The organism is Enterobacter sp. ENT03 (assembly GCF_019218745.1).
Taxonomy (GTDB): domain Bacteria; phylum Pseudomonadota; class Gammaproteobacteria; order Enterobacterales; family Enterobacteriaceae; genus Enterobacter_D.
In genome coordinates this window covers 1-56,667 of the sequence record NZ_JAHUXA010000004.1, presented here as the reverse complement: position 1 = coordinate 56,667, position 56,667 = coordinate 1, and the positions used below count along the sequence as shown (strand labels likewise).

The window sequence follows — 56,667 nt, the reverse complement described above, 5'->3', positions numbered from 1 at the left end:
AAACGTCACCGAGGCATCGTCGTGCATCTCTTTCGCATGATCGATGGTCATTGAGCGGGCATCTTCTGCGCCGCGGTAACCGTCATCCAGCTGGTGCGCTGGTTTTGGTGCTTCATCGGTATTCAGACCAGGCTTATCGTCGGCGAGCGCCGGAAGGGCAAATAGCGCCGCGACCGTGGCGGCTACAATCATTTTTCTCATGCTGACTCCTTAAGTTTTGCCTCGCTATCCTGTTAAGCCTGGCATAAGCATGCGCACTGTGAAGGGCGAATCGTCTGGATCAGCGGTATTCGTGGCGCAGCAAACCAAACAGCCAGTCGTTTTGCCACTGTCCGTTCAGCCAGAATGCCTCACGCAGTTCCCCTTCCAGCACGAACCCCGTTTTTTCCAGCAGCCGCTTTGATGGCGTATTGCCGGCGGTGACCGTGGCGATCAGCCGACGAATACCGCCCTGCTGAAACGCGTAATCACATACGGCGCGCAGCGATTCACCAGCAAAACCTTTGCCCTGCGCCTGCGGTATAAACAGAAAGCCCACTTCGGCGCAGTCTGCTTCGCGGTGCACGTATCCGGTGACGCCCAGCGGCTGCCCGCTGGCGCGATCAAACACCATCAGACAGAGCCAGTGCGCACTGCCCGGCGACCATGGCGGCAGACGGGAATCGAACGCATCGTGGATCTCCTCCTGCGGACGTGGATCAGAGACAAAACGCAGGATGTCGGCATTTTCATACAGCGCGAGGAAAAACGGCCAGTCGGTTGACTGGATCTGGCGGCACCAGAGGCGTTCCGTCGTCAGTTCAATCATATTTCGCTTCCAGATCTGTGCAGCCGTCACTGATATTCCCGTCGAATTGGGCTATCGTATAAGTGGCTGGAAAAAAAGAAAAAAATAATAAAAAACGCCCTCGAAATAAACGTCGTCTGGTTGCACTTAAAGGAAAATAAAGATGCGTAATTCAACGTCTGGCATTCGCGAACAGTTTGAACACTGTATCGGCATCATCCGTCAGGCCTCCACCGAAATTTTGTCATTGCTTGATATTGATGTGACCGAGGGTAAAGATCTGCGCTGGTTCCTGGAACAGCTGGATGCCGCCCGTGCGAATCTGGGGGGCTGGGCGGCGGTTGCCCATCGGTTACGGCTCACCGATGCCGAACTGTCGCAATTCACGCTGCTGCTGCGCCATCTGCAACAGCGGGTGCCGCAGTATGAAAGCGGTCAGGAGGTCAGTGAAAACCAGCTGATCACCGCCATGCGCTTAATGACGTCGCTTGAGCTGCTGCGGGAAAAACAGCCCCAGCTCACTTACAGCACGCAAATCAGCGTGCAGGACGAGACGCAACAGCAGCAGCAGGCGCTGGCGCAGCTGCGGGCGATTGAGCTGATGATCAAAGCGCTGGTGTACGAAGCCTGGCCGGACAGTCTCCTGCTCAGCAACCATTTAAAAACGCAGTTTGGCGTTGATCGTGTGCGGCGCTGGCTGAAGCTGGGCGAGCGCAACGACGTGCTGAGCGGCATGTTGTTCAGCGAGCTGGCCCTGATGCTGGTGGATAAAAAAGAGTTCACCCAGCACTACTCCGCGCTGTTTAACGATCCACAAACCCTGATGCTGTTTGCTGAGCCGCGCAAAACCTTGCAGGTGTTTCTTGATGATATTCGGCAGATCCGTAATACCCTGATCGCGCAGGATTTACTCTCTCCGGCGCAGCTGCGTTTACTGGACAGCTATTACCCGCAGATCACCACTTCCGTCCAGAACGCTTTTAAGCAGGGCCGCACCCGCATCAGCCCGGACCTTTTACTCGCGGCAGACGCGGGCGAACTGCAATCCTTCTGGGAGCGGGCGCGTAAAAAAGCGCGTGCCACCGGCGGCGATATTTTCGAGGTGCGCGACAGCATTGAGCGACCGGGCCACCGTGCACCGCGCACCCTGGAGCAGCGTGAGCAACTGGTATCGGGCGTGCTGTGGGGCGCGGTAGGAGTGATGGTCCTGGGGATCATGGGCGGCGGACTGTGGCTGTTCAGCGGTGGCGGCACGCCGCAAAGTGCGCAGGCCGCACAACCTGTGGTGCAGCAGGAACAGAGCGAGCCGTCGCGCGAAAAACCATCCTCGCGGGAGACGCTGGCCCGCATGGGCGTTACCTGGGACGAAAACAATCTGCGCGCGGCGATTAATCGTAACGATACCCGCGTGGTGCAGCTGTTTTTACAGGGGGGGATGGACTGGAAGCTGTCGTGGACGGAAGAAGCGATGGCAGCGGATCATGATGATGTGTTAGAGCTGCTGCTGCGCTATCGGCTGCAAATGGTGGAACTGAAACCCTGCCGCCGCTTTATCAGCACCCTGAGCCATGCGATGGCCACCGGTGAAAAACTCACCTCAACACGCAAAGCCTTTTTGCAGGCCTTTTGTACGGTGCCAGCGGTCGTGAAGCGTCAGCAATATGAAATGGAGCAGGCGCGGCGCAGGGATCAGGCAGAGCCAAGCGCCCACACCAAAAAATGGCTGGCGATCCAGACAGCGATTTATGAGGTCATTGATTAAATCATGCAGACCCGGCAGCGGGCGCTGCCGGGTGACTGACGGATAAATCAGGGATCGCCGTACAGCCCGATCAGACGACGCACCACGCCGTTCGTCCAGCCGAAGCCGTCCTGTAACGGATACTCACCGCCGCCCCCTTCGCGCGGCGTACCGCCTGCGATGTGGTACTTCTCGATCAGTTTATGGTGACGTTGATAGAACGTGTTGACCGTTTTCAGCCAGCTACGGGCGATCTCGTCGCCCAGCTCATCATTCCCGTAAAGCTTGAAGCCCTGGATCGCCATCCATTGCAGGGGCGCCCAGCCGTTCGGTTTATCCCACTGCTCGCCGGTTTCGTATTCGGTTGCCATTACGCCACCCGGCGTGAGCAGGCGCTCACGCACCGCCATGGCCAGCTGCTCAGCCTGTTCATGGGTCGCCATACCGACATACAGCGGCACAATACTGGCGGCGGAGAACAGCGCCATTTCACCACGACGCCAGTCGTAATCGCGGTAACAGCCTTTTTCTTCATCCCACAGATAGCGGTTGATCGCCGCCCGGCGATCGCTCGCCCGCTGACGGAAAATCGCCTCGCCTTCCCGGTCGCCTTTTACGCCAGAAATATTGGCGATGGTGCTTTCCAGTTTGAACAGGAAGGCGTTCAAATCGATAGGGATAAACTGCGTGGTACGGATACTGGCGAGACGGGTCGCGTCACGCAGCCAGCGGGAAGAGTAATCCCAGCCGGAGGCCGCACCCGCGCGCAGATCGCGATACACTTCGCTGGCAGGACGCCCGGAATGGCGGGCGGTTTCCACGTCTTCCAGCCAGGATTCGTCGCGCGGAGTATCACGGTCATCCCAGTAGCGGTTCAGCACTGAGCCGTCCGGCATACGTACCGCAGAGCGATACGCCTGGTTTGGCACCAGCGATTCCGCGCCGTCCATCCAGAAGCTGTACTCCATCAGCAGATGTTCCAGATAGCGCCGCGCACCGCGCACGCCATCTTCCTCAAACAGTTCAACCATCAGCGCAAACACCGGCGGCTGGGAACGGCTGAGGTAATAAGTCCGGTTACCGTTCGGGATATGACCGTAACGTTCGATCATCCACGCAAAGTTATCCGCCATACATTTCAGCAGATCGTTACGTCCACTTTCGGCAAGGCCGAGCATGGTGAAATAGGAGTCCCAGTAGTAGGTTTCGCTAAAGCGTCCGCCCGGCACGATATAGGCCTGCGGCAGCGCCAGCAGCGACGACCACGGAATGTGATCCTGCGGCTCGCGGGTCAGCACCGGCCATAGCTGGTCGATGTGCTCTTTAAGGGAATTTTGCGGATCGGAAACGTACTCGCTGCCGTACTGTTCCGGCAGCCAGAAATGCGCCATGACGAACTTTTGCAAATCAAAGTCAGGGCGGCGTTTGATTCGGCGATAACGGATCAGAATATCTAAGGGATCCATTTTCGGCGCGCAGTCAGGAAAGGTTTTGCTGTCGGCAAACAGTCGGGTGGACTGTACGTGTTCAAACAGTTCCAGATAGCGATCGGCAGGAGTAAGGGCATCGGAGGCGGGGTAGCCTTCGATCATCTCCGGTTCCGGCTCGGCCTCAAGCATTTCCGCAAGCTTGAGTTCGTACGGATCGGTTTCAAAACTGGTTTTTGCTTCGATCACGAATTCAACGGATTCATCTGGTTTTAGTTTCTGGTTGAACATAGTGATGCAGACCTCCGGATGGCGTCGTAAAAAGATACGGGTGTTGCCCGGCTACTTATAAGCGTAGACAGTCTTTTTACCCGTTGAGTTGCATACTGTGCGGTAGATCACACTTCCTCACGCCTCGTTTTACGCGTGAAAAATAATAAACCGCTGTTTAAATTACTTATTTCTCGCATGCACGAACAACGACTGCCCCGATAATTCAGAGCAATCGCTATGCCATATAATGTGAATATTTTCCGCCAATCAGCCGAGAATATGTCCCATTTTAACAAACAGAACAATCAGTACCGTCGCCAGCACGACAATCCAGGGCGTATAACGAATAAACGGGCGCAAAGGCGTGTTTTGCCCTTCTGCCAGGCGGCGCAGCGTGGCGGAAAGCATGCCATGCACGCCGGACAGCACCACCAGCACGACGATTTTCAGGATCAGCCACAGAGGCAGGCCGCCGCCGTGACTGATAATCATCGCCAGCCCGCAGGCCCAGAGGATCAGCATTGCAGGCGACGTTACGCTGCGACTCCAGCGGCGCACCTGTCCGATAAGCGGGGCATAATTGCTGCTATTTCCCACCCCGCAGGCCACGACCACCACCGCCATCATCAATAAACCGCCGAGCCAGACCATCCCTGTAATCAGATGAATGACGTTCAACCACTGGTGAGCCATGTTTAATCCTTAGAAAATATGCTGCACATGCGAATAAGCGTACTCTCTAAACAGAGTAAAGTTGAGTATGTTCTTATAAAAAAACCGGCACGATGGCCGGTCTTTTGGGGCAGGACATAAAATGTCCGTTACAGCGACTGCAAAAACGCCAGCAGATCGGCATTCAGTTCGTCGGTATGGGTGACGGCAAAACCGTGCGGCGCGTTGTCATACACCTTCAGTTTTGCACCCGCGATCATTTCCGCCGCCACTTTACCGGTGCTTTCAAACGGCACCACCTGGTCATTGCTGCCGTGGATCACCAGCGTCGGCACGTCGATTTTCGCCATATCCGGGCGGAAGTCGGTTTCCGCGAAGGCGGTCACGCAGTCAATGGTGCCTTTCAGCGAGGCCAGCAGCGCAATATTCAGCGTCTGGGTCAGCACGCCGTCAGAGACGGTCTGCCCGGCGTTGATGCCGTAGAACGGCGTGGCGAAATCGCTGATGAACTGCGCGCGATCTTTACGCAGCCCCTGGCGGATGCCTTCGAAGACGGACATATCGACGCCCGCCGGGTAATCCGCGGTTTTACCGAAGATCGGCGTGACCGCGCCCAGCAGTACCAGACCCGCCACGCGCGACGTGCCGTAGTTGTTGATGTAGCGCGTCACATCGCCGCCGCCCATGGAGAAGCCCACCAGCGTGACCTGTTGCAGATCCAGATGGGTGATCAGGTCGTTAATATCGGATGCAAACGTGTCGTAGTTGTAACCGTTCCACGGTTGATCGGAGCGGCCAAAGCCACGGCGGTCAAACGCGATAACCCGGTAGCCGTTCTCGGCCAGGAAATTGAGCTGGCTGTCCCACATATCGCCATCCAGCGGCCAGCCGTGGCTGAACAGTACCGGCTTACCTGCGCCCCAGTCTTTAAAATAGATCTGCGTACCATCCTGCGTCTTAAATGTGCTCATGCTTTACCTCGTTGATGACTATGTAATTAACAGGTCGAGCCTTATTCTGGCGCGATGAGATAACGAACTTCCGGGAGATCCGGCCCCTGATGGAAGCCTAGCACCCGATTCTGAATTTTCTTGTCGTTCATGGTGTAGCGTTCACGCTGACGCAAATGTTCCATCCACGAGCCAACCACAAAGGTTTCCACGAAAATACCCGGCGTGAGCCGCGATTTAAATGCTGATAGCTGACAATTAATACGACAATTAATAAAATGGTAACACCTTAATATTACAGCCTCGCAGACGGGCAGGGGGTCTATACTTACACCGCTAAGTCATTACTGGAGGTAAAATGGAATATCTGTCCCGATTAAATATTGTCAATATTATGTTGTCCACCACGTTCTGGATAAATTTGACAATAGTCTTTGCAGTGACGTTGATTACTTATTACTTAATCAGGCGATTAATTTCATTTGCTTATCAAGCTATAGATAACTGGAATAACAAACACGCCAATGGCGGGAATCTGCGGTTTATTCTTTTTGATATGCTTAAAAAGACCAACCGGCTATTAATTCTGTTTGCCTCATTCCTGTTTAGCCTGCGGTTTACCGGCCTGCCGGATCGCTTATTTTCCACGATTTCGCATGCCTGGTTTTTGGTGCTCGCCATCCAGGTAGCCATCTGGTTCGATCAGGGCGTGCAGTCGTGGATGCACCGTTTATTACATGCGCCGGGATCAAATCGTAACCCGGTCACCATGGTGATCCTCGGCATGATTTTACGCGTGCTGGTGTGGTCAATGATGTTACTGTCGATCCTCGGCAATGCGGGCGTGGATATTACCGCGCTGGTCGCCAGTCTGGGCGTCGGCGGTATTGCCATTGCGCTGGCGGTGCAGACGGTACTCAGCGATGTTTTTGCGTCCCTTTCCATCGGTTTCGACAAACCCTTCGAGATTGGCGACTTTATCGTTTTCAACGACGTTGCCGGTAATATTGAACATATCGGTCTGAAAACTACCCGTATCCGCAGTCTGAGCGGGGAGCAGATCGTCTGCGCTAACGCTATCCTGTTACAGCAGACCATCCATAACTACAAACGTATGCAGACCCGCCGCATTGTGTTCACTTTTGGCGTCGCCAGTACAACACCGCCGGAGAAGCTGCGTATTATCGGTAAAATGGTCCAGGAGATTATTGAGGAAGTGGGTGAAACCAAATTCGACCGTGCGCATTTCCTTGCTTTCACCCAGGATCGCCTGAATTTTGAAGTGGTGCATATCGTTAATACCGCCGATTACAACAAATATATGGATATTCAGCAGGAGATTAATATCCGTATTCTCGAAGGGTTAATCAAAAATGATATTGAACTGGCGCTACCGAGTATGGTGGTCAGAACGCCGGATGGCGGAAAAGACACAACCATGAACATGAATATGCAGATGGCCGTACCGCAGCAGGAAAATTAATAAACCCACCAATGTTGGTAGGCCTGAATAAATTTACAGGCTTACCAACGTCATATTTAAGCTAAATTATTCTAAGATAATTCTTATAATGGTGATAAGTGAAGATTCTTTAAGTTGCCGGGCAGCGTTTTGCGGTAAATTCCCGTGTAAAAATAATGTTTAGAAATAATACAACTTATTTCACAATAAAGGATGTTCATCTTATGACCATGTTAAAGCCTGCCTTGTTACTTTCGGTGTGTATTCTGACCGCCTGTGGTGGCGGCGGCGGTGGTGGTGGTGGCGGCAATCCGGCACCCCCGACAACAACAACGCCGCCGACGCAAACGGATAACGGCTCGACTGACAATAACGCCGGTACAACGCCGAAACCGCCTGCCAGCGCACCGGCAAGCCAGGCGACTGGCGGTAGCATTTCAGGTTTTACCTACACCACGCCGCAGGGCCGTCAATACACCATGCGTGGTACCGGTATTAATGCGATGTATGTGTTTACCGAGTCCCTGCAAAGTACGGATGGCAGCCGCCATTCCGCGACCTCCTGGTGCTGTGGCCGCATGAGCTACACCACGTTTGGTACCTGGACCGACTTCAAGACCGGCAAGCATGACGTGTTCTATACCGGCGAGCCGACGCTGGCCGTTAATGTTCCGACCCAGGGTTCAGCGACCTATGTCGGTCATGGTTTACGTGAAGACGTGCGCAGCGATGCCACCTTTAATATCGACTTCGGTGCGAAAACCATCAACGGCAACATTGCCGCAGGTGAAAAATTCGGCAGCGCCGTGGCGATGCAGGGCAAGATTGCTGACGGCGGCTTTACCGGCAAGGCGCAGTCAGGCGGTCAGAACGGCACCTTCACAGGACATTTCAACGGTCCTGTCGCACAGGAACTGGGCGGTATTGCCAGCTTCGCTGACACCACCAAAAACGCTGCGTTTGGCGCAACGCGTCAGTAAATCGTCTTCCGGCCAGCCAGTCTGGCCGGATTTTTCTTGATGGTAGCAATTCCTATGAATGTCCTGCGTATGGGGGCGATGAGCCTGTTGTGTCCGCTCGGTGTTGCGTTAGCTGCGCCGCCGGAAACCGACGTCATTCCCGCGGCCCCACATTTTGAACGCCTCACACAGCAGGAAAAAAGCACGCCTTCCAGCGGAAAGATGATCGCGGTAGACAATGCCCGGCTGGCGGCAGAGCCGGTGCTGGCAATGGCGCTACTGGATCAGGCTGTACGTGAAGGGCAGTGGCCGGTTGTGGAGGCTATTTTGCCCGTGTATGAAGCCTCTCCTGATGCGGATCGCACGCTGGTGCGCTTTGCGAAGGCGGGCCTGGCGCGCAGTAAAGGTCATCACGATCAGGCGATCGCGCAATACCGCGCTATTTTAAGTGAACATCCTGAATTCGATGCGGTGCGCCTCGACATGGCCCGCGCCATGTATGAAAACCATCAATACGATACGGCGGAATATCAATTTCGCCGTGTATTGCAAAGTAATCCTCCTGAGAATATTCAGGAAATCATCGGATATTACATAGAGCGTATTCAGCAGGGCAGCGATCTGACCGGTACGCTTAGCGTCAGTTATCTTAACGACAGCAACGTGAATAATGCCTCGACGAGTAAAACTATTCGCGTCGGCGATCGTCTCTTTTTACGCAATAAAGACAGCTTCCCGCAGCGGGGAGAGGGCATCTGGTTTAACGGCGTATTACAAAAAGATGTCTCGTTATATAACCAGCATGGTCTGCGTTTTATGGGCACGGTGAACGGAAAAAGCTACTGGAATAATCATGATTTTGATGACATCACCAGCCGTTTCTATGCTGGCTATCAGTGGCGTGATTACCGTCAGCAGTTTGCCCTGCTGCCTTTTTATGAAAAAAGATGGTACAGCACCGAAGCCTATTCTTCCGGCCCTGGTGCGCGGGCGGAATATAGCTACCTGATTTCACCGGCGTGGCAAATTAGCCAGGCGCTGGAATATCAAAAACTTGATTATGACGCAGACGAATATCGCTTTTTACGCGGCTACACGCGGTATTCTTCAACCACGTTATCCCATGCGTTCAGTAACAGAGTTTCTGCTTACGCGGGCGTTGATTTTCAGGAACAACAAACGTCGGCAAAAAGTGAAACGAATAAGCGCAAGGGTATGCGGGTTGGTATGCAGATGGATTTACCCTGGCAGATCTCGTTTTCAGCCTCCACGGCTTTCGCAAAACGCGATTATCAGGGGGACAGTGAAATATTCGAAACGCGCCGCAAAGACAACGAGCAGTTTTATAATTTGTCGCTCTGGCACCGTGATCTGTATATTTTTGGCGTGATGCCGAAGCTTAATTTCAGCTATAAGCGGGTCGACAGCAATATCAATTTCTACGACTATCATCAGCGTAGTTTGACCTTATCGCTGGATAAAAACTTTTAGCGGTCGGATGAAAAAAACTGGCGCTATTGCGCCAGTTTTCCGTAATGCTAAAAGACCGGGAAGCCCCGCCTTAATTACCGCATAGTGACAAATTCTTCGGCGGCGGTCGGGTGGATCGCCACGGTATTGTCGAAATCTTTCTTCGTTGCGCCCATTTTCAGCGCCACCGCGAACCCCTGCAGAATTTCATCCATACCAAAGCCAATGCCGTGAATGCCGACGATTTTCTCGTCCTCGCCCACGCATACCAGCTTCATGCGGCACGGCTGACGGTGAGAGGTCACGGCGGTATACATCGCCGTAAAGGACGATTTATACACTTTCACTGCCTCGTCGCCGTATTGCTCGCGCGCCTGCGGTTCAGTCAAACCCACAGTGCCGATTGGCGGATGGCTGAAGACCACGGTCGGAATATTGTTGTAATCCAGATGCTCGTCCGGTTTGTTGTTAAACAGGCGTTCGGACAGGCGACGACCCGCGGCAACGGCCACCGGCGTCAGTTCAACGGCACCGGTGTTATCGCCGACGGCATAAATCCCCGGTACGCTGGTGTTCTGGAATTTATCCACGACGATGTAGCCTTTTTCGTCGGTTTTCACGCCCGTGACGGCCAGGTTGAAATTGTCGTTAGCCGGTTCGCGGCCAATCGCCCAGATCAGGCAATCGACGGTTTCACTGCGGCCATCTTCCAGCGTCAGCAGCAGGCTGCCATCGGCATTTTTCACCACCGATTTTGGCACCGCGTGGTTGTGCAGCTGAGGGCCATCGGCCGCCATCGCTTCCACCAGGGTTTCAGTGATCATCGGATCAAAGCTGCGCAGCGGCGCATGTTTACGCACGAACAGGTGCGTCTGTGCGCCCAGGCCGTTGATCACGCCCGCCAGCTCTACCGCGATGTAGCCTGCGCCCACCACGGCCACGCGCTGCGGCATCGCCGGTAATTCGAAGAAGCCATCGGAGTCGATGCCGTATTCCGCGCCTGGAATATCCGGGTGGCTCGGACGGCCGCCGGTGGCGATCAGAATATGGTCAGCGGTGATGGTTTCGCCGTTCACCTCAACGGTATGGGCATCAACGAAACGCGCGAAACCGCGGATCACGTCAACGTGATTTTTACCCAGCACGTTGTCGTAGGAGGTATGGATGCGATCGATATAGGCGGTACGGCTGGCGACCAGTTTGTTCCAGTCGAAGTGATTGATGGTGGTATCAAAACCGTAGTCCGGGCCATAAAGCTCGATTGCCTCGCGGATCTGCGCCGCATGCCACATCACTTTTTTCGGCACGCAACCGACGTTAACGCAGGTGCCGCCCAGCGCTTTGGCTTCAATCAGCGCACATTTCTGGCCGTACATGGCCGCCCGATTGATCGAGGCGATACCGCCGCTGCCGCCACCGATGGCGAGATAATCATAATGCTTAGTCATGACCGTTCCTTAATTGAGTCGCATTTGAGCGCAAGTGTAACGCGCGGCTTAAAAGGTTCCACCGATGGTTGCGATTACTCCGGCACCACCCAGTTCACCAGCGTATGCCCCGTGCCGGCTGGCACCAGTTTGCTGTGCAGCCATGGCAGCACGTTTTGCATCTGTTGCTCCAGCTTCCACGGCGGGTTAATCACAATCATGCCGGAAGCCGTCATGCCGCGCTGATCGCTGTCCGGGCGCACCGCCAGCTCGATTTGCAGAATACGGCGGATGCCGGTGGCTTCCAGCTCTTTGAGCATACGTTTGATTTGTGCACGCATGACGACCGGATACCACAGGGCGTACGTGCCGGTCGCAAAACGTTTATAGCCTTCGTTGATGCCCTGCACCACCGCCTGATAATCGGTTTTCATTTCGTACGGCGGATCGATGAGGATCAGGCCACGGCGGGACGGCGGCGGCAGTTTTGATTTCAGCTGCTGATAGCCATCGCCACGCGCCACGGTAGCGCGCTCATCTTTCTGGAACTCGGAGCGCAGCAGCGGGTAGTCGCTCGGGTGCAGTTCGGTTAATTGCAGCGTGTCCTGCTCGCGCAGCAGCTGGCGCGCGATCAGCGGTGAGCCGGGGTAATAACGCAGCGTGCCACTACGGTTAAAATGCTTCAGCACGGTGATGTACGGCGTCAACTCTTCCGGCAGATCGTCCTGCTGCCAGATACGGGCGATACCTTCGAGGTATTCCCCGGTGCGCTCAGCGTGTTCGCTGGCGAGCTGATAACGACCGGCACCGGCGTGGGTATCCAGATAGAGAAAAGGCTTCTCTTTTTCTTTCAGCGATTCAATGATCAGGCTTTGAACGGTATGTTTAAGGACGTCGGCATGATTGCCGGCGTGAAAGCTGTGACGATAACTGAGCATGTAGCGCGTTCCAATGACCTGAAAAGAAGTATGCCGACAGTATACCGAAAAGTGGCCGCCACCGCGAAAGCGCAACGCCCGGCATTGAAATTAACTACACTAAACCCCATACCAGACCTTATCGGAAAAAGCGCTGATCGGGCGCTTAACTTATTTATTAACCAGGACAGCGCTTATGACCAATCCATTACTGACGCCTTTCGAACTGCCGCCGTTTTCCGCCATCAAACCTGAGCACGTCGTTCCCGCCGTCACCAAAGCGCTGGACGACTGCCGCGAGGCGGTGGAACGCGTGGTGGCGCAGGGTGCGCCTTATACCTGGGACAACCTTTGCCAGCCGCTGGCAGAAGTGGATGACCGTCTGAGCCGTCTGTTTTCCCCCGTCAGCCACCTGAATGCCGTCAAGAACAGCCCGGAACTGCGCGAAGCTTACGAGCAGACGCTGCCGCTGCTGTCTGAATACAGCACCTGGGTCGGTCAGCACGAAGGGCTGTACCAGGCGTACCGCAATCTGCGCGATGGCGATGCGTATAACGACCTGGATGTGGCGAAGAAAAAAGCCGTCGACAACGCGCTGCGTGATTTTGAACTCTCCGGCATTGGCCTGCCGAAAGAGAAACAAAAACGCTACGGCGAGATCGCCGCACGGCTGTCTGAACTTGGCAACCAGTACAGCAACAACGTGCTGGATGCGACCATGGGCTGGTCGAAACTCGTCACCGATGAAGCTGAACTGTCCGGTATGCCGGAAAGCGCGCTGGCGGCGGCAAAAGCGCAGGCCGAAGCCAAAGAGCAGGAAGGCTGGCTGCTGACGCTGGATATTCCCAGTTATCTGCCGGTGATGACTTACTGTGACAACCAGGCGCTGCGCGAAGAGATGTATCGCGCCTACAGCACCCGCGCTTCCGATCAGGGACCGAACGCCGGTAAATGGGATAACAGCCCGGTGATGGCGGAGATCCTCGCGCTGCGTCACGAACTGGCGCAACTGCTCGGCTTTGACAGCTACGCGCACAAATCGCTGGCGACCAAAATGGCGCAAAACCCGGCCCAGGTGCTGGATTTCTTAACCGATCTGGCACGCCGCGCCCGTCCACAGGGTGAACGTGAACTCGCCCAGCTGCGCACCTTCGCCAAAGAAGCGTGCGGCGTGGATGAGTTGCAACCGTGGGATATCGCTTACTACAGCGAAAAACAGAAACAGCATCTGTACAGCATCAGCGACGAACAGCTGCGCCCTTACTTCCCGGAAGAAAAAGCGGTTAACGGCCTGTTTGAAGTGGTAAAACGCATTTATGGCATCACCGCCAAAGAGCGTAAAGACATCGACGTTTATCACCCCGATGTGCGTTTCTTCGAGCTTTATGACGAGAGCAACGAACTGCGCGGCAGCTTCTATCTCGACCTGTATGCCCGTGAAAACAAACGCGGCGGGGCGTGGATGGACGACTGCGTAGGGCAGATGCGTAAAGCAGACGGTTCGCTGCAAAAACCGGTCGCCTATCTCACCTGTAACTTTAACCGTCCGGTGAACGGCAAACCGGCGCTGTTTACCCATGACGAAGTAACCACCCTGTTCCACGAATTCGGACACGGTCTGCACCATATGCTGACGCGTATTGACGCGGCGGGCGTATCGGGTATCAACGGCGTGCCGTGGGATGCGGTCGAGCTGCCAAGCCAGTTTATGGAAAACTGGTGCTGGGAGCCGGAAGCGCTGGCGTTTATCTCCGGTCACTACGAGACGGGCGAGCCGCTGCCGCAGGAGTTGCTGGATAAAATGCTGGCGGCGAAGAATTACCAGGCGGCGCTGTTTATCCTGCGTCAGCTGGAGTTCGGCCTGTTCGACTTCCGCCTGCATGCGGAATTCAGCCCGGAGCAGGGGGCGAAAGTCCTCGAAACCCTGGCGGAAATCAAAAAACAGGTCGCGGTCATTCCGGGTCCGACGTGGGGCCGCTTCCCGCATGCTTTCAGCCATATTTTCGCCGGTGGCTATGCGGCAGGGTACTACAGCTACCTGTGGGCCGACGTGCTGGCAGCGGATGCGTACTCCCGCTTCGAAGAAGAGGGGATCTTCAACCGCGAAACCGGTCAGTCGTTCCTCGATAACATTCTGACCCGCGGCGGCTCGGAAGAGCCGATGGAGCTGTTCAAACGCTTCCGTGGCCGCGAGCCACAGCTGGACGCCATGCTGGCGCATTACGGCATCGAAGGCTAACCGCAGCGTGAAAATTTGTTTGTTAGATGAATCAGGCACCGGAGACGGTGCCTTATCTGTTCTTGCGGCCCGCTGGGCGCTGGAGCATGACGCAGATAACCTGATGGCGCTGGTACTCACCCCTGAGCATCTTGAACTGCGTAAACGCGATGAGCCGAAGCTGGGTGGCATCTTTGTGGATTTCGTCGCGGGGGCGATGGCCCATCGACGCAAATTCGGCGGTGGACGCGGCGAAGCGGTGGCGAAAGCGATTGGCGTCAAGGGCAGCTATCTGCCGGACGTGGTGGATGCGACCGCAGGTTTAGGGCGTGATGCGTTTGTGCTGGCGTCCATTGGTTGCCGGGTTCGTATGCTGGAGCGTAATCCGGTGGTGGCGGCGCTGCTGGATGATGGTCTGGCGCGAGGCTATGCGGATGCGGAGATTGGCCCGTGGCTGCGCGAGCGATTACAGCTGATCCACGCCTCCAGCCTGAGCGGGCTTGATGAGATCGCGCCGCGCCCGCAGGTGGTTTATCTCGACCCGATGTTTCCCCATAAGCAGAAAAGCGCGCTGGTGAAAAAAGAGATGCGGGTGTTTCAGTCGCTGGTGGGGCCGGATCTGGATGCCGACGGGCTGCTGGAACCGGCGCGGCGGCTGGCCACTAAACGCGTGGTGGTGAAGCGGCCGGACTATGCGCCGCCGCTGGCGGGCGTTGCCACGCCAAACGCGGTAGTCACCAAGGGCCATCGCTTTGATATTTATGCTGGCACAGCGGAATAAAAAACCCTCTCCCTGGGGAGAGGGTCTGTCTGAACCTTACTCGTCTTCTTCGTCGCGCAGCGGCACGATCAGCATATCAACGTGAACGGTGTTGATCAGCTGGCGCGCGGAGGACATCAGTTTGCTCCAGAAATCCTGGTGATGACCGCAAACCACCAGGTCCATATCGTATTTCTTAATCGCATCTACCAGCACCTGACCTAAATCGCCGCTGCCGCTCAGGGTTTCGGTGATTGGATAGCCCGCGTTGGTGGACAGTTCAGTCAGCGCATGATGTGTCTCTTCGGAAATGCGTTTCTGCATGTCGCCGAGATTTACATCGATAAGGCCGGTATAGAGATCGGAGTAGTTAACATCCACATGGATCAGCGACACCTTAGCGTTGTAAGGGCGCGCCATGGATACCGCTTTCTCGACCAGCACTTTGCTTTCTGGGGAAAGATCGACTGCGATCAGAATATGTGTGTAAGCCATAATGTTACTCCTTCCATAAGTTGTCGATGACCAGTGGGATAGCAGCATATCTTGCGTCGTGCTGTGCCCCGCGTCCTGCATACTATTTGCGCGAGTGATACCCGGCATTAAGAGTATAATTGTAGAAGATATTTCTACCTTATAACGCACGATCCCTGCCGTCAATCCGCCTGGTTCACGCTTTACTGCAACAAATAATCGATCGGCATGCCATGATTACGGTTAACGTTGTGGTAAAAAAATTAACGGATCTCCTACACTATTAAATGAGCCGTCCGGATAAATAAACGTGATCCCGCTCGGTTTCTGGTAATACGCTTCACTGAACAGTTTTCGCTGAGTATCGGGGAGCGAGAGTCCCGGAGGATTTCTCCGTGGGCGGATCGCCGGGGAGGGGGTATGGTCAGCACCGTCGCGCTGTTTTGGGCTTTGTGTGTCGTTTGTGTGGTGAATATGGCGCGTTACTTCTCATCATTACGCGCATTATTAGTGGTACTTCGTGGTTGCGATCCGTTGCTCTATCAATATGTGGATGGCGGAGGATTTTTTACCTCGCACGGCCAGCCCAGTAAACAGATGCGTCTGGTGTGGTATATCTACCAGCAACGTTATCTGGATCATCATGATGATGAGTTTATCCGTCGTTGCCAGCGCGTTCGTCAGCATTTTATTTTAACCAGCGCGCTATGCGGCCTGGTGGTGGTCAGCCTGATCGCTCTGCTGATCTGGCACTGAGCATAAAAAAAGCGGGCCAGTAAACTGACCCGCTTTTTTTGTTTTTGCCCGCCCTTAAATCAACTTCAACGCGATCCAGTACAGCCCACCTGACAAAATAATCGACGCCGGTAAGGTAAAGACCCAGGCCATTAAAATGTTGGTGACGGTTTTTCTTTGCAGACCGCCGCCGTCCACAATCATCGTACCCGCCACGGAGGAGGAGAGGACGTGCGTGGTGGAAACCGGCATCCCGGTGTAGCTTGCCAGACCAATGGAGACTGCCGCCGTCATCTGCGCTGACATCCCCTGTGCGTAGGTCATGCCTTTTTTACCGATCTTCTCACCGATGGTGGTCGCCACACGACGCCAGCCAATCATGGTGCCCAGACCCAACGCCAGCGCTACCGCCATGATGATCCAGACCGGTGCGTATTCGATGGTGCTCAGCATGTCGCCTTTCAGTTTCTTCAGCAGACGCTGGTCTTCAGCGCTGACATCCGGCTGTTTGGCCACTTTGTCGGTAATATCAGAGATACACAGCAAAATGCGACGCAGCTGGCCGCGCTGTTCTACCGGCAGCTTGTCGTAGCTTTCGATATTGGTCAGCATGCCTTTGGCAAGCTCCAGCGCGCTAATGGCACGACCCGGATGGCAATGGAACTCGTTCGGTTTAGTCGCCACTTCTTCCGGCGTCGGGATCAGCGGATCCACACCGGTGGCTTTTTGCAGCAGTGCAGGATGCTGCTGGAAGTAAGTCTCGACGTTATTCACCGCGTCACGGGTACGGGTGATGTCATAGCCGGAGGCGTTCATGTTCACCACAAAGCCCGCAGGCGCTACGCCAATCAGTACCAGCATGATCAGACCAATGCCTTTCTGACCGTCGTTAGCGCCGTGAGAGAAGCTCACACCGATAGCCGACAGGATCAGGGCAATGCGTGTCCAGAACGGCGGCTTTTTCTTGCCGTCTTTCTTCTCACGTTCTGCCGGGGTCATGTGAATACGATCGCGTTTTTTGCTGCCATTCCAGAAACGGCGAAGCAAAAACACCAGCCCACCAGCGAACACCAGGCCCACGATGGGCGAGATGATCAGGGAACCGAAGATATTGATTACTTTAGGAATGTTCAGCGCATCCACCACCGAAGAGCCGGTCATCAGCGCATTGGTTAAACCAATACCGATAATCGCACCAATCAGGGTATGAGAACTGGAGGCCGGCAGACCCAGATACCAGGTACCAAGGTTCCAGATAATCGCCGCCGTTAACATAGAGAACACCATGGCGAGGCCATGTGCCGAGCTGACGTTAAGCAGGAGATCGGTTGGCAGCATATGCACAATCGCATAGGCTACGCTCAGCCCGCCCAGCAGAACGCCGAAAAAGTTGAACACCGCAGCCATAATCACCGCGAGTTGAGAACGCATCGCACGGGTATAGATGACCGTTGCAACCGCGTTCGCCGTGTCATGGAAACCATTGATGGCTTCGTAAAACAGGACAAAGACCAGAGCTAGAAGAAGTAATAACCCGGTATGTAAATCCAGGCCGGCAAATAAATGTAGCATATACGTTACGCCATTTTGAGGTCATGAACGCGGCGCATTATCGTGGACAACCGCGGTGCGGGGAAAGTGAAATATAGACTTTTTTTGATAATTTTCCTTAGGTTGTCAAAGCGTAAAAACAATTATCTTTTATTTTTCAACGGGCTGTCATTGAATTGACATATTTTCGCTGGTGCGACCAGCGGCGAAAATTTACAATTCGCCGCTCATTTATCAAGAGGATCGTCGTGTGGAAAGGTTTGATGCCATCGTAATTGGAGCCGGAGCGGCCGGAATGTTTTGTGCCGCGCAGGCCGGACAGGCGGGGAAGCGCGTCCTGTTACTCGATAACGGTAAAAAACCGGGCCGCAAGATCCTCATGTCTGGCGGCGGTCGCTGCAACTTTACTAACCTTTATATCGAGCCTGCGGCTTATCTCAGCCAGAACCCGCATTTTTGCAAATCTGCGCTGGCGCGCTACACCCAGTGGGATTTTATCGATCTTGTCGGCAGGCACGGTATCGCGTGGCATGAGAAGACGCTCGGACAGCTGTTCTGCGACGATTCTGCTCAGCAGATTGTTGATATGCTGGTGGCGGAATGTACAGCGGGCAATGTGGTGATACGGCTGCGTAGCGAAGTGCTGGAAGTCGCCCGCGATGACGACGGTTATACGCTGACGCTGAATGGCGATACCGTCAGTGCTGACAACCTGGTGATCGCCAGCGGTGGTCTTTCAATGCCAGGCCTTGGCGCCACGCCTTTCGGCTATAAAATTGCCGAGCAGTTTGGCCTGAAGGTGCTGCCGACCCGCGCGGGACTGGTGCCTTTTACTTTGCATAAGCCGTTACTGGAGCAGCTACAAACGCTCTCTGGCGTCTCAGTGCCCGCGGTGATTGAAGCTGAGGACGGCACGGTTTTCCGCGAAAACCTGCTCTTTACCCATCGCGGTCTTTCTGGCCCGGCGATCCTGCAAATTTCCAGCTACTGGCAGCCTGGCGAATTCGTCACCATTAATTTGCTGCCAGAGTGCGATCTGGAAAGCCTGCTCAATGAGCAGCGGGCGGCGCACCCGAATCAGAGCCTGAAAAATACGCTTGCCCTGCAACTGCCAAAGCGCCTGGTGGAGTGCTTACAAACGCTGGGGCAGATCCCGGATGTGACGCTGAAGCAGCTAAATCCGCGCGACCAGCAAACGCTTATCGAAACGCTGACCCGGTGGCGGGTGCAGCCAAACGGTACCGAAGGCTACCGCACGGCGGAAGTGACGCTGGGCGGCGTGGATACCCGCGAGCTGTCGTCACGCACCATGGAAGCGCGCAACGTACCCGGACTTTATTTCATCGGCGAAGTGATGGATGTCACCGGCTGGCTCGGCGGCTACAACTTCCAGTGGGCCTGGGCCAGCGCCTGGGCCTGCGCACAGGCATTGATCGGCGAATAATCGTTGATTGCATCGAAATAATTTTTGCATTAAGCCCGATAGCGTTCGGGCTACTTTATTTAGCGCGTTTTCTCAGGACGTTAATTAAATAAGCTTTTATAGCTAACCAATTTATAAAACTAAAGTTATCCATCAGTATGCCGTTATAAATGTTATAGCCCCCCACCTGAGTCATATTCATCATGCTATGGAAAACAACCCAAGGTCGTTTTAGCCTGCTTCTTGTTGGATTTTTCTTTATATTACTGCTGGTTACTTTCTTTGTAATTAATCGCTTTGTTTCCCCACAAATTGTCGCTACTGAAACCGAGCTGGTACGTAATACCGTCGCCCTGCAAAGTGACGCCATCAAAGAGCAAATGAATCGCGTCAAAGCACAGCAAAAAGTGATTACGGAACTGGTCAGCACGCTCGACAGTACGCAGATCGATCAGCTGCTGCCTAACCTGGTTAACCAGTATGGCGATCTGAACGTGTTTGGCGGCGGCATCTGGCCCTTACCGCGTCTGCGCGATCCAGAGCGTGAAAAATTCAGCACCTTTTTTGCACGCGATGCCGGTGGCGTATTGCAGGTCAATACCGTGTGGAACCAGCCGGAATCCGAGAAATACTGGGAACAGCCCTGGTATAAAGATGGCCTGAACGCAGCCAAAGGCGAGTGCGCCTGGGCGCGTGCTTATCAGGATGCCGCCAGCCCACAGCCACGGACAAACTGTGCCATGACCATCTGGCGTGACGGTAAACCCTGGGGCGTGGCCACGATTGACGTGACCCTGGGCTTTTTTAATCAGCTGGCGGCAAACATGAGCAAAGCCATTGACGGTAACGTCCTGATTATTGAGCAGGACGGGAAAATCGTGGGTAATGCGGCCTCCACAGAAGGCGGCAAAGCGCTGAGTAATTTACGCGATCTCAACCTGCCTTCCTCCGACGCATTATTAAAACTGCTCAGCGCCGGGCAACAAAAATCTTATGAAGGAAAATATTCCGCATCTGACGGCGAGCACGCTTTATTTGTGCTGCCTATAGAAGGAAGCCCCTGGTACCTGGCCGTCGATTTGCCGAGCAGTAAACTGGCGCAGGCATCCAATTCTATTCTCACCAAGTTAACCATTGTGCAATTATCATTGGGGATCATCTTAATCCTCGTCTTAATGGTTTTTGTGCGCAACATATTCAGAAACGTTAGCCTGTTAAATAAAAATATCGAAGCGTTGTCCAGCGGTGGTGCTGATCTCACCCAACGTTTAACCGAGAGCAAAAGCCCGGAGTTCAACGCGATCATTCAGAACTTCAATGCCTTTATTACCTATTTGCAGGAATTGATGCAGCAGGTAGGCCAAAGCGCGCAGGCGATCTCGTCGGCATCGCGCCAGATTGCCGGGGGCAACCGTGACCTGTCTGGCCGTACCGAAGATCAGTCCTCCTCGATAGTGGAAACCGCGGCTTCTATGGAAGAACTGACCAGCACCGTACGTCAGAACGCCGATAACGCCGTTGCAGCGAATCGCCTTTCTAATCAGGTATCGGGTGCGGCACGTGAGGGCGCTTCTGTGGTGAATGAAGTGGTCACTACCATGAGCCGCATTAATGATTCGTCGGTGAAAATTGTCGACATTATCAGCGTCATTGACGGAATTTCGTTCCAGACCAACATCCTGGCGCTGAACGCAGCAGTTGAAGCGGCGCGTGCCGGTGAAAACGGGCGTGGATTCGCGGTGGTTGCGGGTGAAGTGCGTTCTCTGGCACAGCGCAGCGCCACCTCGGCGCAGGAAATTAAAAAGCTGATCGAAGAATCCGTTGCTAATATCGAGCAGGGGGGAAGTCTGGTCAGGCAGGCGGGTGTCACCATGAATGGCCTGGTGGAGAAAGTGGAGAGCGTGACCACCTTAATCTCTGAGATCAGTTCCGCGAGCAACGAGCAAAGCAAGGGCATCGATCAGATTAATATGGCGATCAACCAGCTCGACAGCACCACCCAGCAAAACGCGGCGCTGGTGCAGGAAGTGGCGGCTGCGGCGCAATCCATGGAAGAACAGACGGTTCACCTGGAAAAAATCGTGACCAGCTTCAAAATCTAATCTGTGTAACACCCGCGGTGCCGGTCTGGCGCCGCGGGCTGCATATCAAACAATATCATCCACCACGCCGCCGTCCACGCGCAGGGCTGCGCCTGACGTCGCCGACGCCTGGGTCGAACAAACATACACCACCATATTAGCGACCTCTTCGACCGTGGCCGCGCGCTGGATCACCGAGCTGGGGCGGTTCGCCATCACGAACTCTTTTGCCAGCGTATCCAGAGATTTGCCGGTGCGTTCCATCTCGTCTTTCATCATGGCGGCAAAACCGTCTGACATTGTTGGCCCCGGCAGCACGCTGTTGACCGTCACGCCGCTACCGGCGACAAATTTTGCCAGCCCGCGCGCAAGGGAGAGCTGCGCAGTTTTGGTCACGCCATAGTGGATCATATCCGACGGGATATTCAGCGCCGACTCAGAGGAGATAAACACCACCCGCCCCCAGCCTTTTTGCACCATGCCGGGCAGCAGTGCGCGGGCGAGGCGTACCCCGGACATCACGTTAGTTTGCCAGTAGTTTTCCCACGTCTCGTCGTCGGTGGAGTAGAAATCCTGCGGACCGTAAATCCCGGCATTATTCACCAGAATATCGACGCCCGACGCCGCGCGCAGCACCGACTCCACGCCTTCTGGCGTACTGAGATCGGCAACCGCTGCGCGCACTGCCACGCCCGGCACGACCTGCTGTAAATTCTGGATGCCCTGATTCACCGAACTTTCGCTGCGGCCATTGATAATCACTTCCGCACCGCTTTCCGCAAGCCCGCGCGCGATAGCAAAGCCGATCCCGCCGGTAGAGGCGGTAACCAGCGCGAGTTTGCCCGTTAAATCGATTTTCATGGTCTGCTCCCGGTCATTATTGATGTTTCTTCAGACCGTTAAGCGTAGCAGTTGCATGGTGCGGGAGAGGGTAAGTCAGGAATGTCTGTATTACTCTACCAACTGAATATCCGCCGCAAGCAGGGTATACGGCGTGGGGGTGCAGACGGCAAGGCTCAGGTTGTCGATCTGACAGTGGCTGAGCGAAAAATGCAGCAGGCCGTGGCTATCGACGCTGACGATTTGCCAGGCGCTGCCGCCACGCTGTTTGACGATGGCTTCTTTGCGCGTCCAGATATGCCAGAACACCGCCAGTTGCTGCGCGGCCGGTGTTCGCTCCAGCTCGGCGTGCTCAGCATTGCTGAACACCGCATTGGCGAGCGCCTGCCAGTTAGCGCGCGGCCGGATCACTTCTACATCACAGCCCACTTCGCCTTCATCGCTCAGCAGCAGAGCGATGTCATCGCCGCTATGGCTCAGGTTAAACCACCACTCGCTCTGGCCGGCAAACAGCGGTTTGCCGTGCTCGCTGTAAATCACCTCCGGCAGCGGCGAAAACAGGCGCGACAGGAGCACACGCCCTGCCAGCCACGCCGCCCGGCGAGCACCCTCTGGCGCTTGTGAAAGCAGCGCAGGCGGTACATCCCCTTTGCTGAGTGTCGAAATTTTTCCGCGCACCACTCGGTACATACTTAATCCCGGCGTTTGATCATCAATTCGCTAGATTATCGCTAAAAATTATCGCGGCCGCCTGACTTTCTCCGTTTACGTTAGCCGCTAACCGGGTAGCCTGGTTTTCGGACGGCCTGGCCCCAACAGGATCGCCAGCTTGCTGCCACCTTTGGTGGTTTCCATCCAGATCTTACAGACGCTGGTGAGCGGCACCGAGAGCAGCATTCCCACCGGACCGAGCAGCCATCCCCAAATCAGCAACGATAAGAACACCACCATCGTCGACATGCCCAGTCGATGACCCATCATGCGCGGTTCCACCATATTCCCGAGGACCATGTGCACCACCAGGAACAGGATCCCCACCATCATAAATTCGTAGAAACCGTTAAACAGGAAAGCCTGGATCATCGGCGGAATAGCCGAAATCACCGAGCCAATATTGGGTACGTAGTTAAGCAAGAACGCCAGCACGCCCCACATCAGCGCAAACTGGACGCCCAGCAGCATTAATCCCAGCCAGATAATCGCCCCGGTCCACAGGCTGATCAGTGTTTTTAGCGCCAGATAATGCGACACGCCTTTTAACGCACGGTGCAGCCCGGCGATGTGGATCTGCGGATTGTTCAGCGCGAAGCGCAGTTTGTACGGCAGATGGCGCACTTCAAACAGCATAAACACCACGGTCATCACCAGCAGCACGATGCTGGCCATGGCGTTCGACAGGCCGGTCATCAGTAACGTGGCGAAGGCCATCATTTTGTCGGAGTCCATACGCTGTAGCATGCGCTCCGGCGACATATGCAGATGCAGGAACGGCATCATGTCCTGCAACTGAAGGACTTTGCGGGTTAATTCCTTGTTGTATTTAGGCAGCATGGTGATGAATTCATTAAATGACGCCGCCAGCACGCCAAACAGCGCGGTCAGCACAATCATCATCACTACCACCACAATGGTGATCGCCACCGGACGTTTTACGCCGCGACGCAAAAACCAGGTCACCAGCGGGTTTAGGACGATGGCGAAAAACAGCGCCATTAATAACTGAACAATAATGTCGGCGGCAGCATGTATGCCCGCCAGAATAATAACCAGAGAGGCCAGTTTAAGAAGTATGTGCAAACCCGCTTTATCGGGCTGGGGGGTGGTCATAGTGAATTCCTTTATCCGCAGTCCCGCTAAGTGTAGTGCGTCGGCGGCGCTTCGCATGACGTGCATTATCTGAATCTGCTGCTGATTTTCAGCCGTCATCATGATAATAGTGAAACACTGTTGTAAAAAATGTGGTGAGCTCCATGCCTGAACCCGTTGCCGAACCGGCGCTGAACGGATTGCGTCTTAATTTGCGCATCATCTCTGTCGTTATTTTTAACTTCGCCAGTTATCTGACCATTGGCTTACCGCTGGCGGTGCTGCCGGGCTATGTCCATGATGTGATGGGATTTAGCGCGTTCTGGGCGGGGCTGGTGATCAGCCTGCAATATTTTGCCACCCTGGTGAGTCGCCCTCATGCCGGACGCTACGCCGATCTGTTCGGCCCGAAAAAAATTGTCGTCTTCGGCCTGTGCGGCTGCGTGCTGAGCGGCCTGTTTTATCTGCTGGCGGGATTGAGCACCGCCACGCCGGTGGTCTGTTTGCTGCTGCTGTGCCTGGGCCGCGTGATCCTCGGCATCGGGCAGAGCTTTGCCGGAACCGGGGCTACGCTGTGGGGTGTTGGCGTGGTGGGATCGCTGCATATCGGTAAAGTGATCTCCTGGAACGGGATTGCCTCGTATGGCGCGATGGCGATCGGTGCGCCGCTGGGCGTGCTCTGCTATCACTACACCGGCCTGACGGGACTGGCGGTAATTATCATGGCGGTAGCGGTGACGGCGCTGCTGTTCGCGCTGAGCCGTCCGGCGGTGAAGGTCAGCAAAGGCAAGCCGTTGCCGTTTCGCGCGGTACTGGGCCGGGTCTGGCTGTACGGCATGGCGCTGGCGCTTGGCTCCGCCGGGTTTGGCGTGATCGCCACTTTTATCACCCTGTTTTACGATGCCCGCGGCTGGGATGGCGCGGCCTTTGCGCTTACGTTGTTCAGCTGTGCGTTTGTCGGCACGCGACTGTTTTTCCCCAATACCGTTAACCGCGTCGGTGGCCTGAACGTGGCGATGGTCTGCTTTGTGGTGGAAACGCTCGGCCTGGTACTGGTGGGACTGGCAGTCGATCCCTGGATGGCAAAAGTGGGTGTGCTGCTCGCGGGGGCGGGTTTTTCGCTGGTCTTCCCGGCGCTGGGCGTGGTGGCGGTAAAAGCCGTACCGCAGCAAAATCAGGGCGCGGCGCTGGCGACCTATACAGTCTTTATGGATTTGTCGCTCGGGGTGACCGGACCGGCAGCCGGGCTGTTAATGGCGTGGGCGGGCGTGTCGGTGATCTATCTGGCCGCGGCGGGACTGGTTGCGGTGGCGCTGCTGCTGGCGTGGCGGTTAAAAAAACGGCCTCCCATGGAGGCCGTGGTGTAGCGGTTTACGTCCGGCAGAGACTTATTTCAGCACGATGGTGTTGATAATGTTCTCAGCCGCGGTTTGCGCCTGCTGCTGGTTTTCCGCCGGCAGCGTGACCTGGATGGTCAGCAATTTGTTATCCACTTTACCCAGCACCACGGACGACCAGGCTGTCTGGCCTTTGGCAGAGATAATGCTGTCGAGCTGCTGCATTTTCTGGCCTTTCACGTCGATGGATTTGTTGGTCACTACTTGCAGCTGCGGATCGCGGCTGCGCTGCTGATCTTCCAGACGTTTGGTCAGCACCGACAGTTCTTCGTTGCTGTTGTCGCCGACAATAACAATCACCGCTTTCTGACCGGTCGCATCAGAGTAAACGTGCATGTTATTTGCCTGGGTGCCCAGCTTGCCGCTCTGGTCGCTCATGTCTGCGGGCAGCGAGAAACTCAGCTTGCCATCCAGCAGCGTTACCGGCTGACCGGTGGCATTGGCTTCCGCCGACGCAGCCTGCGCCGGCGTCGCTTTATCATTGTTGTCACAGGCCGCCAGCCCCATTACCAGCAGGCCAATACCGACATACTTAACCAGATTGCGCATTGACTTCTTCCTTTCGATAAACGGCCATAACGGCTCATTCGTCCATCTTATCACAAGTTGTCAGGCGTACCTTTAACTGGCCTGCAACGCAGGAATTTCAGATTTATCTGCCAGTCTTTTCAGGCACATATTCAGCAATACGCCATACATAGGCAGGAAGAATACCAGGCTGATAAGCACTTTAAAGCTGTAGTCCACGAGCGCAATTTCCATCCAGTGCTGCGCCATAAACGCATCCGGACTGCGCCAGAAGGCGATAAAGAAGAAGGCGATGGTGTCGCTGGCGTTACCGAAAACGGTGGAAACCGTCGGCGCAAGCCACCAGTGGCGGCTCTGGCGCAGGCGATTAAAGACGCGCACGTCGAGGATCTGCCCCAGTGTATAAGCCATAAAGCTGGCGGCGGCGATACGGGCGACAAACAGGTTGAAATGCGCCAGCGCGCCGAATCCCTGCCAGCTGCCCATATAAAACAGCGACGAGATGATATAAGACACCACCAGCGCTGGGATCATTACGGCAAAGATAATACGTCGGGCCAGCGGTGCGCCAAAAATACGCACGGTCAGATCGGTGGCGAGGAAAATAAACGGAAAGCTGAACGCGCCCCAGGTGGTGTGAAAACCGAAAACAGAGATCGGCAACTGCACCAGATAGTTACTGGAGGTGATCACCAGTAAATGGAATAGCGATAACCAGAACAACGCTTTTACGCGCTGGGATTGAGAGAACTGCGACATATTGTGACCTTTTTAGTTGTTGGGGTTAGGGAACCCAATTAATGCGACGTAATTTTATAAAGCCGCCGCATCATACTGCTTTAGTTCACCATTGCAATGGCTAATTTTCACGCAATCGTTAACCTGACTTGCGTCACAAAAATGGCGGCGTAAACTAAGGCGGTTTTTGACCGGATGAGACAACCATGAGCGATCTGTTTACCACACCTGACCACACTCTCGATGCGCTGGGGCTGCGTTGCCCGGAACCCGTCATGATGGTGCGCAAAACCGTGCGCGGTATGCAGCCGGGCGAAACGCTGCTGATTATTGCCGACGATCCGGCGACCACGCGCGACATCCCCGGTTTCTGTCGTTTTATGGAGCACGAGCTGGTGGTGCAGGAGACCGAATCCCTGCCTTATCGCTATCTGCTGCGTAAGGGCGAGTAGTCGCCCGTTGCAAAAAGAACCTCTGTTGTCACATTGTTAAACCTCCGTTTCATTATTTTAGCGCTTTTGTGAACCGCTTCACCCCTGCCCGTCACAACCCAGGCTAATTTTTAAGCGTAAAAATAAAACACAGTTTTACCGCTGACCCCTACCCTGGAGCTGACCCGATGAAAACGACCCTCAAGCCGTTACTGGCGTCCTTGTGCCTGTCCACCGCGTCATTACTTTTTGCCCCTGCCGTTATGGCACAGGTGATCAAAGCCGCCGACGTCCATCCGCAGGGCTACCCGAACGTGGTGGCCGTGCAGAACATGGGCGAAAAACTGAAACAGCAAACCGATGGCAAATTAGAAATTAAAGTCTTCCCTGGCGGCGTATTAGGGGATGAAAAGCAGATGATCGAACAGGCGCAGATGGGGGCGATTGATATTATTCGTGTTTCCATGGCACCGGTTGCCGCCATTTTGCCGGACATTGAAGTGTTTACCCTGCCGTACGTGTTCCGCGATGAAGATCATATGCACAAGGTGATCGACGGTGATATTGGCAAAAGCATCGGTGAGAAGCTGACGAACAACCCAAAATCGCGGCTGGTGTTTCTTGGCTGGATGGATTCCGGCACGCGTAACCTGATCACCAAAGCGCCGGTAGCCACGCCCGAGGCGCTGAAAGGGATGAAGATCCGCGTACAGGGCAGCCCGGTGGCGCTGGCAACGCTGAAAGCCATGGGTGCAAACGCCGTAGCGATGGGAGTGAGCGAGGTGTACAGCGGCATGCAAACCGGCGTTATCGATGGCGCGGAAAATAACCCGCCTACCTTCGTGGCCCATAACTACCTGCCCATCGCCAAGAATTACACGCTGAGCGGCCACTTTATTACCCCGGAAATGCTGCTCTATTCAAAAGTGAAATGGGACAAACTCAGCGCCGACGATCAGCAAAAAATCCTGACCCTCGCCCGTGATGCGCAGGCCGAACAGCGCACGCTGTGGCAGGCGTATAACGCCGACGCGGTAGAGAAAATGAAAGCGGGCGGCGTGAAGTTCCAGGAAATCGACAAGGCAGTCTTTGTGAAGGCGACAGAGCCGGTGCGCGCGCAGTATGGCGACAAGCACCAGGATCTGATGAAAGCCATCGCGGATGTGAAGTAATTCTGCTGCGCCAGCTGCCTGCTGGCGCGTAACGCCTTGTGGAGGACCTATGTCCGAAATCTACCTGAAGTGGATGGATCGCCTGTACCTGCTCGCCATGGGGGTGGCAGGGATTTCCCTGCTGGTGATGACCATTGTGATCCCCATCGGCATTTTCTCGCGCTACGTGCTTAACCGCGGCGAGTCCTGGCCGGAGCCGGTCGCCATTATCTGTATGGTGACTTTTACTTTCATTGGCGCGGCGGTGGGCTATCGCGCCGGATCGCACATCGCCGTCAACATGTTGATCGACCGTCTGCCGCTGGCGCTGAAAAACGCCTGTGCGCGGCTGGTGGACCTGCTGATGCTGTTCATCTCCAGCCTGATCTTCTGGTACAGCTATTTATTGTGCCTGGAGTTGTGGGAACAGCCAGTGGCGGAGTTCCCGGTGCTGACGTCCGGGGAGAGCTATCTGCCGCTGCCTATCGGTTCGGCGATCCTGATCCTGTTTGTGCTTGAACGGCTGCTGTTCGGTTCCCAGGAGAACCGCCCGGTGGTGCTGATTGGTAATCACGGCTAAGAGGTGAAAGATGGATGCATTTGTGTTGTTGTTCACCCTCGCCGTGCTGCTGGCGGTGGGAATGCCGGTGGCCTTTGCCGTCGGCCTGAGCGCCGTGGCGGGCGCGCTGTGGATCGATTTACCCCTTGAGGCGCTGATGATCCAGATCACCAGCGGGGTGAACAAATTTACGCTGCTGGCGATCCCGTTCTTTATTCTCGCCGGGGCGATCATGGCGGAAGGGGGCATTGCCCGTCGGCTGGTAAACTTCGCCTATATTTTTGTCGGCTTTATTCGCGGCGGCCTGTCGCTGGTGAATATCGTCGCCTCCACCTTTTTCGGCGCGATTTCCGGCTCGTCGGTGGCGGATACCGCCTCGATTGGCAGCGTGATGATCCCGGAGATGGAAAAGAAGGGCTATCCGCGTGATTACGCGGCGGCAGTGACGGCCAGCGGTTCGGTGCAGGCCATTCTTATCCCGCCCAGCCACAACTCGGTGATCTACTCCCTGGCGGCAGGCGGCACGGTGTCCATCGCCACGCTGTTTATCGCCGGTGTGTTGCCGGGACTGCTGCTGGGCGTCAGTCTGATGATCATGTGCCTTGGCTTTGCCCATAAGCGCGGCTACCCGAAAGGCGACAGGATCCCGTTTAAGCAGGCGCTGAAGATTTTCTTTGATGCGCTGTGGGGGCTGTTTACCGTCGTGATCATCCTCGGCGGGATTTTGTCGGGCATTTTTACCGCTACCGAATCCGCGGCCGTGGCCTGCCTGTGGGCATTTTTCGTCACCATGTTTATCTACCGTGACTATAAATGGAGCGAACTGCCGAAGCTGATGTGTCGCACGGTGAAAACCGTCACGATCGTCATGATCCTGATAGGCTTTGCCGCCGCTTTTGGTGCGGTGATGACCTACATGCAGCTGCCGGAACGCATTACCGGCTTCTTTACCTCCCTGTCGGATAACAAGTACGTCATCCTGATGTACCTCAACGTTATGCTGCTGCTGATCGGCACGCTGATGGATATGGCACCGATTATCCTCATCCTGACGCCGGTGCTGCTGCCGGTCACCAATGCGCTGGGCATCGATCCGGTGCACTTTGGCATGATCATGATGGTTAACCTGGGGATCGGCCTGATCACCCCGCCGGTGGGATCGGTGCTGTTTGTCGCCAGCGCCGTGAGTAAGCAGAAGATCGAGTCGGTGGTGCGCGCGATGCTGCCGTTCTACGGCATGCTGCTGGTGGTGCTGGGAATGGTGACCTACATCCCGGCGATCTCGCTGTGGCTGCCGCGATTGCTGGGGATGCAGTAGTCCCGCTCCTGACCCTCTCCCGCAAGGAGAGGGAACGGAACGCAAGGGGTTTTTACATGCGGATCTTAGCGTCCTTTAGCCAGCAACCGCAGCGCATTCGCGGTGACCAGCACCGTTGCGCCCGTATCTGCCAGCACCGCCAGCCACAGGCCGGTGATGCCGAGCAGCGTCGTGACGAGGAAAATGGCTTTCAGGCCCAGCGCGATGGCAATGTTCTGGCGGATATTGGCATGGGTAGCGCGGGCCAGCTGGATCATTTGCGCCAGTCCCGTCAGACGATTGTGGGTCAGCGCCGCATCGGCGGTTTCCAGCGCCACGTCGGTACCGCTGCCCATGGCGATGCCGATGGTGGCGGATTTCATCGCCGGTGCGTCGTTAATGCCATCGCCGACCATGGCCAGCGGCGACTGCTGATCCAGTGCTCTCACCGCCGCCACCTTATCGGCGGGCAGTAATCCGGCACGGAATTCCAGCCCCAGCGTGCCGGCAATCGCTGCCGCCGCGCGGGGATTATCGCCGGTGAGCATCACGCCGCTGATCCCCAGCCGACGCAGCGAATTGACCGCTTCCGTTGCGTCGTCCCGCAGCGTATCGCGCAGCGCCAGAGTGCCGCACAGTTCGCCGTCGCGCAGGACGACAATCACCGTCTGGCCCTGCGCTTCCTGTTGCTGAATTTGCGTCTGCCAGCGCTCGTTCAGTACACCGGCAGGCAGTTTATCCGGCGCGCAAATGAAGATCCGTTGTCCGTCAACCTGGGCCTCAATGCCCTTGCCGGGCAGGGTGCGCTGGCTTTCCGCCTGCATCAGCGGCAGGTTACGCGCCTGTGCTTCCCCCACGATAGCCTGCCCCAGTGGATGGGTAGAGCCTTGCTCCACGGCAGCGGCGCAGGCCAGCAGTTCGTCTTCGCCGATCCCCTGCGGCGACACGCCTACCACCTGCGGTTTACCGACCGTCAGAGTGCCGGTTTTATCGAAAGCCACCTGACGAATACGGCCCAGCTGTTCCAGCGCCGCGCCGCCTTTGATTAACGCCCCGCGACGCGCCGCCGCCGCCAGCCCGGAGGTGATGGCGGCAGGGGTGGAGATCACCAGCGCACACGGACAGCCAATCAGCAGCAGCGTCAGGCCCTTGTAAATCCATTCATACCATGCCGCGCCCGTCAGCAACGGCGGCAGCACGGCGACCAGCAGCGCCGCGGCCATGATGACCGGCGTATAGACGCGGCTGAAGCGATCGATAAAGCGTTCGATGGGCGCACGACGCTCTTCGGCTTCTTCTATCAGTTGCAGAATGCGATCGATGGCGCTTTCCCCGGGCCTGGAGATAACTTCCAGCGTGACCAGCCGGTCGACGCTGGTCGCCCCGGCGGGGACTTTTTCCCCGGCGCGGCGCTCGACGGGCACCGACTCGCCCGTTAACGCGCTTTCATCAAAGCTGGCGAAGGCGGCGAGCAGTCGGGCATCCGCCGGTAAGCGCCCGCCCGCCGCCACTTCAATCACGTCGCCGGGACGCAGACTCTCGGGAGCCACGGTTTCACGCGCCGTTCCCCTGAGCCGCGTGGCGCTTTCCGGTTTCAGCGCCATCAGTGCCGTAACCCCCTGGCGGGCGCGGCTGGCAGCCCAGCCTTCAAGGCGCTCGCCGACCAAAAACAGCAGCAAAACCATCGCCGCTTCGGCGGTAGCCCCGATAAACAGCGCGCCGATGGCCGCCACGCTCATCAGCGTTTCAATGGCAAACCAGCTGCCGCTTGTGATCAGCCGCAGCGCCTGCCGGGCAATGGGAAACAGACCGACCAGCGTGGTGGCGATAAACGCCAGCTGGCCGAGGGGATGATTAACCTGTTCCAGCCCCCAGCTGATGGCCATCATGATCACCAGCGTCAGCAGCGGCAGATTTTCCCGCAGGACAGAGGTTTGCGCCGCTGGGGTCTCGGCATCACGCAGCGTATAACCGGCGCGCTGTACAGCGGCTTCAATCTGCGCACGCACATCGTGCCCGGCATCGACAATCAGTTTTTCGGTCGCGAAGGTGACCTGCACCTGATTCACGCCTGCAACCTGGCGCACGGCGGTTTCGACTTTCCGGGCGCAGGCGGCGCAGTCCATCCCGGCGACCTGCCAGGAAAAACGGCTGCCCTGCGGATCGCCGGACAGCGGCGCGGATGCCGGTTCGGCATGGTCAGCGCAGCAGGCGGTTTCAGGCGCAGGGGGTAACGGGCGCAGCGTGGTGCGGGCAAACTGCGGCGTTTTTTTGACGGGCGGGGGCGTGATCATGGCATCCTCCGGGAACGATAATTTTCTCATTACCCGGAGGATACACTCTGGAGTCCACTCCAGAGTCAAGCGTTATAAGTAGAGCGACCGGACGATGAGGAAATGCCCGGCAAAGTAGCAGGCGGCAGAAATAGCGTTGTCGGCGTGGAAGCGGCGGCGGTAGTGGCTGCCCAGCCAGACAATATTCCCCAGCAGCAACAGCGTGGCACCCACAAAGGCAGACAATGCAGGGGCCGTCGGGCGGAAGAACCACAGCTCGCCCGCCAACCACACCATCACCAGCGTCATGGCGATAAACGTACAGATCGGCCAGCGCAGATCTTCAAGTCGCGTCCAGATCACCGCGATCAGCAGGGCGCCAATGACCAGCAGCGCCAGCGGCAGCGGCCAGAAAAAGGACAGCGTCATCTGACCGGCAAAGTAGATGGTGTAGAGCAGATGCGCGAGGAAATACGCCCCGATGGCGTACAGCAGGCGCTGGCGCGGGAGCAGCGTCAGCGCATCCCCGATCAATGAGGCGCACAGGCCTGCCAGCACCAGATAACTGATGGCATCAAACATCGGTGCCTGCCAGGCAAGCAGCAACAGCAGCAGTAAGGTGACGGGTTTAAATACCCAACGTTGCCATGCCGGACCGCGATACGACGCGTCAACATACAACCATGCAGAAAAACATACAGCGATAAACGACCAAAGCATCTTAATTCCTTGAATTCGTTATTGTCGCGTGGGCGTTGCGCCCACAGCCCTGTCTTCAGTGTAGTGGTCGCGCAACGCGGATGGCAACGCCCCGTCGGCCAGCGGAGGGACTTTCCGCATTTTCTGAGGCAGTAGGTCGGGATTATTTTTTGTTTTGCATCGCTTTCAGGCGCTTTTGCCAGACCAGCAGTTCGAAGACGCCGAACAGGAAAACGCGCCACTGCTCAAGGGTGGTCATCTGCGGGCCGTCTTTCGGCAGCGCGGTTTTCAGCATCACCATCTGCAGGGCGTGCATAAAGGCGGTAAAAATCAGCGCGACGTTAACGAAGATATTCAGCGGGCGCGGGAAGGGGTGGATCAGATTGAGGATGAGAAATGCCCATACGCCCACCATCAATAAACGTCCCAGATTAATCAACATGTTGCTCTCCTTGAGCCGTGCGGTGATACAGACGATAGGCGACCTGGCCGGCCACCTTTTCACGATGCAGATCCCAGTGAACCGGCACCTGCGGCAGCCCGTTTTCCACTTCGCTTTCAACATAGATCAGCGCGTCGTTCGCCAGCCAGCCGTTCACTTCCAGCAGACGTAAGGTTTCGTCGAGCAGCCCTTTGCGAAACGGCGGATCGACAAAAACAATGTCATGGGGTGTGCCGGTCTGATTGAGGAATGTCAGGGTATTGGTGTTGACGACGTTGGCGTTAGCGGCTTTCAGCGTCGCCAGATTCTGCTGCAACTGCTGCGCCACGCCGCGCTCCATCTCAATGAGGGTGGACGCGCCCGCATAACGCGATAGCGCTTCCAGACCCAGCGCGCCGCTACCGGCAAAGCAGTCGAGGCAACGGGCATTGACCATGGATGGCGCGAGCCAGTTAAACAGGGTTTCGCGCACGCGGTCGGTCGTCGGGCGCAGACCAGGGCTGTCGGGCACCGGCAGTTTACGGCCACGCCACTGTCCGCCAATAATACGAATCTGGCCGCTGGCGGCACGGTTGGTTTTTTTCATAGTGAAAGCTCTGATCACAAATTTATCCCGCTATTTTAACGGCGGGAGACGTGGGGGGGAACCTTAATCCTCAGGCGGTGCTGTGTTGCAAGGAAAGTGGTAGACTAACGAAAGACTTATCATTACATCTTACTCATTTTTCAGCCCCCTGTTTGCGACAATGCGGGCTGCGCCATGAATAAACCGCGAGGAGTGTAGTCGCAAATGGCAAAAGAGAAAAAACGTGGTCTGTTCTCCTGGTTAGGCTTTGGTCAGAAAGAGGAGCCGCAGGAAGCCGCACCAGAACAGAAAATGGAATCCCAGGCGGTTGTTGAAGAACAGGCGCCTGTAGAAGAACACATCGCTGTTGAGGAACATACGCCTGTCGAGGCTGAGCCGCATTCACTGATCGAATCCGAGGCCTTTGCCGCGGAAGTGGTGGACGTCACGGAAAAAGTGATCGAGCGCGAAGAGCAGCAGGCAGACATCATCGTCGAAGAGGCGGTGGTTGCGGAACCGGAAGTGGTCATCGAGCCGGAAGCGGTTGCTGAACCAGAGGTGATGACTGAGCCTGAGGCGGTCGTTGAGCACGAAGAGCTGCTGGTGCCGGAAGAAACTGAAGCCGTCGAACCGGAGCCGGAAGCGTGGCTGCCCGAAGAAGGCACCGTCGTTGCCGACGACGAGCCTGAGCAAGCGCCTCAGCCTGACGCGATCGTTGAGCAGGAAAAACCGACCAAAGAAGGTTTCTTTGCGCGTTTAAAACGCAGCCTGCTGAAAACAAAAGAAAACCTCGGTTCCGGATTTATCAGTCTGTTCCGCGGCAAAAAAATCGATGATGATCTGTTTGAAGAGCTGGAAGAGCAGCTGCTGATTGCCGATGTTGGCGTGGAAACCACCCGTAAAATCATCACCAATCTGACGGAAGGGGCCAGCCGCAAGCAACTGCGTGACGCGGAAGCGCTGTATGGCCTGCTGAAAGATGAAATGGGCGATATTCTCGCAAAAGTCGACGAACCGCTTAATATTGAAGGCAAAACGCCTTTCGTTATTCTGATGGTTGGCGTGAACGGCGTGGGTAAAACCACCACCATCGGTAAGCTGGCGCGTCAGTTTGAGCAGCAGGGTAAATCGGTGATGCTGGCGGCAGGCGATACCTTCCGTGCAGCGGCGGTGGAGCAGTTGCAGGTCTGGGGTCAGCGCAACAACATTCCGGTGATTGCACAGCACACCGGCGCGGATTCCGCCTCGGTGATTTTCGATGCTATCCAGGCGGCAAAATCCCGCAAAGTGGACGTGCTGATCGCCGATACCGCAGGGCGCTTGCAGAATAAAGCGCATCTGATGGAAGAGCTGAAGAAGATCGTCCGCGTGATGAAAAAACTGGATGTCGACGCGCCGCACGAAGTGATGCTGACCATCGACGCCAGCACCGGACAAAACGCGGTAAGCCAGGCGAAACTGTTCCATGAAGCGGTCGGGCTGACCGGGATCACCCTGACCAAACTTGATGGTACCGCCAAAGGCGGCGTGATTTTCTCGGTCGCTGACCAGTTCGGTATTCCGATCCGCTATATCGGGACCGGCGAACGTATTGAAGACTTACGTCCGTTTAATGCGGGCGATTTTATAGAGGCACTTTTTGCCCGAGAGGATTAACAATGATTCGCTTTGAACATGTCAGCAAGGCTTATCTCGGTGGGAGACAAGCGTTGCAGGGGGTGACATTCCACCTGCAACCGGGCGAGATGGCGTTTCTGACCGGCCACTCCGGCGCGGGTAAAAGTACGCTGTTAAAGCTTATCTGCGGTATCGAGCGGCCAAGCGCCGGAAAGATCTGGTTTGCCGGGCATGAGATCAGTCGCCTGAAAAACCGTGAAGTGCCGTTTCTGCGTCGGCAGATCGGCATGATTTTTCAGGATCACCATCTGTTAATGGACCGCACGGTCTTTGACAATGTGGCGATCCCGCTGATTATCGCCGGGGCCAGCGGTGAAGATATTCGTCGTCGCGTGTCGGCGGCGCTGGATAAAGTCGGGCTGCTCGACAAAGCGAAAAACTTTCCCATTCAGCTTTCCGGCGGTGAACAGCAGCGTGTGGGCATAGCCCGTGCGGTGGTGAACAAACCCGCGGTTCTGCTGGCGGATGAACCGACCGGTAACCTGGACGATGCACTGTCTGAAGGGATTTTGCGTCTGTTTGAAGAGTTTAACCGCGTCGGGGTAACGGTGCTGATGGCGACGCACGACCTGAGCCTGATTGCGCGCCGCTCGTACCGTATGCTGAGTCTGAGCGACGGTCATTTGCATGGAGGCCTGACGGGTGAATAAACGCGACGCAGTGAATCAAATCCGCCAGTTCGGTAATAAACTGGACCGTTTCCGTAAACCGGGGCAGGGCAGCGGCGGCAACCGCGGCGCGTCCGGCCGCAGCAAAACGCCGCCGAAACCCGGTTCACGCAAAACCAACGTCTTTAACGAACAGATGCGCTACGCCTGGCAGGGCGCGGTGCAGGATCTGAAAAGCAAACCGCTGGCGACCCTGCTGACGGTGATGGTTATTGCCATCTCCCTGACGCTGCCGAGCGTCTGCTATATGGTGTACAAAAACGTGCACCAGGCATCTTCACAGTATTATCCGTCGCCGCAAATTACCGTCTACTTCGATAAAGCGCTGGATGACGGTGCCGCGCAGCAGGTGGTCGGGCAGTTACAGGCGGAACAGGGCGTCGAAAAGGTAAATTATCTTTCACGCGAGGATGCGCTGGGCGAATTCCGCAACTGGTCAGGCTTTGGCGGGGCGCTCGATATGCTGGAAGAGAACCCGCTGCCCGCCGTGGCGGTGGTGGTACCGAAGATCGACTTCCAGAATACCGAATCGCTCAACACCCTGCGCGACCGTATCACCCGCATCAATGGTATTGATGAGGTACGGATGGACGACAGCTGGTTTGCCCGTCTGGCGGCGCTGACCGGGCTGGTGGGGCGCGTGTCGGTAATGATCGGCATCCTGATGGTGGCAGCGGTGTTCCTCGTCATTGGTAACAGTGTACGGCTGAGCATTTTCTCCCGTCGCGACAGCATTAACGTACAGAAACTGATTGGCGCAACGGATGGCTTTATCCTGCGTCCGTTCCTCTACGGCGGTGCACTGCTCGGTTTTAGCGGCGCATTCCTGTCGCTGATCTTGTCTGAAATTCTGGTGATGCGTCTGTCATCGGCGGTGACAGACGTGGCGAAGATTTTCGGCACCCAGTTTGAGTTAAGCGGCCTGTCGTTTGATGAGTGTTTGTTGCTATTGCTGGTGTGTTCGATGATTGGCTGGCTGGCCGCGTGGCTGGCAACCGTGCAACATTTACGTCACTTTACCCCCGACTAAAAATTCTCTGATATACTCTTTCCCTGCTGCATCGGATGTCTGTCAGCAGGGAAAGCACCCCTGATTTCTCTTTTCTCTGCGCAGGTTTTATCATCGTTATGTCACAATTTGTGCGTAATTTATTCACAGCGTTGCAGGGAACTTGTGGATAAAATCACTGTCTGATAAAAGTGTGGATGATATTCTCGTTGCTCACAAACGCTGGCATGTTTGTTGCCTGAAGGGGACAATCCGCCGCCAGTAAGAAGTACATTGAGAGGATTTGAATGACCAAAGAAATGCAAACTTTAGCTTTAGCCCCTGTTGGTAACCTGGAGTCTTATATCCGGGCTGCGAACGCATGGCCGATGTTGACGGCTGATGAAGAGCGGGAGCTTGCTGAAAAGCTGCATTACCAGGGTTCACTGGAAGCAGCTAAAACGCTGATCCTGTCGCACCTGCGCTTTGTTGTTCATATTGCTCGTAACTACTCGGGCTATGGCCTTCCGCAGGCTGACCTGATTCAGGAAGGTAACATTGGCCTGATGAAAGCCGTGCGCCGCTTCAATCCAGAAGTGGGTGTGCGTCTGGTCTCTTTCGCCGTGCACTGGATCAAAGCCGAAATTCACGAATACGTGCTGCGTAACTGGCGTATTGTGAAAGTCGCCACCACTAAAGCACAGCGTAAGCTGTTCTTTAACCTGCGTAAAACCAAGCAGCGTCTGGGCTGGTTTAACCAGGACGAAGTGGAAATGGTGGCTCGTGAGCTGGGCGTTTCCAGCAAAGACGTGCGTGAGATGGAATCGCGTATGGCTGCACAGGACATGACGTTTGACCTGTCGCCGGACGATGAGTCCGACAGCCATCCGATGGCGCCGGTACTGTATCTCCAGGATAAAACCTCTAACTTTGCCGATGGCATTGAAGATGATAACTGGGAAGAACAGGCTGCCAACAAACTGACCGATGCGATGCAGGGTCTGGACGAACGTAGCCAGGCAATCATTCGCGCCCGCTGGCTGGACGAAGATAACAAGTCCACCCTGCAGGAGCTGGCTGACCGCTATGGTGTTTCCGCTGAGCGTGTGCGCCAGCTGGAAAAGAACGCCATGAAAAAGCTGCGTATCGCCATCGAAGCATAATCTTCGCTGCACCGTTTTCTGCGGTGTCACGCCAAAAACCCCTGGATGAAAATCCGGGGGTTTTGTTTTTTTACGCCTGCTCTGGCGATTTCTTATCCTGTGGCAAACACTTACAGATGCGCACTATGTAAACAATGGCATCTCAGGGGGACAGGGTGAAAAATAACGAACTAAACGAAAGGCGCTTACAAGCCACACCGCGTGGCATCGGCGTGATGTGTAATTTTTATGCAGATAAAGCGGAAAACGCCACGTTGTGGGACGTGGAAGGCAACGAGGTGATCGACTTTGCTGCCGGCATCGCCGTGCTGAATACCGGGCATCGCCATCCCAAAGTGATAGCCGCCGTGGAAAAACAGCTGCATGCCTTTACCCATACCGCCTACCAGATCGTGCCGTATGAAAGTTATGTGGCGCTGGCGGAAAAGATCAACGCACGCGTGCCGGTCGCCGGGCCTGCCAAAACCGCCTTCTTCTCGACCGGTGCCGAAGCGGTGGAAAACGCCGTGAAAATCGCCCGTGCTTATACCCGCAGACCCGGCCTCATCACCTTTGGCGGCGGTTTTCATGGCCGTACCTATATGACGATGGCGCTGACCGGCAAAGTCGCACCCTACAAAATCGGCTTCGGCCCCTTTCCCGGCTCGGTGTTCCACGCTCAGTATCCCAATGCGTTGCATGGCGTGAGTACCGCCGATGCGCTGAACAGCCTTGAGCGCATTTTCAAAGCAGACATCGCGCCGGATCAGGTGGCAGCTATCGTGCTGGAGCCGGTGCAGGGCGAGGGCGGATTTGTCATCGCGCCGGATGATTTTATGCAGGGGCTGCGCGCCCTGTGCGATACCCACGGCATTCTGCTGATCGCCGATGAAGTGCAGACCGGCTTTGCCCGTACCGGCAAACTTTTTGCCATGGAACATTTCAGCGTAAAACCCGATCTCATCACCATGGCGAAAAGCCTCGCCGGTGGGCTACCGTTGTCGGCAGTCTCCGGACGCGCAGAGGTGATGGATGCCCCGGCGCCTGGCGGGCTGGGCGGTACTTATGCCGGTAACCCGCTGGCAGTGGCGGCGGCGCTGGCGGTACTGGAAGTGATCGACGAAGAAAACCTCTGCCAGCGCGCCGCGCATCTCGGTCAGCATCTGGTGGAAGTGCTCGAGAAAGCCCGGGCCGATTGCCCGCAGATTGCCGGGATCCGCGCGCTGGGTTCGATGGTGGCCGTGGAGTTCGCCGATCCGCACAGCGGCGAGCCATCGCCGGAGTTTACCCGCCAGGTACAGGCGCGGGCGCTGGAGGCCGGACTGCTGCTGCTTAACTGTGGCGTGTACGGTAACGTCATCCGTTTCCTCTATCCCCTGACCATTCCAGAAGCACAGTTCCGACAGGCGCTGGATATTATTCACGCGTCGCTAACCCGGTAAAAAAGTTGTTACATATTCTGAAAAATGGGGTATGTTTTAGCAGAGTATGCTGTTAAAGCACGAGCAGCCGACCAATAAATGAAATAAAGTGCTGAACAACAACATCACAACGAATGTAATAACCACAATAATGGGGATTCTCAGGATGAAAATGAAGGGTAAAGCGTTACTGGCAGGATGTATCGCGCTGGCCATGAGCAACGTAGCATTCGCGAAAGATATTAAAGTTGCGGTTGTGGGCGCGATGTCTGGCCCGGTAGCGCAGTATGGCGATCAGGAATTCACCGGCGCGAAACAGGCGATCGAAGACATCAACGCCAAAGGCGGCATCAAAGGTGACAAGCTGGTTGCGGTGCAGTACGACGATGCCTGTGACCCGAAACAAGCCGTTGCGGTTGCCAACAAAGTGGTTAACGACGGTATCAAATATGTTATCGGCCACCTGTGCTCCTCCTCTACCCAGCCGGCGTCTGACATTTATGAAGACGAAGGCATTCTGATGATCACCCCGGCCGCCACCGCGCCGGAGCTGACGGCACGCGGCTATAAACTGCTGCTGCGCACCACGGGGCTGGACTCGGATCAGGGCCCGACCGCGGCAAAATACATCCTCGAAAAAGTGAAGCCGCAGCGTATCGCCATCATTCATGACAAACAGCAATACGGTGAAGGCCTGGCGCGTGCCGTGCAGGAAAACCTGAAAAAAGGCAACGCTAATGTGGTGTTCTTCGACGGTCTGACCGCAGGCGAGAAAGACTTCTCCACGCTGGTGGCGCGTCTGAAGAAAGAGAATATCGACTTCGTTTATTACGGTGGCTACCACCCGGAAATGGGTCAGATGCTGCGTCAGGCGCGAGCTGCCGGTCTGAAAACCCAGTTCATGGGCCCGGAAGGTGTGGCGAACGTCTCGCTGTCTAACATCGCTGGTGAATCTGCCGAAGGTATGCTGGTTACCAAGCCGAAGAACTACGATCAGCTGCCGGTGAACAAACCGATTGTTGACGCGATCAAAGCGAAGAAACAGGATCCGAGCGGGGCATTCGTATGGACGACCTACGCGGCGCTGCAATCCCTGAAAGCGGGTCTGGAGCAGTCAGACGATCCGGCCGAAATCGCCAAATACCTGAAAGCCAACACCGTGGAAACCGTCATGGGTCCACTGAGCTGGGATGAGAAGGGCGACCTGAAAGGCTTCGAGTTCGGCGTGTTCACCTGGCATGCAAACGGTACCGCGACCGACGCGAAATAATTTGTTTCCCCCTCGCGCTAGCCCTCTCCACCGGGAGAGGGCCGGGGTGAGGGGATTTATCGCTTCTGCCAGCCGTCCGCGCGGGCGCTGAAACCTGCCGACTGCATAAACGCATCCATCACCGTTTTATCTTCGACTGCAATATCTGACATCCACCAGACGCTAATCTCCGGATGCGCGCGCAGCACTTCCTCAAGCAAATACTTGCCCACGCCACGGCGGCGGGTGACGTCGCGTACGCGCAGCGAATCCAACGCCCCGTCTTTGCCGCTTAATGTCACGCGCACCGCGGCCAGCAGGCGATCGTTAAACCGGGCGGCGTAGATGCAATGGTTGTCGTCAACCGCTAACGACTCCGGCGAGTACTCCGGCCAGATTTTGCCTAAATCGATATGATCCTGTTCGCTGAATGTGTTCAGACGGATGATGGTCAGTTTCATTTACTGCGGGTCCAGAACGTCAAGTGAGGGTGCAGTGTACTCAATTTTCGTCCTCAGGCGCTTTCCCTTTTTATTTCCATTCATCAGGCGATTACTTCTGACACAGCCGCCAGAGCAGTTTTAAACGTCAGGGATCGAAAAATAAGCAGTATTTAACCCTGAAAGGTAGTGTTTTATTCCGCTCATTGTGCCGTTATTTTATGCTGGTAATGGCGCTTTTTTTGTTTATCTCTGGATAAATACAGAATATTATCTGTTCTTAATCGCCTGAAAAATAGGGAATTTAGTGTGGTTTTCAGTAAAAAACTACGCTAAACCATTAAAGGCACAGGTAAAAATAGCATTGTGCATTAAATCACCAGCGTTATTTTTAACCACTACCAGACCAATTTTATACACAATTATTATGAGCTGCCGCGAAGCACCCCTTCGCCGGTAGCCAGACGTGTAAACACGACATCACGAATGGGGATTTTCAGGTATGAACAGGAACGCGAAGACGTTGATCGCGGGGTTGATCGCACTGGCGATGTCGCAAACCGCTACTGCTGCCGATATTAAGGTGGCGGTGGTCGGGGCGATGTCCGGTCCGGTTGCCCAGTGGGGCGATATGGAATTCAACGGTGCCCGTCAGGCCATCAAAGATATTAATGCCAAAGGCGGTATTAAGGGCGACAAGCTGGTCGCGGTGGAATATGACGACGCCTGCGATCCAAAACAAGCCGTGGCGGTGGCCAACAAAATCGTTAATGACGGTATTCAGTACGTAATTGGTCACCTCTGCTCATCATCCACTCAGCCAGCGTCTGATATTTACGAAGACGAAGGCATCCTGATGATTTCGCCTGGCGCGACCAACCCTGAACTGACGCAGCGCGGCTATCAGCACATTATGCGCACTGCCGGGCTGGACTCCTCCCAGGGACCGACTGCCGCAAAATACATTCTGGAAAAGGTAAAGCCGCAGCGTATCGCCATTATTCATGACAAGCAGCAATACGGTGAAGGCCTCGCGCGCTCGGTGCAGGACGGCCTCAAAAAAGGCGGTGCCAATGTGGTCTTCTTTGACGGCATTACTGCCGGTGAAAAAGATTTCTCTGCGCTGATCGCGCGCCTGCAAAAAGAAAATATCGATTTCGTTTATTACGGCGGTTACTACCCGGAAATGGGGCAGATGCTGCGCCAGGCGCGTGCTAACGGTCTGAAAGTGCAGTTTATGGGGCCGGAAGGCGTCGGCAATGCGTCGCTGTCGAATATCGCGGGTGACGCGGGCGAAGGCATGCTGGTGACGATGCCAAAACGCTATGACCAGGATCCGGCAAACAGCGCTATCGTTTCGGCGCTGAAGGCCGATAAGAAAGATCCGTCTGGCCCATATGTGTGGATCACCTATGCCGCTGTGCAGTCGCTGGCGACCGCGCTGGAACGCACCGGCAGCGATGAGCCATTAGCGCTGGCAAAAGATTTAAAAGCAAACGGTGCTAAGACCGTGATTGGGCCGCTGAACTGGGATGAGAAAGGCGATCTGAAGGGATTTGAATTTGGCGTCTTCCAGTGGCACGCCGATGGTTCATCCTCGGTAGCCAAATAATACTCCCGCCGCCCGGCACTGTCGGGCGGGAATAAAAAGGTTTCCCTATGTCCGAGCAGTTTCTCTACTTCGTGCAGCAAATGTTTAACGGCGTTACGCTGGGAAGCACTTACGCGCTTATCGCCATTGGTTACACCATGGTTTACGGCATTATCGGCATGATCAACTTCGCCCATGGCGAGGTGTATATGATCGGCAGCTATGTCTCCTTTATGATCATCGCCGCGCTGATGATGATGGGCATCGACAGCAGCTGGCTGCTGGTAGGTGCTGGCTTTGTCGGAGCGATTGTGATTGCCAGCGCCTACGGCTGGAGTATCGAGCGGGTGGCTTATCGCCCGGTGCGCAGCTCCAAACGCCTGATCGCGCTGATCTCCGCCATCGGTATGTCTATCTTCCTGCAAAACTACGTCAGCCTGACGGAAGGGTCGCGCGACGTGGCGTTGCCGAGCCTGTTTAACGGGCAGTGGGTAGTGGGCAGCAGTGAAAACTTCTCTGCCTCTATCACTACCATGCAGCTGGTGATCTGGGTGGTGACCTTCGTGGCCATGCTGGCGCTGACGCTCTTTATTCGCTACTCCCGCATGGGCCGCGCCTGTCGCGCCTGCGCTGAAGATCTGAAGATGGCGAGCCTGCTCGGCATCAACACCGACCGCGTGATCGCCCTGACCTTTGTGATCGGTGCGGCGATGGCGGCGGTGGCGGGCGTCCTGCTCGGTCAGTTCTACGGCGTAATTAACCCGTATATCGGCTTTATGGCGGGGATGAAAGCCTTCACGGCGGCGGTGCTGGGCGGTATCGGCAGCATTCCGGGCGCGATGATTGGCGGCCTGATCCTGGGCGTGGCGGAGTCGCTCTCCTCGGCGTACCTGAGCACGGAATATAAAGACGTGGTGTCCTTCGCGCTGCTGATTGGCGTACTGCTGGTGATGCCGACCGGGATCCTCGGCCGTCCGGAGGTAGAGAAAGTATGAAACCGATGCATTTTGCAATGGCGCTGCTGTCGGCCGCGATGTTCTTCATCCTCGCGGGCGTCTTTATGGGCGTGCAACTGCAACTGGATGGCACCAGGCTGGTGGTCGGACACGCAGCGGATATTCGCTGGCAGTGGGTGTTCGTTGGCACTGCGGTGGTCTTTTTCTTCCAGCTGCTGCGCCCTGCTTTCCAGAAAAGTATTAAAGGCCTTTCCGGGCCGAAATTCGTGCTGCCAGCCATTGATGGCTCCACGGTAAAACAAAAACTGTTCCTGCTGGCATTGCTGGTGCTGGCCGTGGCCTGGCCGTTTATGGTGTCGCGCGGCACCGTGGACATCGCTACCCTGACCATGATTTACATCATTCTTGGTCTGGGGCTGAACGTGGTGGTGGGGCTGTCCGGTCTGCTGGTGCTGGGCTACGGCGGCTTCTACGCCATTGGCGCGTACACCTTCGCGCTGCTCAATCACTATTACGGCCTTGGCTTCTGGACCTGTCTGCCGCTGGCAGGGCTGGTCTCGGCGGCGGCAGGCTTCCTGCTCGGCTTCCCGGTGCTGCGTCTGCGCGGTGACTATCTGGCGATTGTTACCCTCGGCTTCGGCGAAATTGTGCGTATTCTGCTGCTTAATAACACCGAAGTGACCGGCGGGCCGAACGGTATCAGCCAGATCCCGAAACCGACGCTGTTTGGTCTGGAGTTCAGCCGTTCTGCCCGTGAAGGCGGCTGGGATACCTTCAGCAACTTCTTTAACGTGAAATACGATCCGAGCGACCGCGTGGTGTTCCTCTATCTGGTGGCGCTGCTGCTGGTGGTGCTGAGCCTGTTTGTCATCAACCGCCTGCTGCGTATGCCGCTGGGTCGTGCGTGGGAAGCGCTGCGCGAGGATGAAATCGCCTGTCGTTCTCTGGGCCTGAACCCGACCCGCATCAAGCTGACCGCGTTCACCATCAGCGCTGCGTTTGCCGGCTTTGCCGGGACGCTGTTTGCCGCGCGTCAGGGCTTTGTCAGCCCGGAATCCTTCACCTTTGCAGAATCCGCGTTTGTGCTGGCGATTGTGGTACTTGGCGGCATGGGGTCGCAGTTTGCGGTGATCCTCGCGGCTATCCTGCTGGTGGTGTCCCGTGAACTGATGCGTGATTTCAATGAATACAGCATGTTAATGCTCGGTGGCCTGATGGTGCTGATGATGATCTGGCGTCCGCAGGGCCTGCTGCCCATGACCCGTCCACAGCTGAAACTGAAAACCGGGGAAGCCGCGAAAGGAGAGCAGGCATGAGTCAGCCTTTATTGTCCGTTAATGGCCTGATGATGCGCTTCGGCGGTCTGCTGGCGGTGAATAACGTCTCGCTGGATCTGCATCCGCAGGAAATCGTGTCGCTGATTGGGCCGAATGGCGCGGGTAAAACCACGGTGTTCAATTGCCTGACCGGTTTTTATAAGCCGACCGGCGGCACTATCATGCTGCGCGAACAGCATCTGGAAGGTCTGCCGGGCCAGCAGATCGCCCGAATGGGCGTGGTGCGAACTTTCCAGCACGTGCGCCTGTTCCGTGAAATGACGGTGATCGAAAACCTGCTGGTGGCGCAGCATCAACAGCTAAAAACCGGGCTGTTTTCCGGTCTGCTGAAAACGCCGTCGTTCCGTCGTGCGCAAAGTGAAGCCCTGGATCGCGCCGCCACCTGGCTTGACCGCATTGGTTTGTTAGCACACGCTAACCGGCAGGCGAGCAACCTGGCGTACGGCGATCAGCGTCGTCTGGAGATCGCCCGCTGCATGGTGACGCAGCCGGAGATCCTGATGCTTGATGAACCGGCAGCCGGTCTGAACCCGAAAGAAACCAAAGAGCTGGACGAGCTGATCGTCGAGCTGCGTAATCATCACAACACCACCATCCTGTTGATTGAACACGACATGAAGCTGGTGATGGGCATTTCCGACCGCATCTACGTGGTGAACCAGGGCACGCCGCTGGCCAACGGGACGCCGGAGCAAATTCGTCATAACCCGGATGTTATCCGTGCCTATTTAGGTGAGGCATAAGATGGAAAAAGTCATGTTGTCCTTTGACAAAGTAAGTGCCCACTACGGCAAAATTCAGGCGCTGCACGAGGTGAGCCTGACCATCAATCAGGGGGAAATCGTTACGCTGATTGGCGCCAACGGCGCGGGTAAAACCACGCTACTGGGAACATTGTGCGGCGATCCGCGCGCCACCAGCGGGCGAGTGGTGTTTGACGGCAAAGATATTACCGACTGGCAGACCGCGAAAATCATGCGGGAAGCCGTGGCGATCGTGCCGGAAGGCCGTCGTGTGTTTTCCCGTATGACGGTGGATGAAAACCTGGCGATGGGCGGCTTCTTTGCCGACCGCGACCAGTTCCAGAGCCGCATCAAGCGCGTCTACGAACTGTTCCCGCGCCTGTATGAGCGCCGGATCCAGCGCGCAGGCACCATGTCTGGCGGAGAACAGCAGATGCTGGCGATTGGCCGTGCGCTGATGAGCCAGCCGCGCCTGCTGCTGCTTGATGAGCCGTCGCTGGGGCTTGCGCCGATTATTATCCAGCAAATCTTCGACACTATCGAACAGCTGCGTCAGGAAGGGATGACCATCTTCCTGGTCGAGCAGAACGCCAACCAGGCGCTGAAGCTCGCCGATCGCGGCTATGTGCTGGAGAACGGTCATGTGGTGCTCGAAGATACCGGCGACGCGCTGCTGGCAAACGAAGCCGTACGCAGCGCTTATCTGGGGGGTTGATCTCATCCTCTGCGTGCGCTGCGTCCGATCAGCTTTGAAAACGTTAACTAAGGAGAGTAACTATGCAGTTTTTGGGAAAAATGACGTTGGTGATTTGCGGGTTGTTGGCGAGTACAGCGCAGGCATTTCAGGAGCAACACGAAGAGGGGATCAGCGCGGAAGCACTCAGTGAAATGCTGCCGTGGCCGCGCGAACCGGGGTTGTTACGTCCGCTCAATCCGGATGGCATGACGCGCTCTGACGGGCTGGAACCGCCAGTGACGCATCATAACCAATTCCCCGTTGATTCCTCTTTACCGCAACGTCTGCCGTGTGAAACGAGCGATCATCTGTCCTGCGTCACCCGGTGGGAAGATGAAAAATCGGACATTCAGCGCGAACGGGAACGCCGGGAAGATCGTCGTTTCCAGCGTGAACTGGAGGAGTTTCGGGCGCGCTAGTTGCTGCTTCACACTTTCATGTGCTGAAACGCTACGGTTGTGGCGTTTCGCGCATGCCTTTGACTAACAGCAGCGGGGGAACGGCTCCGGTCGCGCTGTCAAACACAAACTCCCGTCCCTGGCGCTCACCGCCAATATAGAACGACACCGCTTTATTGCCTTTCGCAGCCTGCTGGCGAACGTATTTATCGACATCGAAATAGTTATCGCCTTCGTTACTGCCGTGGCGCAATGTGGCGACGGATACCGTGGACAGCGGTGGGCGTGTCGTCCAGTTGACGCTCGCGGCCTGCCAGGTGTCATCAATGGCATAGATATAGAGCATACGGGTGGCCGAGTCGCTGACGTTTTTACCGTGCACGCGGACGTAATATTTAAACAGCGCGGCATCCTCCGGCGGCATGTTTGCCGGCAGCGCCGGAATAGTGAATTTCAGCAGGGCCAGTTTTTGCGGATGGGCGTCACGTCCCGGCGCGGCCCAGTTATCAACAATATGGATCTGCCTGTCACGGTTATTGATTGCCTCAGGATGCTCACTGTCGATCCAACTGCTCTCCTGCGCCACGCTCAGGCTAAACGGCACATTCAGCCCGCAATGGATCGCCCGGTTCAGACAGTGGTCAGTCATAAACCGCGCGCCGTCTTCGGTCCAGCCGTTCATGAAATCAGCGTGGGCGGTATACAAGCTCCCCCATTTATCCTCCCGTTTACTGCCCACAAGGTTGGGATCCATCGACAATTTGATCTGGCTGGTATCCAGACTCTTCACCTCCTTTAACACCCAGGAGACGTTCATATTCACCGTCGGGATCTTGACCGGGAAATCCGCCGGGCAGAGGTTATTTACGGCGTAAACCGCGTTTGGTCGTCCCCGTGACGGCTTAAGGCTGACGCCATCCCAGCAGTTCGGAAAGCGCAGGCCGATGTTGAACTGTACCGGGCCGTCAGGCGAACGCGGGCCGCAAATGCGGCCGATTTTGGTGAAATAGCTGCCGCTGCCGCAGAAAAAGTTAATCTGCGTCGGCGGGGTGGTGCCGTGGTGATTGCCCGCCAGCAGCTCAAGCCCTGGCGGGAAGGGCTGCACCGGGTATTTCGCCACCTCGTCGGCCTGATAATAGGTTTTCTGGTACGCCGGATACACGATCCGCCCGTCCGGCAGCATCATGGTCGGCACCCAGTAGGCAGAGGCGTCCGCTTTGTTATCGCAGGTGGTCTGCGGTTTCTCCTGCAACCGGGTGTAGTTAGAAAACGCATCGGTGCTGGTATTGCCGAAAAAGTCATGCCACATCGCCAGCCCCGGTTTGCCCGGCATCATAATGGCATCGTCGCCGGCGGTGTGATGATAACTGCACACCACGTTAGTCTGGCCTTCGGCGGCATGGGCGCTGGTAAGGCCTGCGGCCAGTCCCGCCGTCGCGATAATAAACGTGCAAAAAGTCTTCATGGGTTCCTCCTCTGTTTTGCGTTATCAGTAGCACGCCAGCAGCAGAGGACTGTCATCACGACTTCTCATCCGTTCCCATTTTCCACGATGAGGGAAAGGGTTGTCATGCCCGGTACATCGCGGCATCACGTTTGCGTCACATTTATGTAACGAAACGGTTATTTTTCTGTCATTCGCGCGTGTCATGTTACCTCGCGAGCATAAAACGCGTGTTTTCGCGCATCGGCACAACAAGAGAGATAACCGCATGACTTCGTTACGACATACAGCTTTAGGACTGGCATTAAGCCTGGCATGTGCAGGTCAGGCGATGGCTGTCACCACCATCCCGTTCTGGCACTCAATGGAAGGTCAGTTAGGTAAAGAAGTGGAATCCCTGGCGCAACGTTTTAATGACACCCATCCGGATTACAAAATTGTGCCGGTGTACAAAGGTAACTACGAGCAGAGCCTGAGCGCCGGTATTGCGGCCTTCCGTACCGGCAATGCGCCTGCGTTGTTACAGGTATATGAAGTTGGCACCGCCACCATGATGGCGTCCAAAGCTATCAAACCGGTGTACGAAGTGTTCAGCGATGCGGGCATCAAGTTTGATGAATCGCAGTTCGTGCCGACGGTTGCCGGTTATTACACCGATTCAAAAACCGGCCACCTGCTGTCCCAGCCGTTCAACAGCTCTACGCCGGTGCTGTATTACAACAAAGACGCCTTCAAAAAAGCCGGTTTAGATCCGGAGCAACCGCCGAAAACCTGGCAGGATCTCGCTGCCTATACCGCCAAACTGAAAGCGGCAGGCATGAAGTGTGGTTACGCCAGCGGCTGGCAGGGCTGGATCCAGATCGAAAACTTCAGCGCCTGGCATGGTCTGCCGGTCGCGACCAAAAACAACGGCTTTGACGGGACCGATGCGGTACTGGAATTCAACAAGCCGGAGCAGGTAAAACACATCGCCCTGCTGGCCGATCTGAACAAGAAAGGCGATTTCAGCTACTTTGGGCGCAAGGATGAGTCGACCGAGAAGTTCTATAACGGCGACTGCGCTATTACTACCGCCTCTTCCGGCTCGCTGGCGGATATTCGTCACTATGCGAAATTCAATTACGGCGTCGGCATGATGCCTTATGACGCCGACGTGAAAGGCGCGCCGCAGAACGCCATTATTGGCGGGGCCAGCCTGTGGGTAATGCAGGGTAAAGACAAGCCGACTTACACCGGCGTGGCGCAGTTCCTCGAGTTTCTGGCGAAGCCTGAAAATGCCGCCGAATGGCACCAGAAAACCGGCTATCTGCCGATCACCACCGCCGCCTATAACCTGACGCGCGAGCAGGGCTTCTACGATAAAAACCCAGGCGCTGATACCGCCACCCGTCAGATGCTGAACAAGCCGCCGTTGCCGTTCACCAAAGGCCTGCGTCTGGGCAACATGCCGCAGATCCGCACCATTGTGGACGAAGAACTGGAATCGGTGTGGACCGGCAAGAAAACCGCGCAGCAGGCGCTGGATTCCGCCGTTGAGCGGGGTAATCAGCTGCTGCGCCGCTTCGAGCAGTCTACTAAGTCGTAAAAAATTGCCCGGTGGCGCTGCGCTTACCGGGTCTACGTTGTGATGAGTTGTAGGCCGGGTCAGGCGAAGCCGCCACCCGGCGTTTTCAGCACGCGTAGGCCGGATCAGGCGAAGCCACCACCCGGCTTTGTTCAGGAAAACACTCTTCATGTCATCTTCCCGTCCGGTATTCCGTTCGCGCTGGCTGCCTTATGTGCTGGTTGCCCCGCAGCTGATTATCACCCTGATTTTCTTCATCTGGCCTGCGGGCGAAGCGCTGTGGTATTCGGTACAAAGCGTCGATCCCTTTGGGCTGTCGAGCCAGTTCGTCGGCATGGACAACTTCGTTGCCCTGTTTCATGACCGCTATTACCTCGATTCCTTCTGGACCACCATCAAGTTCAGCGGCATGGTCACCTTCTGGGGATTGCTGAGTTCATTATTCTTCGCCGCGCTGGTGGATTACGTGATCCGCGCCAGCCGCCTGTACCAGACGCTGATGCTGCTGCCGTATGCTGTCGCGCCAGCCATTGCCGCCGTGCTGTGGATTTTCTTATTTAATCCGGGGCGCGGCCTGATCACCCATGCGCTGGAAGCCGTGGGATACAGCTGGAACCATGCGCAGAACAGCGGCCAGGCGATGTTCCTGGTGGTATTCGCCTCCATCTGGAAGCAGATCAGCTACAACTTCCTGTTCTTTTTCGCCGCCCTGCAATCGATCCCTCGCTCGCTGGTTGAGGCCGCCGCCATTGACGGTGCCGGGCCGGTGCGCCGTTTCTTCCAGCTCTCGTTACCACTGATCGCGCCGGTGAGCTTCTTCCTGCTGGTGGTGAATCTGGTGTACGCCTTCTTCGACACCTTCCCGGTGATCGACGCCGCGACGGCGGGCGGGCCGGTGCAGGCCACCACGACGCTGATCTACAAAATTTACCGCGAAGGGTTTGCCGGGCTGGATCTCTCGGCGTCTGCCGCGCAGTCGGTGGTGCTGATGCTGCTGGTTATCGGGCTGACCGTCGTGCAGTTCCGCTATGTGGAAAGTAAGGTGCGCTACCAATGATCGAGAACCGCCGCGGGCTGACGATCTTCAGCCATCTCATGTTGATCCTTGGGATCGCCGCCATTCTGTTTCCGCTGTACGTGGCTTTTGTCGCCGCCACGCTGAATAACCAGCAAGTATTTGAAACGCCGATGACGCTGATCCCCGGCACGCATCTGCTGGAAAATATCCGCACCATCTGGCGGGAAGGCGTCGGGTCGAACAGCGCACCTTTCGGTGTGATGCTGCTGAACAGCTTTATCATGGCGTTCAGCATTACGGTCGGGAAAATCGTGGTGTCGATGCTCTCCGCCTTTGCCATCGTCTGGTTTCGCTTCCCGCTGCGTAACCTGTTCTTCTGGATGATTTTTATCACTCTGATGCTGCCCGTCGAGGTGCGTATTTTCCCGACGGTGGAAGTGATCGCCCGGCTGAACATGCTCGACAGCTATACCGGGCTGACGCTGCCGCTGATGGCCTCGGCGACCGCCACTTTCCTGTTTCGCCAGTTCTTTATGACGCTGCCCGACGAGCTGATCGAAGCCGCGCGCATTGATGGCGCCTCCCCGATGCGCTTTTTCCGCGACATCGTGCTGCCGCTGTCGAAAACCAATCTCGCGGCGCTGTTTGTCATCACCTTTATCTACGGCTGGAACCAGTACCTGTGGCCGCTGCTGATTGTCAGCGACGTGAACCTCGGCACCGCGGTAGCGGGCATCAAGGGCATGATCGCCACCGGTGAGGGCAGCACGCAGTGGAACCACGTTATGGCCGCGATGTTGCTGACGCTCATTCCGCCGGTCGTCATTGTTTTAGCCATGCAGCGTGCTTTTGTGCGTGGTTTAGTTGATAGCGAGAAATAAGATGGCAGGTCTGAAATTACAGGCAGTAACCAAAAGCTGGGACAACGGCAAAACGCAGATTATTCAGCCGCTGACGCTGGACGTGTCGGACGGTGAATTTATTGTCATGGTCGGGCCGTCCGGCTGCGGCAAATCGACGCTGCTGCGCATGGTGGCGGGGCTGGAGCGCGTGTCCAGCGGCGATGTGTGGATCGATCGCCAGCGCGTCACCGACATGGAACCCAAAGAGCGCGGTATTGCCATGGTATTCCAGAACTATGCGCTTTATCCGCACATGAGCGTGGAAGAGAACATGGCCTGGGGCCTGAAAATCCGCGGTATGGGCAAAGCGCACATCGCGGAGCGGGTAAAGGACGCCGCGCGCATTCTGGAGCTGGATGGCCTGCTCAAACGCCGTCCGCGCGAGCTGTCCGGCGGGCAGCGGCAGCGTGTGGCGATGGGCCGCGCGATTGTGCGCGATCCGGCTGTCTTCCTGTTTGATGAACCGCTCTCGAATCTTGATGCCAAACTGCGCGTGCAGATGCGCCTTGAGCTGCAACAGCTGCACCGCCGCCTGAAAACCACCTCCCTGTACGTCACCCACGATCAGGTGGAAGCGATGACGCTGGCCCAGCGCGTGATGGTGATGAACAAAGGCGTGGCGGAGCAAATCGGCACGCCGGTGGAAGTCTATGAGAAGCCCGCCAGTCGCTTTGTGGCAAGCTTTATCGGCAGCCCGGCGATGAACCTGCTGGAAGGGCGTATCAGCACCAGTGGCACCCATTTTGATCTCGACAGTGGCATGTCGTTGCCCATTAACTGGGTTTACCGGGGCTATACCGGGCGCAACATGACGCTGGGTATCCGCCCGGAGCATATTACGCTAAGCTCACCCTCCGCAGGCGGGATCCCGCTGGTGATGGACACGCTGGAAATGCTCGGCGCTGATAACCTGGCCCACGGGCGCTGGGGCGAACAGAAAATGGTGGTCCGTCTGCCGCATCATGAACGTCCTGCGCCTGGCAGCACGCTGTGGCTGCATTTCGCGGAAAACCATCTGCACCTTTTCGACGGTGAAACAGGACAACGAGTATGAGCAACTGGCCCTATCCCCACATTGTCGCGCATCGTGGCGGCGGCAAACTGGCCCCGGAAAACACGCTGGCCGCCATTGATACCGGCGCACGCTTCGGCCACACCATGATTGAATTTGACGTGAAATTGTCGCAGGACGGGCAGATCTTCCTGCTGCATGACGACAACCTTGAACGCACCAGTAACGGCTGGGGCGTGGCGGGCAGACTGCCGTGGAGCGATCTGTTACAGGTGGACGCGGGGAGCTGGTTCAGCACTGCATTCAAAGGTGAACCTTTGCCCTTGCTGTCGCAGGTGGCGCAGCGCTGCCGCGAGCACGGCATGATGGCGAACATTGAGATCAAACCAACGACCGGCACCGGCCCGCTGACTGGCGAAACCGTGGCGCGGGCGGCACGTGAGCTGTGGGCAGACATGACACCGCCGCTGTTATCGTCATTTGATATTGATGCGCTGGACGCTGCACAGCAGGCCGCACCGGAGTTACCGCGCGGGTTGCTGCTTGATGAGTGGCGGGATGACTGGCGCGCGCTGACAACACAGCTTGGCTGCGTCTCCATCCACCTCAACCACCGTCTGCTGGATGAAGCCCGCATTGCCGCGCTGAAAGACGCCGGGCTGCGTATCCTGGTTTATACCGTCAACAAGCCCGAGCGCGCCGCTGAACTGCTGCGCGCCGGGGTGGACGCTATCTGTACTGACCGTATCGACATCATTGGTCCTGACTTTCAGCCTTAGGGGCTGAGGGTTTTCAGCGGCAAATTCGCCTGCGGCGTACTGCCGCTGTTCTGATTCAGCATGCTGCCGTGAGTCTGTTGCGGCAGCATATGCTGCTGTTGCGAGTTCAGCGAGGCATCGCTGTTATTCAACATCCCGCCATTACTGTTTGGCAACGGTTGCTGACGCGGCAGGTTTAGCTCGCCCGGCTGGGACTGGATGATCCGCTGCGAGTTGTTGTTAATCTGCGATTCCAGATGCTGTTGCTGAATACGGGTCTGCGTCTGTAACTGCTGATTCAGCATGCCTTTTTGCTGCGACTGCTGGTTAAGCATCTGCGTCTGCATTCGCTGCTGGGACGGGATCTGATAGTCCGGCAGATTCGGGTTATTCATCGTATTGAGTGGCTGTGCGAAAGCGCCAAACGGAAATAACGCCGCCAGAATCAGGTAGGGTTTCATCATCATCTCCTCTCATGGGGAATACATGGGGAATAGCTTAAGTTTACTTGCTCTCCAGCAAAACGATGATTTTTTAAGAGTAGTGAACCAGGCTTAAGCGGGGCCTGTTGCTCATATCTCTGGAGAACCGCGATGATGAAACAGAAAGTTGTGCGTTGGGTGGCCGTTGCCGCCCTGATGGCAGGGGGATGTTTTGGCGTGGGCGCAGCACCGCCGCCGCCACCGCCAGTGTCATACGGCGTGGAAGCGGATGTCTTCCATCCGGTGCAGGCCAAAGAGGGCATGGTGGCGTCAGTGGATGCAACAGCCACCCGCGTCGGCGTTGACATCCTGAAGCAGGGCGGTAACGCCGTGGATGCCGCCGTGGCGGTTGGCTATGCGCTGGCGGTCACGCATCCGCAGGCGGGCAATCTCGGCGGTGGCGGTTTTATGCTGCTGCGCACCAAAGACGGACAAACAACCGCCATCGACTTCCGCGAAATGGCGCCGGCCCAGGCATCGCGCGATATGTTTTTAGACGAGCAGGGCAATCCCGACAGTAAAAAATCCCTCACTTCACATTTAGCGACTGGCACACCGGGCACGGTGGCGGGCTTCTCGCTGGCGCTGGAAAAATATGGCACGTTGCCGCTGAACAAAGTGGTGCAGCCAGCCATCAAACTTGCCAGGCAGGGCTTTACCGTTAACGACGCGCTGGCAGACGATCTGAAAACCTACGGCAGCGAAGTGTTGCCCCACTATGAAAACAGTAAAGCGATCTTCTGGAAAAACGGCGAGCCGCTGAAAAAAGGCGACAAGCTGGTGCAGACCAATCTGGCTAAAAGCCTGGAGATGATCGCGGAGAAAGGTCCGGAAGCCTTCTATAAAGGCGCCATTGCCGATCAGATCGCCCAGGAGATGAGCAAAAATGGCGGCCTGATCACCAAAGACGATTTGGCCGCTTATAAAGCCGTCGAACGCACGCCCATTAGCGGCGAATATCGCGGTTATGAGGTCTTCTCCATGCCTCCACCGTCGTCTGGCGGGATCCACATCGTGCAGATCCTCAATATCCTCGAAAACTTCGATCTGGCGAAATACGGCTTTGGCAGCGCCGATGCCATGCAGGTGATGGCTGAAGCAGAAAAATATGCCTATGCCGACCGCTCGGAATATTTAGGCGATCCGGATTTTGTGAAAGTGCCGTGGCAGGCGCTGACCAGTAAGGACTATGCCAAATCCCTCGCGCAGCAGATCGATGTGACAAAGGCGAAGCCATCAAGCCAGATCCGCCCCGGCAAGCTGGCCCCTTACGAGAGCAACCAGACCACGCATTTCTCGGTGGTGGATAAAGACGGGAATGCGGTAGCGGTGACTTATACCCTGAACACCACGTTCGGCACGGGCATTGTGGCGGGGAATACCGGTATTCTGCTGAATAACGAAATGGATGATTTCTCCGCCAAGCCGGGCGTACCGAACGTCTACGGGCTGGTGGGCGGCGATGCGAACGCCGTTGGGCCAGGTAAACGTCCACTGTCGTCGATGTCGCCCACGATCGTGGTAAAAGACGGTAAAACCTGGCTGGTCACCGGCAGCCCCGGTGGGAGCCGTATTATCACGACCGTGCTGCAAATGGTGGTCAACAGCATTGATTTCGGAATGAACGTCGCCGAAGCCACCAACGCGCCGCGCTTCCATCATCAGTGGTTGCCGGACGAGCTGCGCGTGGAGAAGGGCTTCAGCCCGGATACGCTGAAACTGCTGGAGCAAAAAGGGCAGAAAGTCGCGGTGAAAGAGGCGATGGGCAGCACGCAGAGTATTATGATCGCCCCTGACGGTACGCTGTACGGCGCGTCGGATCCGCGGTCGGTGGATGATTTAGCGGCGGGGTATTAACTTTTATGCCCCTCACCCCGGCCCTCTCCCGTTGTACAGTCCGGGGACATCATGAACACTTGTTCGGGGACATGGTAGACACTTACAACTAAGGCATAAGAACCCGTTTATGGAGTCGCTTATGCCCTGGGATGCGAGAGATACCATGTCATTACGTACTGAGTTTGTTTTGTTCGCCTCGCAGGACGGGGCGAACATCCGTTCCCTTTGCCGTCACTACGGCATTTCTCC

At 56.3% G+C, this 56,667-nt stretch carries 53 protein-coding genes and 1 pseudogene (1 of these 54 only partly in view); 32 read left to right on the top strand and 22 right to left on the bottom strand.

The genetic code is table 11. The features are described from left to right. Both KW828_RS08375 and KW828_RS08370 read right to left on the bottom strand, forming a co-directional pair. Positions 1-201, bottom strand: the 5' portion of a protein-coding gene (locus tag KW828_RS08375; protein ID WP_129363813.1) for a YdeI family stress tolerance OB fold protein. 198 nt of this gene lie to the left of the window's left edge; only the first 201 of its 399 coding nucleotides appear in the window; it begins with the start codon at positions 199-201; the stop codon falls past the left edge of the window. A 79-nt stretch (positions 202-280) separates the two neighbouring features. Continuing rightward, complete coding sequence (locus KW828_RS08370; protein ID WP_218335958.1) at positions 281-808, bottom strand: GNAT family N-acetyltransferase; 528 nt, start codon at positions 806-808, stop codon at positions 281-283. Between the two features lie 142 nt (positions 809-950). On the opposite strand from KW828_RS08370, the gene KW828_RS08365 reads away from it, so the two are divergent. Beyond that, entirely contained in the window at positions 951-2,549 is a 1,599-nt protein-coding gene (locus KW828_RS08365; RefSeq protein WP_218335957.1) for an STY4199 family HEPN domain-containing protein, read from the top strand. Positions 2,550-2,596: 47 nt separating this feature from the next. Here KW828_RS08365 and KW828_RS08360 read toward each other — a convergent pair whose 3' ends face one another. The 4 genes and pseudogenes from KW828_RS08360 to KW828_RS08345 all read right to left on the bottom strand — a co-directional run. After that, positions 2,597-4,246, bottom strand: coding sequence for an alpha,alpha-trehalase (locus KW828_RS08360; RefSeq protein ID WP_218335956.1), 1,650 nt, complete (start codon positions 4,244-4,246; stop codon positions 2,597-2,599). Positions 4,247-4,495: 249 nt separating this feature from the next. Next, the gene (locus KW828_RS08355) at positions 4,496-4,921 is read right to left on the bottom strand and encodes a CopD family protein (protein ID WP_218335955.1); all 426 of its coding nucleotides are present in this window, start codon (positions 4,919-4,921) and stop codon (positions 4,496-4,498) included. Between the two features lie 128 nt (positions 4,922-5,049). After that, positions 5,050-5,871, bottom strand: coding sequence for an alpha/beta fold hydrolase (locus KW828_RS08350; RefSeq protein ID WP_218335954.1), 822 nt, complete (start codon positions 5,869-5,871; stop codon positions 5,050-5,052). A gap of 41 nt (positions 5,872-5,912) precedes the next feature. Then, positions 5,913-6,080, bottom strand: a pseudogene (locus tag KW828_RS08345) (MFS transporter); the annotation flags it as partial. A gap of 128 nt (positions 6,081-6,208) precedes the next feature. On the opposite strand from KW828_RS08345, the gene KW828_RS08340 reads away from it, so the two are divergent. The 3 genes from KW828_RS08340 to KW828_RS08330 all read left to right on the top strand — a co-directional run bounded on the left by KW828_RS08340 (position 6,209) and on the right by KW828_RS08330 (position 9,762). Then, a complete protein-coding gene (locus tag KW828_RS08340; protein ID WP_218335953.1) occupies positions 6,209-7,333 on the top strand; it encodes a mechanosensitive ion channel family protein in 1,125 nt (374 codons plus the stop codon). Between the two features lie 203 nt (positions 7,334-7,536). Beyond that, entirely contained in the window at positions 7,537-8,292 is a 756-nt protein-coding gene (locus KW828_RS08335) for a Slam-dependent surface lipoprotein (protein WP_218335952.1), read from the top strand. Positions 8,293-8,331: 39 nt separating this feature from the next. Then, a complete protein-coding gene (locus KW828_RS08330; protein ID WP_218335951.1) occupies positions 8,332-9,762 on the top strand; it encodes a surface lipoprotein assembly modifier in 1,431 nt (476 codons plus the stop codon). 74 nt (positions 9,763-9,836) lie between these two features. Here the strand turns inward: KW828_RS08330 and gorA are convergent, their stop codons facing one another. Continuing rightward, positions 9,837-11,189 carry a glutathione-disulfide reductase gene (gorA, locus tag KW828_RS08325; protein WP_218335950.1) on the bottom strand — a complete coding sequence of 451 codons (1,353 nt, stop codon included), beginning with the start codon at positions 11,187-11,189 and terminating at the stop codon, positions 9,837-9,839. 74 nt (positions 11,190-11,263) lie between these two features. After that, positions 11,264-12,106 (bottom strand): 23S rRNA (adenine(2030)-N(6))-methyltransferase RlmJ, encoded by an 843-nt coding sequence (locus KW828_RS08320; protein WP_218335949.1) that lies wholly within the window; start codon positions 12,104-12,106, stop codon positions 11,264-11,266. 175 nt (positions 12,107-12,281) lie between these two features. On the opposite strand from KW828_RS08320, the gene prlC reads away from it, so the two are divergent. Together prlC and rsmJ are read left to right on the top strand one after the other, a co-directional pair. Further along, positions 12,282-14,324: an oligopeptidase A gene (prlC, locus tag KW828_RS08315; protein ID WP_218335948.1), complete on the top strand. Its 2,043-nt coding sequence runs from the start codon at positions 12,282-12,284 to the stop codon at positions 14,322-14,324. A gap of 7 nt (positions 14,325-14,331) precedes the next feature. Further along, on the top strand, positions 14,332-15,084 hold the full coding sequence (gene rsmJ, locus KW828_RS08310) for a 16S rRNA (guanine(1516)-N(2))-methyltransferase RsmJ (protein WP_218335947.1): 753 nt from the start codon (positions 14,332-14,334) through the stop codon (positions 15,082-15,084). A 36-nt stretch (positions 15,085-15,120) separates the two neighbouring features. Here rsmJ and uspA read toward each other — a convergent pair whose 3' ends face one another. Continuing rightward, on the bottom strand, positions 15,121-15,558 hold the full coding sequence (uspA, locus tag KW828_RS08305; protein WP_072571139.1) for a universal stress protein UspA: 438 nt from the start codon (positions 15,556-15,558) through the stop codon (positions 15,121-15,123). Positions 15,559-15,957: 399 nt separating this feature from the next. Between uspA and uspB the strand changes: the two genes are divergently transcribed. Next, on the top strand, positions 15,958-16,293 hold the full coding sequence (gene uspB, locus KW828_RS08300; RefSeq protein WP_088221080.1) for a universal stress protein UspB: 336 nt from the start codon (positions 15,958-15,960) through the stop codon (positions 16,291-16,293). 54 nt (positions 16,294-16,347) lie between these two features. On the opposite strand, the gene pitA is transcribed toward uspB, so the two are convergent. Further along, positions 16,348-17,844: an inorganic phosphate transporter PitA gene (pitA, locus tag KW828_RS08295; protein ID WP_218335946.1), complete on the bottom strand. Its 1,497-nt coding sequence runs from the start codon at positions 17,842-17,844 to the stop codon at positions 16,348-16,350. Positions 17,845-18,073: 229 nt separating this feature from the next. On the opposite strand from pitA, the gene KW828_RS08290 reads away from it, so the two are divergent. Both KW828_RS08290 and KW828_RS08285 read left to right on the top strand, forming a co-directional pair. Then, positions 18,074-19,267 carry an NAD(P)/FAD-dependent oxidoreductase gene (locus KW828_RS08290; RefSeq protein WP_218335945.1) on the top strand — a complete coding sequence of 398 codons (1,194 nt, stop codon included), beginning with the start codon at positions 18,074-18,076 and terminating at the stop codon, positions 19,265-19,267. Positions 19,268-19,449: 182 nt separating this feature from the next. After that, a complete protein-coding gene (locus KW828_RS08285) occupies positions 19,450-21,348 on the top strand; it encodes a methyl-accepting chemotaxis protein (protein WP_218335944.1) in 1,899 nt (632 codons plus the stop codon). A gap of 45 nt (positions 21,349-21,393) precedes the next feature. Here the strand turns inward: KW828_RS08285 and KW828_RS08280 are convergent, their stop codons facing one another. The 3 genes from KW828_RS08280 to KW828_RS08270 all read right to left on the bottom strand — a co-directional run bounded on the left by KW828_RS08280 (position 21,394) and on the right by KW828_RS08270 (position 23,994). Next, on the bottom strand, positions 21,394-22,188 hold the full coding sequence (locus tag KW828_RS08280; protein WP_218335943.1) for an SDR family NAD(P)-dependent oxidoreductase: 795 nt from the start codon (positions 22,186-22,188) through the stop codon (positions 21,394-21,396). Positions 22,189-22,278: 90 nt separating this feature from the next. Then, positions 22,279-22,857: a 4'-phosphopantetheinyl transferase AcpT gene (gene acpT / locus KW828_RS08275; RefSeq protein WP_218335942.1), complete on the bottom strand. Its 579-nt coding sequence runs from the start codon at positions 22,855-22,857 to the stop codon at positions 22,279-22,281. 87 nt (positions 22,858-22,944) lie between these two features. Continuing rightward, entirely contained in the window at positions 22,945-23,994 is a 1,050-nt protein-coding gene (locus KW828_RS08270) for an AI-2E family transporter (RefSeq protein WP_218335941.1), read from the bottom strand. 143 nt (positions 23,995-24,137) lie between these two features. On the opposite strand from KW828_RS08270, the gene KW828_RS08265 reads away from it, so the two are divergent. Beyond that, positions 24,138-25,340, top strand: a complete 1,203-nt coding sequence (locus KW828_RS08265) for an MFS transporter (RefSeq protein WP_218335940.1) — start codon at positions 24,138-24,140, stop codon at positions 25,338-25,340. Positions 25,341-25,361: 21 nt separating this feature from the next. Here KW828_RS08265 and KW828_RS08260 read toward each other — a convergent pair whose 3' ends face one another. Together KW828_RS08260 and KW828_RS08255 are read right to left on the bottom strand one after the other, a co-directional pair. After that, entirely contained in the window at positions 25,362-25,919 is a 558-nt protein-coding gene (locus tag KW828_RS08260) for a DcrB family lipoprotein (RefSeq protein WP_218335939.1), read from the bottom strand. A 72-nt stretch (positions 25,920-25,991) separates the two neighbouring features. Next, the gene (locus KW828_RS08255) at positions 25,992-26,657 is read right to left on the bottom strand and encodes a 7-cyano-7-deazaguanine/7-aminomethyl-7-deazaguanine transporter (RefSeq protein WP_218335938.1); all 666 of its coding nucleotides are present in this window, start codon (positions 26,655-26,657) and stop codon (positions 25,992-25,994) included. A 185-nt stretch (positions 26,658-26,842) separates the two neighbouring features. Here KW828_RS08255 and tusA point away from each other — a divergent pair, with 185 nt between their 5' ends. From tusA to KW828_RS08235, 4 genes are all read left to right on the top strand, one after another. Further along, entirely contained in the window at positions 26,843-27,088 is a 246-nt protein-coding gene (gene tusA / locus KW828_RS08250) for a sulfurtransferase TusA (RefSeq protein ID WP_218335937.1), read from the top strand. Positions 27,089-27,255: 167 nt separating this feature from the next. Continuing rightward, a complete protein-coding gene (locus tag KW828_RS08245; RefSeq protein ID WP_218335936.1) occupies positions 27,256-28,239 on the top strand; it encodes a TRAP transporter substrate-binding protein in 984 nt (327 codons plus the stop codon). 49 nt (positions 28,240-28,288) lie between these two features. Continuing rightward, entirely contained in the window at positions 28,289-28,798 is a 510-nt protein-coding gene (locus KW828_RS08240; protein ID WP_218335935.1) for a TRAP transporter small permease, read from the top strand. 10 nt (positions 28,799-28,808) lie between these two features. Continuing rightward, the gene (locus tag KW828_RS08235) at positions 28,809-30,095 is read left to right on the top strand and encodes a TRAP transporter large permease (RefSeq protein ID WP_218335934.1); all 1,287 of its coding nucleotides are present in this window, start codon (positions 28,809-28,811) and stop codon (positions 30,093-30,095) included. Between the two features lie 65 nt (positions 30,096-30,160). Here KW828_RS08235 and zntA read toward each other — a convergent pair whose 3' ends face one another. From zntA to rsmD, 4 genes are all read right to left on the bottom strand, one after another. Beyond that, the gene (zntA, locus tag KW828_RS08230) at positions 30,161-32,368 is read right to left on the bottom strand and encodes a Zn(II)/Cd(II)/Pb(II) translocating P-type ATPase ZntA (RefSeq protein ID WP_218335933.1); all 2,208 of its coding nucleotides are present in this window, start codon (positions 32,366-32,368) and stop codon (positions 30,161-30,163) included. A 72-nt stretch (positions 32,369-32,440) separates the two neighbouring features. Further along, complete coding sequence (locus tag KW828_RS08225; protein WP_218335932.1) at positions 32,441-33,067, bottom strand: lysoplasmalogenase; 627 nt, start codon at positions 33,065-33,067, stop codon at positions 32,441-32,443. A gap of 142 nt (positions 33,068-33,209) precedes the next feature. Further along, positions 33,210-33,488 (bottom strand): DUF1145 family protein, encoded by a 279-nt coding sequence (locus KW828_RS08220; RefSeq protein WP_088221028.1) that lies wholly within the window; start codon positions 33,486-33,488, stop codon positions 33,210-33,212. Continuing rightward, on the bottom strand, positions 33,478-34,074 hold the full coding sequence (rsmD, locus tag KW828_RS08215) for a 16S rRNA (guanine(966)-N(2))-methyltransferase (protein WP_218335931.1): 597 nt from the start codon (positions 34,072-34,074) through the stop codon (positions 33,478-33,480). The genes KW828_RS08220 and rsmD overlap by 11 nt, the downstream gene beginning before the upstream one ends. Before the next feature lie 204 nt (positions 34,075-34,278). On the opposite strand from rsmD, the gene ftsY reads away from it, so the two are divergent. The 6 genes from ftsY to KW828_RS08185 all read left to right on the top strand — a co-directional run bounded on the left by ftsY (position 34,279) and on the right by KW828_RS08185 (position 41,219). Beyond that, entirely contained in the window at positions 34,279-35,709 is a 1,431-nt protein-coding gene (ftsY, locus tag KW828_RS08210) for a signal recognition particle-docking protein FtsY (protein WP_218335930.1), read from the top strand. Positions 35,710-35,711: 2 nt separating this feature from the next. Continuing rightward, positions 35,712-36,380: a cell division ATP-binding protein FtsE gene (gene ftsE / locus KW828_RS08205; RefSeq protein ID WP_218335929.1), complete on the top strand. Its 669-nt coding sequence runs from the start codon at positions 35,712-35,714 to the stop codon at positions 36,378-36,380. Continuing rightward, positions 36,373-37,428, top strand: a complete 1,056-nt coding sequence (ftsX, locus tag KW828_RS08200) for a permease-like cell division protein FtsX (RefSeq protein WP_088221024.1) — start codon at positions 36,373-36,375, stop codon at positions 37,426-37,428. Before ftsE ends, ftsX begins: the two co-directional genes overlap by 8 nt. Before the next feature lie 266 nt (positions 37,429-37,694). Then, the gene (gene rpoH / locus KW828_RS08195; RefSeq protein ID WP_088221023.1) at positions 37,695-38,549 is read left to right on the top strand and encodes an RNA polymerase sigma factor RpoH; all 855 of its coding nucleotides are present in this window, start codon (positions 37,695-37,697) and stop codon (positions 38,547-38,549) included. 155 nt (positions 38,550-38,704) lie between these two features. Beyond that, positions 38,705-39,970, top strand: a complete 1,266-nt coding sequence (locus KW828_RS08190; protein WP_218335928.1) for a 4-aminobutyrate--2-oxoglutarate transaminase — start codon at positions 38,705-38,707, stop codon at positions 39,968-39,970. A gap of 145 nt (positions 39,971-40,115) precedes the next feature. Further along, entirely contained in the window at positions 40,116-41,219 is a 1,104-nt protein-coding gene (locus KW828_RS08185; RefSeq protein ID WP_218335927.1) for a branched-chain amino acid ABC transporter substrate-binding protein, read from the top strand. 56 nt (positions 41,220-41,275) lie between these two features. Here the strand turns inward: KW828_RS08185 and panM are convergent, their stop codons facing one another. Continuing rightward, on the bottom strand, positions 41,276-41,659 hold the full coding sequence (gene panM, locus KW828_RS08180; protein ID WP_218335926.1) for an aspartate 1-decarboxylase autocleavage activator PanM: 384 nt from the start codon (positions 41,657-41,659) through the stop codon (positions 41,276-41,278). Between the two features lie 481 nt (positions 41,660-42,140). Here panM and livK point away from each other — a divergent pair, with 481 nt between their 5' ends. The 6 genes from livK to KW828_RS08150 all read left to right on the top strand — a co-directional run bounded on the left by livK (position 42,141) and on the right by KW828_RS08150 (position 47,420). After that, entirely contained in the window at positions 42,141-43,250 is a 1,110-nt protein-coding gene (gene livK / locus KW828_RS08175; protein ID WP_218335925.1) for a high-affinity branched-chain amino acid ABC transporter substrate-binding protein LivK, read from the top strand. Between the two features lie 47 nt (positions 43,251-43,297). Continuing rightward, positions 43,298-44,224 carry a high-affinity branched-chain amino acid ABC transporter permease LivH gene (gene livH / locus KW828_RS08170; protein ID WP_088221016.1) on the top strand — a complete coding sequence of 309 codons (927 nt, stop codon included), beginning with the start codon at positions 43,298-43,300 and terminating at the stop codon, positions 44,222-44,224. Then, positions 44,221-45,501: a high-affinity branched-chain amino acid ABC transporter permease LivM gene (locus tag KW828_RS08165; RefSeq protein ID WP_218335924.1), complete on the top strand. Its 1,281-nt coding sequence runs from the start codon at positions 44,221-44,223 to the stop codon at positions 45,499-45,501. The genes livH and KW828_RS08165 overlap by 4 nt, the downstream gene beginning before the upstream one ends. Then, positions 45,498-46,265 (top strand): high-affinity branched-chain amino acid ABC transporter ATP-binding protein LivG, encoded by a 768-nt coding sequence (gene livG / locus KW828_RS08160; RefSeq protein ID WP_218335923.1) that lies wholly within the window; start codon positions 45,498-45,500, stop codon positions 46,263-46,265. The genes KW828_RS08165 and livG overlap by 4 nt, the downstream gene beginning before the upstream one ends. Before the next feature lies 1 nt (position 46,266). Beyond that, a complete protein-coding gene (livF, locus tag KW828_RS08155) occupies positions 46,267-46,980 on the top strand; it encodes a high-affinity branched-chain amino acid ABC transporter ATP-binding protein LivF (RefSeq protein ID WP_218335922.1) in 714 nt (237 codons plus the stop codon). Between the two features lie 62 nt (positions 46,981-47,042). Beyond that, positions 47,043-47,420 carry a hypothetical protein gene (locus tag KW828_RS08150; RefSeq protein ID WP_218336097.1) on the top strand — a complete coding sequence of 126 codons (378 nt, stop codon included), beginning with the start codon at positions 47,043-47,045 and terminating at the stop codon, positions 47,418-47,420. Positions 47,421-47,451: 31 nt separating this feature from the next. Here the strand turns inward: KW828_RS08150 and KW828_RS08145 are convergent, their stop codons facing one another. Then, positions 47,452-48,864 carry a DUF1996 domain-containing protein gene (locus KW828_RS08145; protein WP_218335921.1) on the bottom strand — a complete coding sequence of 471 codons (1,413 nt, stop codon included), beginning with the start codon at positions 48,862-48,864 and terminating at the stop codon, positions 47,452-47,454. Between the two features lie 247 nt (positions 48,865-49,111). Between KW828_RS08145 and ugpB the strand changes: the two genes are divergently transcribed. From ugpB to ugpQ, 5 genes are all read left to right on the top strand, one after another. After that, positions 49,112-50,428, top strand: a complete 1,317-nt coding sequence (gene ugpB / locus KW828_RS08140) for a sn-glycerol-3-phosphate ABC transporter substrate-binding protein UgpB (protein WP_088221012.1) — start codon at positions 49,112-49,114, stop codon at positions 50,426-50,428. A 148-nt stretch (positions 50,429-50,576) separates the two neighbouring features. Then, positions 50,577-51,464 carry a sn-glycerol-3-phosphate ABC transporter permease UgpA gene (ugpA, locus tag KW828_RS08135; protein WP_218335920.1) on the top strand — a complete coding sequence of 296 codons (888 nt, stop codon included), beginning with the start codon at positions 50,577-50,579 and terminating at the stop codon, positions 51,462-51,464. Further along, the gene (ugpE, locus tag KW828_RS08130) at positions 51,461-52,306 is read left to right on the top strand and encodes a sn-glycerol-3-phosphate ABC transporter permease UgpE (RefSeq protein ID WP_218335919.1); all 846 of its coding nucleotides are present in this window, start codon (positions 51,461-51,463) and stop codon (positions 52,304-52,306) included. The genes ugpA and ugpE overlap by 4 nt, the downstream gene beginning before the upstream one ends. Before the next feature lies 1 nt (position 52,307). Then, a complete protein-coding gene (locus KW828_RS08125; protein ID WP_218335918.1) occupies positions 52,308-53,381 on the top strand; it encodes a sn-glycerol-3-phosphate import ATP-binding protein UgpC in 1,074 nt (357 codons plus the stop codon). After that, on the top strand, positions 53,378-54,118 hold the full coding sequence (gene ugpQ / locus KW828_RS08120; RefSeq protein WP_218335917.1) for a glycerophosphodiester phosphodiesterase: 741 nt from the start codon (positions 53,378-53,380) through the stop codon (positions 54,116-54,118). Before KW828_RS08125 ends, ugpQ begins: the two co-directional genes overlap by 4 nt. Here the strand turns inward: ugpQ and KW828_RS08115 are convergent. After that, a complete protein-coding gene (locus tag KW828_RS08115; protein ID WP_218336089.1) occupies positions 54,115-54,558 on the bottom strand; it encodes a DUF2756 family protein in 444 nt (147 codons plus the stop codon). The genes ugpQ and KW828_RS08115 overlap by 4 nt on opposite strands. A 135-nt stretch (positions 54,559-54,693) precedes the next feature. On the opposite strand from KW828_RS08115, the gene ggt reads away from it, so the two are divergent. After that, positions 54,694-56,436, top strand: a complete 1,743-nt coding sequence (gene ggt / locus KW828_RS08110) for a gamma-glutamyltransferase (protein WP_371316108.1) — start codon at positions 54,694-54,696, stop codon at positions 56,434-56,436. The last annotated feature ends 231 nt before the right edge of the window (positions 56,437-56,667 follow it).

Excerpts from the sequence above, each read along its gene's own strand:
- KW828_RS08185 (WP_218335927.1), top strand. The coding sequence starts at position 40,116 with ATGAAAATGAAGGGTAAAGCGTTACTGGCAGGATGTATCGCGCTGGCC.
- uspB (WP_088221080.1), top strand. The coding sequence starts at position 15,958 with ATGGTCAGCACCGTCGCGCTGTTTTGGGCTTTGTGTGTCGTTTGTGTG.
- rpoH (WP_088221023.1), top strand. The coding sequence starts at position 37,695 with ATGACCAAAGAAATGCAAACTTTAGCTTTAGCCCCTGTTGGTAACCTG.
- ugpA (WP_218335920.1), top strand. The coding sequence starts at position 50,577 with ATGTCATCTTCCCGTCCGGTATTCCGTTCGCGCTGGCTGCCTTATGTG.
- KW828_RS08260 (WP_218335939.1), bottom strand. The coding sequence starts at position 25,919 with ATGCGCAATCTGGTTAAGTATGTCGGTATTGGCCTGCTGGTAATGGGG.
- ggt (WP_371316108.1), top strand. The coding sequence starts at position 54,694 with ATGAAACAGAAAGTTGTGCGTTGGGTGGCCGTTGCCGCCCTGATGGCA.
- KW828_RS08165 (WP_218335924.1), top strand. The coding sequence starts at position 44,221 with ATGAAACCGATGCATTTTGCAATGGCGCTGCTGTCGGCCGCGATGTTC.
- prlC (WP_218335948.1), top strand. The coding sequence starts at position 12,282 with ATGACCAATCCATTACTGACGCCTTTCGAACTGCCGCCGTTTTCCGCC.
- KW828_RS08285 (WP_218335944.1), top strand. The coding sequence starts at position 19,450 with ATGCTATGGAAAACAACCCAAGGTCGTTTTAGCCTGCTTCTTGTTGGA.
- KW828_RS08145 (WP_218335921.1), bottom strand. The coding sequence starts at position 48,864 with ATGAAGACTTTTTGCACGTTTATTATCGCGACGGCGGGACTGGCCGCA.
- KW828_RS08355 (WP_218335955.1), bottom strand. The coding sequence starts at position 4,921 with ATGGCTCACCAGTGGTTGAACGTCATTCATCTGATTACAGGGATGGTC.
- KW828_RS08370 (WP_218335958.1), bottom strand. The coding sequence starts at position 808 with ATGATTGAACTGACGACGGAACGCCTCTGGTGCCGCCAGATCCAGTCA.
- KW828_RS08225 (WP_218335932.1), bottom strand. The coding sequence starts at position 33,067 with ATGCTTTGGTCGTTTATCGCTGTATGTTTTTCTGCATGGTTGTATGTT.
- pitA (WP_218335946.1), bottom strand. The coding sequence starts at position 17,844 with ATGCTACATTTATTTGCCGGCCTGGATTTACATACCGGGTTATTACTT.
- KW828_RS08270 (WP_218335941.1), bottom strand. The coding sequence starts at position 23,994 with ATGACCACCCCCCAGCCCGATAAAGCGGGTTTGCACATACTTCTTAAA.
- rsmD (WP_218335931.1), bottom strand. The coding sequence starts at position 34,074 with ATGAAAAAAACCAACCGTGCCGCCAGCGGCCAGATTCGTATTATTGGC.
- KW828_RS08365 (WP_218335957.1), top strand. The coding sequence starts at position 951 with ATGCGTAATTCAACGTCTGGCATTCGCGAACAGTTTGAACACTGTATC.
- ugpQ (WP_218335917.1), top strand. The coding sequence starts at position 53,378 with ATGAGCAACTGGCCCTATCCCCACATTGTCGCGCATCGTGGCGGCGGC.
- ftsY (WP_218335930.1), top strand. The coding sequence starts at position 34,279 with ATGGCAAAAGAGAAAAAACGTGGTCTGTTCTCCTGGTTAGGCTTTGGT.
- KW828_RS08245 (WP_218335936.1), top strand. The coding sequence starts at position 27,256 with ATGAAAACGACCCTCAAGCCGTTACTGGCGTCCTTGTGCCTGTCCACC.
- KW828_RS08240 (WP_218335935.1), top strand. The coding sequence starts at position 28,289 with ATGTCCGAAATCTACCTGAAGTGGATGGATCGCCTGTACCTGCTCGCC.
- acpT (WP_218335942.1), bottom strand. The coding sequence starts at position 22,857 with ATGTACCGAGTGGTGCGCGGAAAAATTTCGACACTCAGCAAAGGGGAT.
- KW828_RS08340 (WP_218335953.1), top strand. The coding sequence starts at position 6,209 with ATGGAATATCTGTCCCGATTAAATATTGTCAATATTATGTTGTCCACC.
- ugpE (WP_218335919.1), top strand. The coding sequence starts at position 51,461 with ATGATCGAGAACCGCCGCGGGCTGACGATCTTCAGCCATCTCATGTTG.
- ugpB (WP_088221012.1), top strand. The coding sequence starts at position 49,112 with ATGACTTCGTTACGACATACAGCTTTAGGACTGGCATTAAGCCTGGCA.
- livK (WP_218335925.1), top strand. The coding sequence starts at position 42,141 with ATGAACAGGAACGCGAAGACGTTGATCGCGGGGTTGATCGCACTGGCG.
- KW828_RS08265 (WP_218335940.1), top strand. The coding sequence starts at position 24,138 with ATGCCTGAACCCGTTGCCGAACCGGCGCTGAACGGATTGCGTCTTAAT.
- KW828_RS08335 (WP_218335952.1), top strand. The coding sequence starts at position 7,537 with ATGACCATGTTAAAGCCTGCCTTGTTACTTTCGGTGTGTATTCTGACC.
- ftsE (WP_218335929.1), top strand. The coding sequence starts at position 35,712 with ATGATTCGCTTTGAACATGTCAGCAAGGCTTATCTCGGTGGGAGACAA.
- panM (WP_218335926.1), bottom strand. The coding sequence starts at position 41,659 with ATGAAACTGACCATCATCCGTCTGAACACATTCAGCGAACAGGATCAT.
- KW828_RS08280 (WP_218335943.1), bottom strand. The coding sequence starts at position 22,188 with ATGAAAATCGATTTAACGGGCAAACTCGCGCTGGTTACCGCCTCTACC.
- KW828_RS08150 (WP_218336097.1), top strand. The coding sequence starts at position 47,043 with ATGCAGTTTTTGGGAAAAATGACGTTGGTGATTTGCGGGTTGTTGGCG.
- KW828_RS08350 (WP_218335954.1), bottom strand. The coding sequence starts at position 5,871 with ATGAGCACATTTAAGACGCAGGATGGTACGCAGATCTATTTTAAAGAC.
- zntA (WP_218335933.1), bottom strand. The coding sequence starts at position 32,368 with ATGATCACGCCCCCGCCCGTCAAAAAAACGCCGCAGTTTGCCCGCACC.
- tusA (WP_218335937.1), top strand. The coding sequence starts at position 26,843 with ATGAGCGATCTGTTTACCACACCTGACCACACTCTCGATGCGCTGGGG.
- KW828_RS08235 (WP_218335934.1), top strand. The coding sequence starts at position 28,809 with ATGGATGCATTTGTGTTGTTGTTCACCCTCGCCGTGCTGCTGGCGGTG.
- KW828_RS08320 (WP_218335949.1), bottom strand. The coding sequence starts at position 12,106 with ATGCTCAGTTATCGTCACAGCTTTCACGCCGGCAATCATGCCGACGTC.
- KW828_RS08360 (WP_218335956.1), bottom strand. The coding sequence starts at position 4,246 with ATGTTCAACCAGAAACTAAAACCAGATGAATCCGTTGAATTCGTGATC.
- livG (WP_218335923.1), top strand. The coding sequence starts at position 45,498 with ATGAGTCAGCCTTTATTGTCCGTTAATGGCCTGATGATGCGCTTCGGC.
- livF (WP_218335922.1), top strand. The coding sequence starts at position 46,267 with ATGGAAAAAGTCATGTTGTCCTTTGACAAAGTAAGTGCCCACTACGGC.
- KW828_RS08220 (WP_088221028.1), bottom strand. The coding sequence starts at position 33,488 with ATGTTGATTAATCTGGGACGTTTATTGATGGTGGGCGTATGGGCATTT.
- KW828_RS08330 (WP_218335951.1), top strand. The coding sequence starts at position 8,332 with ATGGTAGCAATTCCTATGAATGTCCTGCGTATGGGGGCGATGAGCCTG.
- KW828_RS08125 (WP_218335918.1), top strand. The coding sequence starts at position 52,308 with ATGGCAGGTCTGAAATTACAGGCAGTAACCAAAAGCTGGGACAACGGC.
- KW828_RS08255 (WP_218335938.1), bottom strand. The coding sequence starts at position 26,657 with ATGTCGCAGTTCTCTCAATCCCAGCGCGTAAAAGCGTTGTTCTGGTTA.
- gorA (WP_218335950.1), bottom strand. The coding sequence starts at position 11,189 with ATGACTAAGCATTATGATTATCTCGCCATCGGTGGCGGCAGCGGCGGT.
- uspA (WP_072571139.1), bottom strand. The coding sequence starts at position 15,558 with ATGGCTTACACACATATTCTGATCGCAGTCGATCTTTCCCCAGAAAGC.
- KW828_RS08115 (WP_218336089.1), bottom strand. The coding sequence starts at position 54,558 with ATGAAACCCTACCTGATTCTGGCGGCGTTATTTCCGTTTGGCGCTTTC.
- livH (WP_088221016.1), top strand. The coding sequence starts at position 43,298 with ATGTCCGAGCAGTTTCTCTACTTCGTGCAGCAAATGTTTAACGGCGTT.